The following is a 56,642-nucleotide window of genomic DNA, read 5'->3' as shown; positions in this document are numbered from 1 at the left end:
CACCTACAAACTATTGAGCGAAAATGGCGGGGTGTACCTGGCGCCAGACAAGGAAGTCGTCAGTACCGGTACCAATGCAGCCCTGGCGATTGCCGGCACCGCGCCGACTATCCTGTACTCGGAAATGACCACGTTGAATAGTCGTCTTGGTGACCGACGGTTGAGTGGCAGCGAGCCCAATACCTTGACGCGGGCCACTGGCGAATCCCCCTCCGGTGTATGGATCCGCAGCTATGCGAACCAGTACAACGTGGCTAACGCCTATGGTGACGGTTTCTCACAAAAACAGCGTGGGATATCAGTGGGGGCCGACACGCCATTTCCGTTTGGTGATGGGCAATGGCTTATTGGTGGATTCGGCGGCTACAGCAAGACTGATATGGATCTGAAGTGGGGGAGCACTGCTGCAATCGACAGTTACTACGCGGGTGGTTATCTGACCTGGTACGATGCTCGAAGTGGTTATTATGTCGATACGGTGAGCAAGATCAACCAGTTTGACAACAGTGCCAAAATCACCATGAGCGATGGAACTCGCACCAAAGGACACTATAAAAATCTTGCTGTGAGCGGCTCTGTTGAAGTGGGTAAATATGTTGCGTTTGATAACGGAATTTTTATTGAACCTTTTACCCAGGTTGCCGCTGCCGTTGCGCAGGGCAAGGACTACACGCTTGATAATGGCATGCGAGTGAGCAATGATCACGCACGCTCACTCGTAGGCAAGGTAGGGACATCGGTCGGTAGTCAAATTCGCCTGGATCGCGGCGGAGAACTGCAGCCTCGGTTAAAGGTAGCCCTGGCGCATGAATTTATAAAAAATAACGAAGTCAGTGTAAATGGGACCGACTTTACTAATGATCTTTCGTCCACAAGCGTGGAGTTGGGCGCAGGCATCAACTGGGTGCCAGCGCGGAAAAGCTGGCAGGTATACTCCGAAGTCAGTTCCAGCAAAGGGAAGACGGTCAGCCAGGAATGGGGTGCGAGTGTAGGGTTGAGTTACAGTTTCTAGAATAAAAAAGGAAGCGATTGCTTCCTTTTTTGTTTTTCAATGAAACGGGTCAAATGACAGAAGTGCTATAAGTCAGATCCCCGGAGATCATGAATGACTGTCCATCCGTATCACTGACTGTGATGTCCATCTTGCCTGATATGTTGCTCAATTCATCTCCTTTGTAGCCGAGTGTCAATATCACCGTGCCTTTCGTCGCTGTATGAATATACGGCTCTGGGTCAGAGGTGTCGGTATAGTCGATGTACAGACCCTTCGGGTCGTCCGGAATAAAAAATTCGCCTGATTTTGATTTTTCTGGAAGGGCTAAAGTAATAGTTTTCTTGTCAACTCGATTCTCATCTACTCTTACGGTGTATTCGGCAGCAAACACCCAATAGTGCCCACCTAGGTCCGGTAGGTCTTTAAGCTCAAGAGTGAAAAATTTTGCGGCGAAATCTTCAGTGTCTCCATTGCGAAGTACTTTTGCAGTGAATGAGTTGACGAGTCTGATTTGTGGTTTTACTAGCGCATTCATGAATGTTTCTCCAGAGTTAAGGGGGAACTAATCCATAAGCCGGATCCAGCCTAAAGCATGGATGGACTATATAAGCGCGAGTACTTGATTTTGTATACTGTCAGAGTTGACAGGTAGGCAGATGGAAGAAAGTATGGATTGGTTTTTATACATTTCCGCTATATAAAAAAACAAGCATCGTGACAGATTGGATATGCGCCATCGACTTTGGAAAGAAACTTTCATTAGCCGAACAAGCCAGCAGCAATATTAATTGAGAACCCCAGAATCGCCGTGTTGAACACAAACCCGATCAACGACTGTGCCAGCACGATCTTGCGGATCTCCCGCGTGGCCACACCGACATCCGCTGTCTGCACCGCCACGCCGATGGTGAACGAGAAGTACAGGAAGTCCCAATAGTTGGGCGTTGTCAGGCCTTCGGCAAAGCGCAGTGCAGGCTCCTTGCCGTCCCAGGTGTAAAACAGCCGGGCATAGTGAACGCAGAAAATCACCCCGATCAGCAACCACGAACCGATGACCGTCAGCGCGGTAAAACCGTAATGCAGGAGTTTGCGGGTGGTTTCCAGGTCCTTGCTGCCGGCCAGCTCGACGGTAATGGTGGCCAGGCTCGCCAATGCGGCAATGCAGACAACGAACAGCACCAGCCCGGCATTTTCATCCTCGACTTCGGCAATGCGTTTGACGTCCGGTGCTTTGGCGCGGATGGTCAGCCAAAGCATCAGGATCAGGTAAGTCCAGACCCCGGCGTTCCAGCCGATGAGGATTTTGCTGATGACGGATTCCGCCGGGGCCAGGAGGCCTGCGGCAAGGCCGAGCAGTGCGGCAGCGGAGAGGCGAGGGTGGGTGCGGGCGAGGAAGCGCATGGGGACTCGATGGGCCAGGGTGGTTCAGACACCTTAGCCCAGCGCGGCGACCTGTGGCCACCGCGCCGGGAGCGCTCAATCAATCAGGCTTGGTGAACCGGCGCACAAGCTTGATCACGACAACGAAGAACACTGGCACGAAGATGACTGCCAATGTTGCGGTAATCATCCCGCCAATCACCCCGGTGCCAATCGCTTGCTGGCTCGCCGAGCTCGCGCCCGTGGCAATCGCCAGCGGTACAACGCCCAGAATGAACGCCAGCGAGGTCATGACAATCGGCCGCAACCGCAGACGCGCCGCTTGCAACGTGGCGTCAATCAGATCGTGGCCTTCGTCATACAGGCTCTTGGCGAACTCGATGATCAGGATCGCGTTCTTCGCCGACAGGCCGATGATGGTGATCAGGCCGACCTTGAAGAACACATCGTTGGGCATCCCGCGCAACGTCACCGCCAGCACTGCGCCAAGCACACCGAGCGGCACCACCAGCAGCACGGACGTCGGAATCGACCAGCTCTCGTACAACGCCGCCAGGCACAGGAACACGATCAGCAGCGACAGACCGAGCAGAATCGGCGCCTGACTGCCGGACAAACGTTCCTGCAACGACAGACCGGTCCATTCCTGACCCATGCCTTTCGGCCCTTGCGCTACCAGACGTTCGATCTCCGCCATGGCTTCGCCAGTGCTGTGGCCGGGTTTCGGTTCGCCGGAAATCGAGATCGCCGGGTAACCGTTGTAACGGGTCAGCTGCGCCGGGCCCTGAGTCCAGGTGGCTCGGACGAATGCCGACAGCGGTACCATTTTCCCGGCGTCGTTGCGCACGTGCATCTTCAGCAAGTCATCGACCTGACTGCGACGGTCGCCTTCGGCCTGTACGACCACGCGTTGCATCCGCCCCTGATTGGGGAAGTCGTTGACGTAGGAAGAGCCGATGGCGGTGGACAGCACGTTGCCGACGTCGGCGAAGGAAATGCCCAGCGCGTTGGCCTGTTTGCGGTCCACTTCCAGCTGCACTTGCGGCGCTTCGGCCAGTGCGCTTTCACGGACGTTCATCAGAATCGGACTTTTCTCGGCGGCTTCCAGCAGTTGGGTGCGCGCCTCCATCAGGGTCGCATGACCGAGGCCGCCACGATCCTGCAGACGGAACTCGAAGCCGCTGGAAGTGCCGAGACCGTCAACTGGCGGTGGCAGTACAGAGAATGCCATCGCGTCCTTGATCTGGCTCAGGGCGATGTTGGCACGCTCGGCAATCGAGCTTGCCGAGTCGTCGCTGCCACGGTGCGACCAGTCCTTGAGTGTGGTGAAGGCCAGTGCGGCGTTCTGCCCGCTGCCGGAGAAACTGAAACCGAGGATCACCACGCTGTCACTGATGCCCGGTTCGCCGCTGTTGTGCGCTTCAAGCTGTTCGGCAACCTGCACCGTACGATTCTTGGTCGCACCCGGTGGCAGTTGAATGTCGGTGATGGTGTAACCCTGATCCTCGACCGGCAGGAACGAGGAGGGCAGGCGCGCAAAGCACAGGCCCAGACCCACCAGCAACACAACGTAGATCAGCAGATAACGACCGGTGCGTTTCAGCGCGTAGCCGACCCAGCCCTGATAACGATCGGTCAGTTGCTCGAAGCGGCGGTTGAACCAGCCGAAGAACCCGGTTTTCTCGTGATGCTCGCCCTTGGCGATCGGCTTGAGCAAGGTTGCGCACAACGCCGGGGTCAAGGTCAGGGCGAGGAAAGCCGAGAACAGGATCGAGGTGGCCATCGACAGCGAGAACTGCCGGTAAATCACGCCCACCGAACCCTGCATGAACGCCATCGGAATGAACACCGCCACCAGCACCAGCGTGATGCCGATGATCGCGCCGGTGATCTGGGTCATCGCCTTGCGCGTTGCTTCTTTCGGCGACAGGCCTTCGGTGGCCATGATTCGCTCGACGTTCTCCACCACCACGATGGCGTCGTCCACCAGAATGCCGATGGCCAACACCATGCCGAACATGGTCAGCACGTTGATCGAGAAACCCAGCGCGAGCATGGTCGCGAAGGTGCCCATCAGCGCCACCGGCACCACCAGCGTCGGGATCAGCGTGTAGCGGATGTTCTGCAGGAACAGGAACATCACCGCAAACACCAGCAGCATCGCCTCGCCGAGGGTGTAGACCACTTTGGTGATCGAGACCTTCACGAATGGCGAAGTGTCGTAGGGGATCTTGTATTCAACGCCGGTCGGGAAGTAGCGCGACAGTTCATCCATTTTGGCGCGGATCAGCGTTGCGGTGCTGAGGGCGTTGGCGCCCGGCGACAGTTGCACGCCGACGGCGGTGGACGGCTTGCCGTTCAGGCGGGTGCCGAACTGGTATTCCTGGCTGCCGATCTCGACCCGCGCCACATCTTTGATGCGCACGGTGGAGCCGTCCGGATTGGCCTTGAGCACGATGTCGGCGAACTCTTCCGGCGTCGACAGCTGCCCCTTGACCAGAATCGTCGCGGTGATTTCCTGGGTGCTCGGGTTCGGCAGGTCGCCGATGCTGCCCGCCGACACCTGAGCGTTCTGCGCAACGATGGCGGCGTTGACATCGGCCGGCGTCAGGTTGAAACCGATCAGCTTCTGCGGGTCGACCCAGATCCGCATCGCCCGCTCGGCGCCATACAACTGGGCCTTGCCGACGCCGTCGATGCGTTTGATCTCGTTCATCACGTTGCGCGCCAGATAGTCGCTGAGCGCTACGTCGTCGAGTTTGCCGTCGCTGGAAGTCAGGGTGATCAGCAGCAGGAAACCGGCAGAGACTTTCTCCACCTGCAAGCCTTGCTGGTTGACCGCTTGCGGCAGCCGCGACTCGACCACCTTGAGACGGTTCTGCACATCAACCTGCGCCAGTTCCGGGTTGGTGCCCGGCTGGAACGTGGCTTTGATCGTGGCGCTGCCGAGGCTGCTTTGCGATTCGAAATACAGCAGGTGATCGGCGCCGTTGAGCTCTTCCTCGATCAGGCTGACCACGCTTTCGTCGACGGTCTGCGCCGAGGCGCCCGGGTACACGGCATAGATTTCGATCTGTGGCGGCGCGACGTCGGGGTATTGCGCCACCGGCAATTGCGGGATGGCCAGCGCACCGGCCAACAGGATGAACAACGCGACGACCCAGGCGAACACCGGGCGGTCGATAAAGAACTGCGGCATAGAAGAGCGTCCTGCTTACTGACCAGAGGTCTGGGCAAGTGGAAGAGGGGTGTCGTCGATCTGCACGGTTTCGCCGGGGCGGGCGTGCTGCAGGCCTTCGATGACCACGCGGTCGCCGGCCTTCAGGCCACCGGTGACGATCCAGCGGTCGTTCTGCACCGCGCCGAGCTGAACCGGTTGCAGGGCGACGCGCATCTGATCGTCGACGGTCAGCACCTGCGCCACACCGGCGCTGTCGCGTTGCACCGCACGTTGCGGCACGGTGAGGCCATGCTGAATCACGCCTTGTTCCAGACGCACACGAACATAACTGCCGGGCAGCAGATCGAGATCCGGGTTGGGGAATTCGCTGCGCAGAACGATCTGCCCGGTGCCCGGATCGACCGTGATGTCGCTGAACAGCAACTTGCCCGGCAGCGGATAGAGGCTGCCGTCGTCCTGAATCAGCGTGGCCTTGACCTGATCCTGGCCGACCTGCTGCAACTGGCCGGAACGGAAGGCCCGGCGCAACTCATTCAATTCACGGGTCGACTGGGTGAGGTCGGCGTGGATCGGGTTCAGTTGCTGGATCAGCGCCATGGGCGTGGTTTCGTTCTGACCGACCAGCGCACCTTCGGTGACCAGTGCACGACCGACGCGGCCTGAGATCGGCGCGGTGACGGTTGCGTAACCCAGATTCAGTTTCGCCCGTTCTACAGCGGCCTTGTTGGCGGCAACGTCGGCGGCGGTCTGCCGGGCGTTGGCGCGGGCGTTGTCGTAGTCCTGAGCGCTGATGGCCTTGTCGTCGATCAACTGGGCGTAGCGCTGCTCTTGCAGTTTTGCCTGAAAGGCGTTGGCCTCGGCCTTGCGCAGGGCGGCTTCGGCGCTGTCCAGGTCGGCCTTGAACGGTGCCGGGTCAATGCGGAACAGCACGTCGCCCTTTTTCACGTCGCTGCCTTCGCGATAGGTGCGTTGCAGCACCACACCGGCGACCCGGGCGCGGACTTCGGCGATGCGTGGCGCGGCAATGCGCCCGCTCAGTTCGCTGCTGATCGACAGGGGGCGTGCCTCAAGGGTTTCGACCCGCACGGTGGCCGGCGGCGCCTGTTCCTCGGTGCTCGAGGATTTACCACAGGCACTCAGCGTCAGCGCCAATGCGATCAGGCCGAGCCCGGCCAGCAGATTCTTCGACATGTACAACCCCCAATATTGATGTGCGCATCCTACGGGCAGGCACCGAAGGTAGCGGTGAAGCTTTGTAGGTGCTGTGTGAAATTGTGTAAGGGTTTTGCTCAGGGACGAGTGAGGGCGTATATCCTTTACGCCTTGAAATTTATTGCGACAGATAAAGCATCGCGAGCAGGCTCGCTCCCACATTTGGAATACAGTCCTTGTGGGAGCGAGCCTGCTCGCGATAGCGGATGATGAGTCGCCACAGCACTTTCTGGATCATCAATGCCCAACATCCTCCTGGTCGAAGACGACACCGCCCTCGCCGAACTGATCTCCAGCTATCTCGAGCGCAACGGCTATTCCGTCAGCGTGATCGGCCGGGGCGACCATGTGCGCGAACGGGCGCGGCTCAATCCGCCGGACCTGGTGATTCTCGACCTGATGCTACCGGGCCTCGACGGTTTGCAGGTCTGTCGCCTGTTGCGCGCCGACTCGGCAACGCTACCCATCCTGATGCTTACCGCCCGCGACGACAGCCACGATCAGGTGCTGGGCCTGGAAATGGGCGCCGACGATTACGTCACCAAGCCCTGTGAGCCAAGGGTCTTGCTAGCGCGAGTACGCACGTTGTTGCGCCGCAGCAGCCTCGGCGAACCGATGACCGCCAACGACCGCATCCTGATGGGCAATCTGTGCATTGATTTGTCCGAACGCACCGTGACCTGGCGCGAACAACCGGTGGAGCTGTCCAGCGGCGAGTACAACCTGTTGGTGGTACTGGCCCGTCATGCCGGTGAAGTGCTGAGTCGCGACCAGATCCTGCAACGCCTGCGCGGCATAGAGTTCAACGGTACCGACCGTTCGGTGGACGTGGCAATTTCCAAGCTACGACGCAAGTTCGACGACCACGCGGGCGAAGCGCGCAAGATCAAGACCGTGTGGGGCAAGGGTTATCTGTTCAGCCGTTCCGAGTGGGAATGCTGAGTCGATGTTCAGAATCCTGTTTCGCCTTTATCTGGTGACGATCGTTTCCTACAGCGCGGCAATCTATCTGGTGCCGGATCTGGTGGTGATGGCGTTCAGGGATCGCTTCGTGACTTACAACCTCGACTATTCCCGGGGCCTGCAATCGCTGATCACCAAGCAGTTTCGCGCGGTGCCGCAGGATCAGTGGCCGGCGGTTGCCGCCTCGATGGACAAGGATTTCCAGCCGCTGCACATCGTCCTCGCCCGTATCGATAACGCTGATTTCACCCCGATCGAACAAGAGCGCCTGCGTCGTGGTGAAAACGTGGTGCGCATCGGCGACTGGGGCTGGCGGACGCTGGCGGTGACGCCGCTGAACGGTGAGATCGCCGTGCAAATGGTGGTGCCGCCGGACCCGATGGACGTGAACTTGCTGTACTGGAGCATCAACGTCCTGATCGGCGCGAGCTTGCTGGCGTGTCTGTTGCTGTGGCTGCGGCCGCACTGGCGTGATCTTGAACGCCTGAAGGGCACCGCCGAGCGTTTCGGCAAGGGCCATTTGAGCGAACGTACGCAAATCGGCTCGAGTTCGAACATCGGCAGCCTGGCCAACGTCTTCGACACCATGGCCGGCGACATTGAAAACCTGCTCAATCAACAGCGTGACTTGCTCAACGCTGTGTCCCATGAGCTGCGTACACCACTGACCCGACTGGACTTCGGACTGGCGTTGGCGCTGTCCGATGATTTGCCACAAACCAGTCGTGAACGCCTGCAAGGTCTGGTCGCGCACATTCGTGAACTGGATGAGCTGGTGCTGGAGCTGCTGTCCTACAGCCGCCTGCAAAACCCGGCGCGCTTGCCGGAGCAGGTCGAAGTGGCGCTGGACGAGTTCATCGACAGCATTCTGGGCAGCGTCGACGAAGAACTGGAATCACCGGAAATCGTCATTGATGTGTTGCTGCACAATCAACTGGAACGCTTCTCCCTCGACCCGCGTTTGACGGCTCGCGCGATTCAGAACCTGCTGCGCAACGCCATGCGCTATTGCGAAAAACGCATTCAGATCGGTGTGCAGGTCTGCCCGAAGGGCTGTGAGATCTGGGTGGATGACGATGGCATCGGCATTCCGGAAGACGAGCGGGAGCGAATTTTCGAGCCGTTCTATCGGCTGGATCGCAGCCGTGACCGGGCCACTGGCGGGTTTGGCCTGGGACTGGCGATCAGCCGTCGGGCGCTGGAAGCCCAGGGCGGGACGTTGACGGTGGAAGGTTCGCCGTTGGGTGGGGCGCGGTTCAGGCTTTGGTTGCCGACTCCGGTTTGATTCGATCGCTCCCGCGTATGGCGCGGGAGCGATCCGTGATCAGAGCAATTCAGTGGATTGAATCAACCCGACCCCGGCCACTTGCATCCGTTCTATCGCCGAGGCCAGTGATCCATTCATATCGATCGCCCGACAGGCATCCAGCACCACAAAGGTATTGAACCCCGCCGCCCGTGCGTCCAGCGCGGAGAACATCACGCAGAAATCCAGCGCCAGGCCGACCATGTACACCGTGTCGATCCCGCGTTCCTTCAGATATCCGGCCAGCCCTGTGGTCGTGACGCGATCTGCTTCCAGAAACGCCGAATAACTGTCGATGTCCGGGTTGCAGCCCTTGCGGATGATCAATTGAGCGTGGGGCAGGTTGAGTCCCGAGTGAAACTCGGCGCCGCGTGAGCCCTGAATGCAGTGATCCGGCCACAGGGTTTGCTCGCCGTACGGCAATTGAATCACGTCGTAAGGCTGGCGACCGGGATGGCTGGAGGCAAATGAGGCATGACCCGCCGGGTGCCAGTCCTGGGCAATGACCACTTGCTTGAACTGTTCGGCGAGACGGTTGATCAGCGGAACGATCCGGTCACCCTCGGGCACGGCCAACTGGCCACCGGGAATGAAATCGTTCTGGACGTCGATGACCAGCAATGCAGTGCGCGGTGAAATCGTCATGTAAGGGTTCCTCCCTGGATAATCACTGGCCAAGCATAGTGACAGGCAGACTCATGTGCTCAGCCGCTCTTTAAACATTTTCGCCAGACCTTCCAGTTCGGTGGCCGGGTTATGGCCGATCAACATCCAGGCATGCTCGCGTTCGGTCCAGTACACCACGTTCATCCCGTGCCGGCGTTCATGGGCCAGCGCCTGACTGCCACTGTTGGAGCGGGTAACGCACAGTGCCAGCGGGCCGTGGGCGGCATCAAGCCAGGTCATCTGTGCAATCGGCACGCCGTCGTATTCGAGCAGTTGCGCACGTTTGAACTGCGCGCCGGGCAGTTTCAGTTTCGCTGGCGACAGGCTCAGGCCCAGCCGCGCGTCGACCGTGCGCAATTGCGCCAGTTGCGAGGCTTCGTCAGTGGCCAGATGTTCAAGGGTTTGCGGTACATACAGCGCCATGTAATCGCCCACCAACTCACGCCAGCTATGCGATTGCTGCGCTTGCCAGCCGAGGAACAAACGGTCGGCCGCGACACCCGCGAGCACCATGCCCGCTGCCGCCGCGCCGATGAACCAGCGACGACTGAAGCCGGGGCGTTGCGGGGAGGGTGCGGCATCCAGTCGGGCTTGCAGGCGATCGAGCGGTGCCTGTCGGGCCAGTTCGTCGTAGGCGTCGCGATAGGGCAGGTTGCTGCGGCTCAGCCACTGCACCCGAAGATTGAGCAGCGGATCGTCGGCGATGAGGCTGTCGAGCTGGCTGCGTTGTTCGCGGTCCAGTTCATCGTCCAGATACGCCACCAGTTGCTCGTCGGAAGGCGTATTCATTGCCGGTCTCCTGCGGGGGTATTCGGTACCGCATGCAGCGGTGGGTATTCGGCCAGTTTCAGGCGGGCGGTGGCCAGACGACTCATGACTGTGCCGATCGGCACTTGCAGGATCTCGGCGACTTCGCGATAGGACAGACCTTCGACATAGGCCAGGTACACCGTTTCGCGCTGGGTTTCCGGCAGCGCATCGACGCGGCGGATCACCTGCGCCGCCATGACGTGGGTCTGCGCGGCGTATTCGCCGTCGAATGTCAGCTGGCTGTCGGCGTCCACCACGCCCTGGCCCTGGCGCACCCGGCGGGCGCGCACTTCATTGAGCCAGATCGAATGCAGGATGCTCAGCAGCCAGCGGTCCATGCGCGTGCCGGCCACGTACTGGCCTGAACGTTCAAGCGCCCGCACGCAGGTGGCTTGCACCAGATCCTCGGCCACGTGCCGGTTGCGCGACAGCAGCAAGCCGTAGCGCCACAGGCGCGCCAGGTGTTGTCCGAGTTCGGCTCTGAAGGCCTGATCGCTGAAAATGTTCGCCTCCGCGTGTCGTGTCAGGTTTTCGATGAATCGTTGATGGCTTCGGCCAGGTCCCGGTATTCCTCGCAGGTCGTGCCGCAAATCTTCTGGATATGCTGCAACTGTTCCTGCGCGAGATCGACGCGGCCCTTGATGACATAAGCCTCGCCCAGGTATTCGCGGACTTGCGCGTACTGCGGATCAAGTTTCACCGATTGCAGGTAATAACCGATGCCTTCGTCGGTGCGTCCCAGTTTGCGCGTGGCGTAACCGCGATAGTTGAGTGCCTTGGCGTTGTTCGGCTGTTTCAGGGTGTCGAGCAAGGCCAGGGCTTCTTCATATCGGCCGTCCTTGGCCAGGCGATAGGCGTAATCGGTGCGGTCAGCGTCCGGTACCAGGCTGCTGGTCTGCGTCACGCATTTCTGCGTTTTGCTGTCGTACACCTGACCTTTCGGGCAGTTGGGTTTCTGCACCGGCTCGTCTTCATCACCGTGGGCCAGGGCCAAAGGGCTGGACAACATGGCGGCCATCAGCAACGGGGCGGCGAACATAACGGAACGGAAAGTCATGGGCAAGGCTCCATAGTGGGTCTGTTTCACGTTGAACACCGCAAGGTGAAGTTTTATTCATTGCTTTGTCAGGTGCCATTCAAGGAAAGCGCAAAGTCGCGGGCTATGCTCGTGTCGTCTGTCGTCAATCCGCCGTTCTACCCCGGGAGTTGCGCCATGAAAGATCAGGTTCATCACTCCGCTGCCGCCGGTTACAAGACCGCAGCGGAAACCTACGTCAAAGGCCGGCCGGACTATCCGCCGGCGGTCACCGATTGGCTGACGACAACACTGGACCTGGACGGCCACAAGACGGTTATCGACCTCGGCGCCGGTACCGGCAAGTTCACCGGACGATTGGTGGCGACCGGTGCCCAGGTGATTGCCGTGGAGCCGGTGGCGCAGATGCTGGCAAAACTGTCTGCCAACTGGCCCGACGTGTTGGCCGTCAGCGCCATGGCGACCGATTTGCCATTGCCCGACGCCTCGGTGGATGCCGTGGTCTGCGCCCAGGCCTTTCACTGGTTCGCCAGCACCGAGGCGCTGGACGAAATCGCCCGGGTGCTCAAGCCCGGCGGCAAGCTCGGGCTGATCTGGAACCTGCGCGATACCCGGGTCGGCTGGGTGCCCAAGCTCGATGCCATCGTCAACGCCCGGGAAGGTGACACGCCGCGTTACTACACCGGCGCCTGGCGCAAAGTGTTCCCGCATCCGGCATTCGGGCCGTTGCAGGCCGAACATTTTCACCATGGTCATACCGGCTCGCCGGAAGATGTGATTTTCAACCGGGTGCGTTCCACCAGCTTCATCGCGGCGCTGCCGGATGCAGAGCGTGCACGGATCGATGAACAGTTGCGGGCGTTGATCGCATCCGATCCCGAACTGCGGGGCAGGGATGTGATGACCGTGCCCTACGAGACTGCCGCGTTCGTGGCGGTGAAGGGCGGCTAGAGTCCTGCATTTGGCCGAACCGCCGTTCTGAGGCCTTGATATAGTTCAGGCCTCATTTTCAGACCGGTAAAGGATTTCTGCCATGACTCAATACACCGCCTTCAGCGTCGAACTGGCCGACAACATCGCCCATGTGCAGATCAACCGTCCGGAAAAGATCAACTCGATGAACGCCGCGTTCTGGAGCGAAATCGTCGAGGTGTTCCAGTGGATCGACGACACCGACGAAGTGCGGGTGGTGGTGCTCAGCGGTGCCGGCAAACATTTTTCCTCGGGCATCGACCTGATGATGCTGGCCGGCGTGGCCAATGAGCTGGGCAAGGACGTCGGCCGCAATGCGCGCCTGCTGCGCAAAAAGATCCTGACCCTGCAAGCCTCGTTCAATGCCGTCGACAATTGCCGCAAGCCGGTGCTCGCCGCGATCCAGGGTTATTGCCTGGGCGGTGCGATCGATCTGATCGCAGCCTGCGATATGCGCTACGCCGCGGAAGACGCGCAATTCTCCATCAAGGAAATCGATATCGGCATGGCAGCCGACGTTGGCACTTTGCAACGGTTGCCACGGATCATCGGTGACGGCATGCTGCGTGAGCTGGCTTACACCGGTCGCACCTTTGGCGCCGAAGAGGCCCGCGGCATCGGACTGGTCAATCGCGTCTACAGCGACAAGGACAGCCTGATCGAAGGCGTGATGGACATTGCCCGGGACATCGCCGGCAAGTCGCCGATCGCGGTCACCGGCACCAAGGAAATGATCAGCTACATGCGCGACCACCGTATCGACGATGGTCTGGAGTACGTTGCCACCTGGAACGCCGCCATGTTGCAATCCACCGACTTGCGCGTGGCCATGGCCGCCCATATGAGCAAACAGAAACCCGAATTTCTGGATTGAGAAACCATGACATCTCGCTGGACCACCGCAGTACTGGACACCGATCAACCCGGCGGCTGGGCCGTCGCGCGCAGCCCCGAGGGTTTTCTGTTCGATGACAATGGCGCGCTGTTCCCCCGGGAATGGCTCAAGCGCCAAGACCTGTCGATCCTTGCCGAGCACGGTATCGGTCACCTCGATGGCGAGCCGGTCTACCTGCTGGAACTGCGCAGCGCCAGCGAGGTGCCGGGCTGTAACTGGAAAGGCTTGCGGGCGTTCATGCTCGATGGCGATCACACGATCTACAAAGTGCTGGGCTACGCCGCGCAGATCGGGACGTGGGCCCGTGAACACCGTTTCTGCGGCAACTGCGGTCAGCCCATGACTCAGGTGGCACGGGAGCGGGCGATGTATTGCCAGCCGTGCGACTTGCGCAGTTACCCGCGCATCTCGCCAAGCATGATCGTGCTGGTGACTCGTGGCGATGAGGTCCTGCTGGCGCGCTCGCCGCGTTTCGTCACCGGGGTCTACAGCACGCTGGCCGGGTTTGCCGAGCCAGGGGAGTCGGCCGAGGATTGCCTGATTCGCGAGGTGCGCGAGGAAGTCAGCATCGAAGTGAAGAACATCCAGTACATGGGCAGCCAGTGCTGGCCGTTCCCGCACTCGATGATGCTGGGTTTTCATGCCGAATACGCCGGCGGCGAGATTGTCTGTCAGGAAGACGAGATCGAAGACGCCCAGTGGTTCAACGTGCACGATCTGCCGCCGTTGCCTGCGTCAAAATCGATTGCACGTTACCTGATCGACGTCTACGTTGCGCGGCGCTTAGGCCACGCTGAACCAGTGCTGCCAGGCTAGACGCACGGTCAACCCCAGCACCACGGTGATGAACACCGGACGAATGAACTTGGCGCCGCCGCTGATCGCGGTGCGCGCCCCGAAGAACGCGCCGACCATCACCGACAGGCCCATGCTCAGGCCGATGATCCAGTCCACCTGCCCGGAAAACACGAACACCGACAGCGCCGCAATGTTGCTGACGAAGTTCATGCTGCGCGCCACGCCGCTGGCCTTCACCAGATCGATCGGGTAGAGCAGCAGGCTGCTGACGGTCCAGAAGGCGCCAGTGCCGGGGCCGGCCACACCGTCGTAGAAACCGAGGCTGAAGCCCTGGGTCGATTGCCACTTTTTCTTGATCGGTGCGTCGCTGTCCAGCGGCGCTTTCGGCGTGCCGCCAAACAACAGGTACAGGCCGCAGGCGAAGACGATCACCGGCAACATCTTGTTCAGCCATTCCGCCGGCAGATAGTGGGCGACGATGGCGCCGGTCAACGCACCGACCAGCGTGCCGATGATCGCGTGCATCCACTGCTGTGGGTGGAACAGCTTGCGTCGGTAGAAGGTGAAACTGGCAGTGGCCGAGCCGAAGGTCGAACTCAACTTGTTGGTGCCCAACACCAGATGCGGCGGCAGGCCGGCGGTGAGCAGCGCAGGTGTGGTCAACAGACCGCCACCGCCGGCGATGGCGTCGATGAATCCGGCAATGAAAGCGACAAGGGCCAGAACGGCCAGGGTGGTGAGGTCAACGCTGAGTTCGAAAGGCATGGAATCGGCTTATTCGGCAGGGCAGGAACGGGCGGTCATCATAGCTGTAACACCCGTTCATCGCGACTGGGATACTCATCGATCCAATAATGTCTGAATGTCAGTGGCTACATAGTCGAGAACCAGACGTTGTCGATGAAATACGGCCCTTTGTTTCCAAAGAAATCGTTGGGAATGGCGAAGTGAACACTTAACCACTCGTAACCGGGCCGGATAGTGCCTTTGAGCGTCATCGTTCTTGTTTGCGAATCGATAAAGCGCACTTCGGGCCATAGTTCATGTTCACCAGTGTTGCGATTGGTCGCCCAAAGGGTGTAATAGATGTGCGCGTGAAACAGAGGGTTGGAGGTTTTGCCGAGGACTGGGAGGTGAATTCGTCGATCCTTGGTGCCTTGCAACGGGGCGGCATCGGGAGCCTGGATCTGGAAACTGAAATCGAACTCTCCCGGATGAATTTGAAAGGTCTCGGTTGCCAGACTCTGACCCTGGTTTCTACCACCGACCAAGCGTGCGGCATAGTTACCGTTGTGGCGTTCGACGGATATAGGTGTGTCGTAACCTTGTGGAATCCATTTGCTGAAATCACCGGTACTGAAATCACCATTTGGAACCATGTTTTTCTGGGTCATATCAGTCGCTCACTGTCATGGGTAGAGGAGAGGCCGTTAATTCGGCCAAATCTGGCTGCATGGCAATGATTTGATAGATCCTCTATGGCTGCTACTGTCATTACTGACAGTCCATTAGTACCTTTTGCGATAAAAGCGACTGACTTCTGTTTCTGAGGAAAAGCATTAAGTGGAAGCATCCGTGCTTCCACCGGAAGTAGCGAGGTCCGCAGTTACAGACCCAGCTCTGACAACCCCGGGTGATCATCCGGGCGCCGACCCAGCGGCCAATGGAACTTGCGTTCGCTTTCCTTGATCGGCATGTCGTTGATGCAGGCATATCGCTGGAACATCAGGCCGTGCTCGTCGAATTCCCAGTTTTCGTTGCCGTAGGAGCGGAACCAGTTGCCCGAGTCGTCGTGCCATTCGTAGGCGTAGCGCACGGCGATGCGGGTGTCGGAGTAAGCCCAGAGTTCCTTGATCAGGCGGTAATCCAGTTCCTTCGCCCATTTGCGGGTCAGGAAAGCCTTGGCTTCTTCGCGGTTGTTGGCGAATTCGGCGCGGTTGCGCCATTTGGTATCCAGGGTGTAGGCCAGCGACACCCGCTGCGGGTCGCGGGAGTTCCAGCCATCCTCGGCCAGGCGAACTTTTTCAATGGCCGATTCACGGTTGAAGGGTGGCAATGGCGGACGCACTTCGGCTGCAGTAGACATGTTTGTCTCCCGATCAAATTAACGATTTAACAACTTTTCGCTTATTGAGGCTTTACAGGTCCAATAACTTTCGCGCCATGCATTGCGCATTATCGGCGGCACTGTGATCACCCATCACAAGCGCTACGGTAATGGCGCCGTCAATCAGGATCAGCAACTGTTTGGCCAGCAGTTGCGGGTCCTCGGCACCATGTTCGGTACACAGCTCGCACACGTAGTCGAGCAGCTTCTGTTTGTGGTCTTTGGCGACCAGGCGCACCGGATCCTGCGGATCGCCGGTTTCGCCACTGGTATTGATGAAGGCGCAGCCCCGGAAGCCTTCCGAGGCGAACCAGCCCTTGAGCACGGTAAACAGGTTGAGCAGGCGATCGGCCGGGGTTTCGGCCTGATCGACGGCGCTTCTGTACCAGTGCATCCAGCGCACGTCGCGGCGCTGCAGGGCGGCGACGGTCAGCTCCTCCTTGTTGGCGAAGTAGCGGTAGATACTCTTTCTGGAGACACCGGCGGTTTTCACCAGAAGATCCATGCCGGTGGCCGCAATGCCACTTTTGTAGATCAACTTTTCGGTGACATCCAGAATGATGTCGCGGGTCGTGTCGTTGCTGGTGATTTCGTTCATGTGGCGAACAGTAGAACGATCGTTCTCCTTGGTCAAGCGCTGATTTTGAATTGGCTTTCGCGAGCAGGCTCACTCCCACATTGGAAATGTGATTCACGTGGGAATCAGGCTGCTGGCGACGAAGTTATTACAGACACTCACAAGACCCGAAGGAGTTGATGGTGTAAGCTCTCGGGTTCTTCGGATTCGACCCATTGCGAGCCCTATGCCGTTGCTTTTCAAACGCTCTCTGCTGCCCAAGTTGCGCAGCTTTCCGCTGACCGCCGAGGCCGTGACCATTCTGTCCGGCGCCGCCGAGTTCCGTCGTTGCCTGCTGGAGAAAATCGCCCAGGCGACCCAGCGCATCTACCTCGTCGCGCTCTATCTGCAAAACGATGAAGCCGGTCAGGAAATCCTCGATGCCTTGCACGCCGCCAAGCTCAAGCGCCCGGAGCTTGAGATCGTTGTGGTCGTCGACTGGCTGCGCGCCCAGCGCGGCTTGATCGGCGCCGGCAAGCAACCGGGCAACGCCGCCTGGTATCAGGAAATGACCCGCACCCACCAGAGCGTGGTGCCGGTCTACGGCGTGCCGGTGCAGACCCGCGAGCTGTTCGGCGTGCTGCATCTGAAGGGCTTCGTGATCGACGATTGCGTGGTCTACAGCGGCGCCAGCCTGAACAACGTCTACTTGCACAAGTTCGACAAGTACCGCTTCGACCGTTATCACGTGTTGCAGAGCCGTGATCTGGCGGACTCGATGCACCATCTGGTCAAGCACGGCCTGATCGAATCGAAAGCGGTGCATCGCCTCGACCTGCCGCACCTGCCGACTACCCGCAGCCTGCGCAACGACATCGGCGATCTGCGCAGCCGTCTCAAGTACGCGGCGTACGACACCAGCGCCGGCAGCACGGCGCATACCGGCCTGTCGGTCAGCCCGTTGCTCGGCGTGGGCAAGAACAACCCGCTGAACCGGGTGATTCTGGAGCTGATCGCCAGCGCCCAGAAGCAACTGACCATCTGCACGCCGTACTTCAACCTGCCGCTGGGGGTGATCCGCGAGATCAACCGGGCGCTGGCCCGTGGCGTGAAGATCGACATCGTGGTCGGCGACAAGACCGCCAACGACTTCTACATTCCGCCGAGCGAGCCGTTCAAGGTGATCGCCGCGCTACCGTATCTGTACGAGATCAGCCTGCGCCGTTTCGCCAAGCGTCATCAGCGCAACATCGACAGCGGCCAGTTGAACCTGCATCTGTGGCGTGAGGGCGACAACAGCTATCACCTCAAGGGCATGTGGATCGATCAGCGCTACACGCTGCTGACCGGCAACAACCTCAACCCGCGGGCGTTCCGGCTCGATCTGGAAAACGCGCTGCTGATCGATGACCCGAAAGGCGAGTGGCTGGAGCCGCGCCGTCTGGAGCTGGAAAACATCTTCGAACACACCACGCGGATCGAGCGATTCCAGGATCTGGAAGCCTTGCCGGACTACCCGGCCGGGGTGGCCAAGTTCCTCAAGCGCGTGAGCCGGGTGCGGGTCGAGCGGTTGCTGTACCGGATTCTGTAACGCCGGAAAACAAAAAATCCCCCGAACGCGCAGAACGCGTCCGGGGGATTTTTTATGCGCGGAACTCAGTTCAGACCGAGCTTGCCACGCAAGGTCGACAGGTCTTCCGCCAGGGTATTGACCGGGCCCACCAGCGCCTTGCGGTCGTTGTCCTTCACTTTGTCATAGGTCTCGAAACCACCATCCTTGGTCTTGTACTTGGCCAGGATCTTGTCCACGGTGGCGAAGTTCTTGTCGACTTTGGCCACGAACGCCTTGTCCTGCTTCTCGATCTGCGGACGGAACAGGTCGACGATTTTCTTCGCGCCGTCGATGTTGCCCTGGAAGTCATAGAGGTCGGTGTGGCTGTAACGGTCTTCCTCACCGGAGATCTTGGTGGCGGCGACTTCTTCCAGCAGGGCGGCGGCACCACCGACGACTTTTTCAGGCGGGAAGGTCAGGCCGGCGACGCGGGTTTGCAGGTCCTGCACGTCTTTATCCAGTTTGTCGGCCAGATCGTTCAGGCCCTGGGTGCTCTTCTCCGAGAACAGCGAGTACTCGAGGCGGTGGAAACCGGTGAAGTCTTCAGCCTTCACGCCTTTTTCGTGGTCGTCGACGCGGGAGTCGATGGATGCATCGAGGTCACTGAACAGCTCGGCAATCGGCTCGATCGACTCGTAGTAGACGCGGGTCGGTGCATAGAGCTTCTGCGCGGTGGCCAGGTCGCCCTTTTTCACGGCGTCGGTGAATTGCCTGGTGTGGGTGCCCAACTGGTCCAGTTGCTCGGTGACGTAGATCTTGTAGTCCGAAACCGGCCCGACCAGATCCAGCGGCGCGGTCGCCGCGAACGCCGACAGCGGGGTGTTGAGTAGACCGAGGGTCAGCAATAACGCGATGGGCGTCTTTTTCATGGGGGCGGCTCCTGTTGAATGCTATGCAGTTGTTTTTGGTTGGGTAGCGTTGAGCAGCGAGCGACCGATGAAATCCTTGTCGCCCGTAACACCCGGCAGGGTGAAGAAGTAACCGCCGCCGACCGGCTTGAGGTATTCCTCCAGCGGCTCGCCATTGAGGCGGGTCTGCACGGTGATGAAGCCTTTTTCCAGATCGGCCTGGTAGCAGATGAACAGCAGGCCCATGTCGAGTTGGCCGTTCTTGTTCACACCGTTGGAATAGTTGAAGGGGCGGCGCAGGATCAGGTTGGCCTGACTCGCGGCGGTGCGCGGGTTGGCCAGGCGGATGTGCGCGTCGAGCTTGGTCAGCTTGCCTTCCGGGTCCTTGCTGTAGTCCGGGACTTCGGTCTCATGGCTGGCGCCCATCGGCGCGCCGGTGGTTTTCACCCGGCCGATGATGCTTTCCTGTTCCTGCAACGGCGTGCGGTCCCAGCGTTCGACGAAGTTGCGGATAATCCGCACCGCCTGATAACTGCCGTGGGCCGCCCAGGCCGGTTCGTCGCTGCCCGGTTGCACCCAGACGATGCGATCCATGGCCTTGCCGTCGTTGGAATCCGGGTTCGCCGAACCGTCGCGGAAACCCAGGAAGTTACGCGCCGATTGCGCCGGTACACCGGGTTTGGCCGGGGCTTGCGGCGGTACGCTGCCTTCCTGTTTCCAGCGCACCAGCAGCAGGTCCGGCAGGTTTTTCACGATGTCGCGCAGGGCGTGGATGTTGGTGTCGGCGGTGTTGGAGCAGAACTGCAGGCTCAGGTCGCCGTGGCAGCAATCGGCTTCCAGCGCATCGTTGGGGAAACCGACCATGCGGATCAGGCGCTTGGGTTTGGCGGCGGCGAGGCCGAAACGCTCGTCGAACAGCGACTCGCCCACGGACACCGTGATGGTCAGGTTGTCCGGGGTGACCACCGGGCCGAGGATGCCGGAATCCGGCGGTGGCAGCTTCGGGTCGATCTGCGCTACCGGGCCGCCCTTCATCAGGAACGCGATGCGCTCGTTGAGGGTACGGAACAGGCGTTCGAGGTCTTCGCGGTCGCTGGCCAGCACATCGAATGACACCAGCATGCCGGACGCCGGACGCGGGGTGACGATGCCGGTCTGGTGCACGCCGTGAAAATCGTGGTGATCCTGGGTCTTGTCGCTGCTCGGCGCTTCGGTGACTTGCGCAGGGGAGGCGGCCATTGCCGGGCAGCTCAGGGCGGTGCCGGCCAGTGCGACGCCGGCGGCGCCCATGCCCATCAGTACGCGACGGCGTTGCAGGTTGAAGTGTTCGGAATCGTTCATCGGTATTCGTCTTCTACTTACAGGCCGGAGAGGCCGAGGGCGGGATCGATGCCGTCGAGAGCGTCGGCCAGGGTCTTGGCCTTGTCGGCGATCTGTTTGCGTTGTTCACCGCTGACGGTGTCGTAACTCGCGTAGCCGTCCTTGACCTTGAAGCCGTTCAGGGTGTTGTCGAAGTCAGTCAGCGCGCTGTCGATTTTCGGCAGCAGGTCGGCGGCGGATTTCGTCAGCAGGGGTCGCAGCAGTTCGACGACTTTGTGCGCCGTCTCCAGGTTCGCTGCGAAGCCGTTGAGATCGCCGTGGCTGTAGCGTTCCTCTTCGCCGCTGGCGGCGCGCACGTCGGCCAGGGTGTTGAGGTTGCGCACGAGGATTTCCACCAGTTGCTCCGGCGGCAGCGATTGGGCCAGCAACTGTTGTTTCAGCGTGTTGACGTCGCCCAGCAGGCGCTCGGCAATCGGCGACAGACCGTCGAGGTTGCGTTGCTGGAACAGCGCGTACTCGATGCGATGGAAGCCGACGAAGGCCGGATCCTGCTCGCGTTTCTCGAAGTAATCGGCGCGGGCGTTGATGCTGTTGTCCAGCTCGGCCAGACGTTGTGCCGCCGGGGCCAGACGCTGATACGCCGCGCGGGCCGGCAGGTACGCCGCTTGCGCCTGGGCCAGATCACCGCTGGTGATCGCCTGATTCAGCGCCGTGACGGCTCTGATCAGCGCGCTGCCCTGGGTGGCCAGATAAACCCGGAACTCCGACAGCGGCCCGACGAAAGCGACCATCGACGGCTTGGCCTTGGCGGCGGCATCGGAGGCTGCGGTCGGCGTCACATGCAGCACGCCGCGCGGATTGCTCAGCAGGCCACAGGTGATGGCGTAGTCGCCGGGTTGCAGGTTGGCGTTGATCACCTGGCTCAGGCCCGGTGCGATGTTTTCGCGCTCTTCGATCACCAGCACGCCGTCGAGGATTTCCCATTCCACCGCCCGGTCGGAGCGGTTGACGATGCGGAAACTGGCGCGGCCGGCCGGCACGCTCAGCTCGTTGGGCTCGCAACTGCCGGGGTGGATGTTGACCACCACTTCGTCGTGATTGTGCTGACGTTTGGCCGCAGCCATTTTCGAGGCGTAGTAGAACAGGCCGCCGGCGGCGATCATCACGACCACCGAACCGGCCACCGCCCAGCGCAAGGCACGGGGAGGGGAGGCCTGGGGAGTATTAGGCTTTGACATGGAGGCCCTTATTGACTGGAAGCGGAATTCGAAGCGGCGGCTTTGGGCGCCGGGGCGGGAGCCGGATAGAAGAACATCACCAGCGCCACCACCAGATAGATCAGGTATGCGCCGAGGGTGCTGACGGTCGGCGCATCCTGATAACCGAACATGCCGGCCAGCACCGAGCCCAGCGGGCCGTCCATCGGCAACGTCGCGCTGAAGTCAAAGAGCACGGTTTGCAGGTGATTCCAGACACCGGCTTCATGCAGCGCCTGCACCGAGTTGGAGAGGATGCCGGCGGCGACCACGAGGATGAACAGCCCGGTCCAGCGGAAGAACGCCGAGAGATTCAGGCGCATGCTGCCGCTGTAGATCAGGAAGCCGACGACGATGGCCAGGATCAGGCCGAGCAGGGCGCCGATCGGCGCGCCCGGACCTTCGCTCTGCTGGAACACGGCGAGCAGGAAGAACACCGTTTCCAGGCCTTCTCGGGCGACGGCGAAAAACACCATGGCGATCAGCGCGATAACCTGATGCTTCGACGCGGTCAGCGCATGGTCGAGGGAGGCCTGCAGCGAATGCTTGATCGAACGCGCCACCTTGCGCATCCAGAACACCATGGAGCTGAGAATGCCCACGGCGACGAGGCCGACCACGCCTTCGAACAGTTCCTGTTGTTTCTGCGGGAATTCGGCGCTGACCAGCTCCAGGCCACCGCCCACCAGCAAGGCCAGCGCAGCGGCGAGAAACACGCCGATCCACACCGCCGGCATCCACTGGCCACGACCGGTCTGTTGCAGGTAGCTGGCGATAATGCCAACGATCAGCGCGGCTTCAATGCCTTCACGCAGCATGATCAGAAAGGGAACGAGCATTCGGCATCCACTGTGTAACGAAATGAGGTTACAAGTTGTAACATAATGAAAGTCATTCTCACATGTCAGTCATTGACATTTACCTGAACGGTAGCTGAACAGGCTTGAAGATCAACCATTCTCAAATGCGTCACGGCCATTCCGGATGAAGCGAGCCGTGTCCGGGCTGCTGCGTTAAGATGCCAGCCACTCGAACAACAACAGGATTTGCCTCGATCCATGTCGGAAAAAGACACCATCGCCATTCAACTGGTGCGTGAAGCACTGCAGCAAAGTTGTGCCCCGGGCGTGGCCACGGCAGAAGTCTTGAACAAGGTCGGCGTCGATCCGGCGCTGCTGGCCACCGACGACGCCCGCGTCCCGGCCAGCCAGTACGCGCGGTTATGGCGATTGCTGGCGCGGCGGGGTGATGACGAGTTCTTTGGCATGGACCCGCGCAAGCTGAAATCCGGCAGCCTCGAGTTCCTCTGCCGCAGCGCGATGGCCCAGCCGAATCTGGCGGCCGGGTTGAGCACTGGTTTGAATTTTCTGTCGCTGATGTTTGAACGCTTGCCGGCGCAACTGGTGCACCAGCAAAGTCTGGCGGAGATCGTGCTGCTGGAGGACGAGCCTGAACCGCGCCGTGCCTTCACCTATTTCACTTACTGGATGATTGTCCATGGCGTGGCGTGCTGGCTGGCGGGGCGGCGGATTCCGATCCTGGCCATCGAGCTGCGCTGCCCGGCGCCGGAGTTCTGTGATGACTACCGGGTGATGTTCTCGGAAAACCTGCGCTTCGACCGGCCGCGCACACGGATGATTTTCGCCGCCGACGTGCTGGATCTGCCGATCAAGCGCAGTGCCGAGGAGTTGAAGCGCTTCCTCGCCCATGCCCCGGCCAACATTCTGGTGAAGTACCGCGACCCGGAAAGCCTCGCCAGCCGGATCAAGCAGGATCTGCGGCAGTTGCCCGCCGAACAGTGGCCGGAAACCGAAGCCCTGGCCCAACAGTTGTGCATGTCGGCCTCGACCCTGCGTCGGCGTCTGGCCGAAGAAGGGCAGACTTATCAAGGTTTGAAGGACAGCGTGCGCAAGGAGCTGGCGATCACCTGGCTGGCGGAGCCTTCGATCAGTTTTGTCGACATCGCCACACGCCTGGGATTTGCCGATGCGAGCTCGTTCTACAAGGCGTTTCGCAAGTGGTCCGGGACCAATCCGGGGCACTACCGCAGCCTGATTCTCAACGAAGCGGTCTGATCCTCGAATCGACGCAAACCTTGGCCAAACCAGTCATCCACTTTGAAGGCTTTGGCCATTGCCGCAACCGGCGTGCGGCGCGAGTATTCCTCTGATGTTTACGGTTCCCCGACCTAATAAAAACACAGAGGGATTCTGGCAATGCGCGATTACTTGTCTGCCACCGAACAGTTCAATTATCAGCACACCGTGGACGCCGCACTCAGCGGCTCGCTCGAGGCGCTCAACGCCTGCGTCGAATGTTGTGACCGTCACGCCTTGCCGGGGCGCATCGCGCTGTTCTGGGAAGGTCGCGATGGCGCCAGTGCGACTTACACCTTCAGCGACCTGCAGGACAAAGCCGCGCGTTTCGCCAATTTCCTGCTCGCCCAAGGCGTGCAGAAGGGCGACAAGGTCGCCGGCCTGTTGCCGCGCAATATCGAATTACTGATCACCGTGTTCGCCACCTGGCGCATCGGCGCGGTGTATCAACCGCTGTTCACCGCATTCGGCCCCAAAGCCCTCGAACATCGCCTGAACAGCTCCGGTGCGAAAGTCGTGGTCACCGACGCCGTCAACCGGCCGAAACTCAGCGAAGTTGCCGAATGCCCGACACTGGTCACCGTCGGCGGCCCGAAAGGCCAGGGCATCGTCCGTGGCGATTTCAGTTTCTGGGCCGAGCTGCCCAATCATTCCAGTATCTGCGAACCGGTGATGCTGACCGGCGAAGACCCGTTCCTGCTGATGTTCACCTCGGGCACCACCGGCCCGTCGAAAGCACTGTCGGTGCCGCTCAAGGCAGTCGTCGCGTTCCAGAGCTACACCCGCGATGCCGTGGATCTGCGCCCGGAAGATGCGTTCTGGAACGTCGCCGATCCGGGCTGGGCCTATGGCATCTATTTCGGCGTGACCGGCCCTTTGTCCATGGGCCACCCGATCACGTTCTACGATGGCCCGTTCACCCTTGAAAGCACCTGCCGGGTGATCAACAAATACGGGATCACCAACCTCACCGGTTCGCCCACGGCCTATCGCCTGCTGATTGCTGGCGGCGATGAATTCGCCAGGTCGATCAAGGGCAAGCTGCGCATCGTCAGCAGCGCCGGCGAGCCGCTGAACCCGGAAGTGATCCGCTGGTTCGCCGACAACCTCGGCGTGGTCATTCACGATCACTACGGCCAGACCGAATTGGGCATGGTGCTATGTAACCACCACGGCCTCGAACACCCGATCCACCTCGGCGCTGCCGGGTTTGCTTCGCCGGGCCATCGCATCGTGGTGCTCGACGACCAGTACAACGAACTTGGCATCGGTCAGCCCGGGATTCTTGCCATCGACCGCACACAGTCGCCGATGTGCTGGTTCGCCGGTTACGAAGGTGCACCGACCAAGGCCTTTGTCGGCGATTACTACCTGAGTGGCGACACCGTGGAGTGGAACCCGGACGGCAGTATCAGCTTCGTCGGCCGCAGTGATGACGTGATCACCACTTCAGGCTACCGGGTCGGCCCGTTCGACGTGGAAAGCGCACTGATCGAGCACCCGGCGGTGGTCGAAGCGGCGGTGGTCGGCAAGCCCGATCCGGAGCGCACCGAACTGGTGAAAGCCTTCGTCGTGCTCAACCCGCAATACCGCGCGGAACCCGCGCTGGCCGAAGAGTTGCGTCAACACGTGCGCAAGCGTCTGGCCGCGCATTCGTACCCCCGTGAAATCGAATTTGTCAGCGAGTTGCCGAAAACCCCGAGCGGCAAATTGCAGCGCTTTATCTTGCGCAACCAGGAAATCGCCAAGGCTCAAGAGGCCGCGGTGCACAACGTTTCAGCTTGAATCAGGAAGTCAGTCATGCAGATCGAGAACAAGGTTTTTATCGTCACCGGCGGCGCATCCGGCCTGGGTGCCGCCACCGCTGAGTTGCTGGTGAGCGCCGGCGCCAAAGTGATGCTGGTGGACATGAACGCCGAGGCCGTTGCCGCTCAGGCTCAGCGCCTCGGTGCGCAGAGCGTGGTCGCCGACATCAGCAACGAAGCCGCCGCCGAAGCCGCTGTACAGGCGACCGTCAAAGCCTTTGGCAGCCTGAATGGTCTGGTGAACTGCGCCGGCATCGTTCGCGGCGAGAAGATCCTCGGCAAGAACGGCCCGCACGCCTTGTCCAGCTTCGCCCAGGTGATCAACGTCAACCTGATCGGCAGCTTCAACATGCTGCGTCTGGCAGCGGCGGCGATTGCCGAAAGCGAAGCCAACGCCGACGGCGAACGCGGCGTGATCATCAATACCGCGTCCGTGGCTGCTTTCGACGGCCAGATCGGTCAGGCCGCGTATTCCGCGTCCAAAGGCGCCATCGCCAGCCTGACCCTGCCTGCCGCCCGTGAACTGGCGCGCTTCGGCATCCGCGTGATGACCATTGCTCCGGGCATTTTTGAAACCCCGATGATGGCCGGCATGACCCCGGAAGTGCGCGATTCGCTGGCCGCCGGCGTACCGTTCCCGCCGCGCCTGGGCAAGCCTGCCGAGTACGCCGCGCTGGTGCGGCATATCATTGAAAACAGCATGCTCAACGGCGAGGTGATCCGTCTCGACGGCGCCTTGCGCATGGCCGCCAAGTAAGGAGGATTTCCCATGACCATCTCCAACGATCCGATTGTCATCGTCAGCGCCGTCCGCACCCCGATGGGCGGTTTTCAGGGCGAACTGAAAAGCCTGACCGCGCCACAACTCGGCGCTGCCGCGATCAAAGCTGCGGTTGAACGTTCCGGTGTCGCCGCTGATGCGGTCGATGAAGTGCTGTTCGGCTGCGTACTGCCGGCCGGTCTCGGCCAGGCGCCTGCGCGTCAGGCTGCACTGGGCGCCGGGCTGGATAAGTCCACCCGTTGCACCACGGTCAACAAGATGTGCGGCTCGGGTATGGAAACTACGATTCTGGCCCACGACATGTTGCTGGCCGGCAGCGCCGACGTAGTGATCGCCGGCGGCATGGAAAGCATGTCTAATTCGCCATACCTGCTGGATCGCGCCCGTGCCGGTTACCGCATGGGCCACGGCCGGGTGCTGGACTCGATGTTCCTCGACGGTCTCGAAGACGCCTACGACAAGGGTCGCCTGATGGGCACCTTCGCCGAGGATTGCGCCGAAACCAACGACTTCAGCCGCGAAGCTCAGGACGCTTTCGCCATCGCCTCGACCACCCGTGCCCAGCAGGCGATCAAGGACGGCAGCTTCAAGGACGAAATCGTTCCGCTGACCGTGACCGTCGGCAAGGAACAAGTGGTGATCAGCAACGACGAGCAGCCGCCAAAAGCCAAACTGGACAAGATTGCTTCGCTGAAACCGGCGTTCCGCGAGGGCGGCACCGTGACCGCAGCCAACTCCAGCTCGATCTCCGACGGCGCCGCCGCACTGGTGCTGATGCGTCAGTCGCAAGCGCAGAAACAGGGGCTGAAACCGCTGGCGGTGATTCACGGCCACGCAGCGTTCGCCGACACCCCGGGCCTGTTCCCGGTGGCACCGATTGGCGCGATCAAGAAGCTGATGAAGAAAACCGGCTGGTCGCTGGATCAGGTCGATCTGTTCGAGGTCAACGAAGCGTTTGCCGTGGTCGGCATGGCGGCGATGACCCATCTGGAAATCCCACACGACAAGCTGAACATCCACGGCGGCGCTTGTGCACTCGGTCACCCGATCGGGGCCTCCGGTGCGCGGATTCTGGTGACCTTGCTCTCGGCCCTGCGCCAGAAAGGCCTGAAACGCGGCGTCGCGGCGATCTGCATCGGCGGCGGCGAAGCCACGGCGATGGCCGTCGAGTGCGTCTGAACCCGAGTTAAGGATTTGCCATGATTCCCAATGACGACCAGCAACAAATCCGCGACATGGCCCGGCAGTTTGCCGAGGAACGGCTCAAACCGTTCGCCGCCGAGTGGGATCGCGAACACCGCTTCCCGAAAGAAGCCATCGGCGAAATGGCCGGGCTGGGCTTCTTCGGCATGCTGGTGCCGGAGCAGTGGGGCGGTTGCGACACCGGTTACCTGGCCTACGCCATGGCCCTCGAAGAAATAGCCGCCGGCGACGGCGCCTGCTCGACGATCATGAGCGTGCACAACTCGGTGGGTTGCGTGCCGATCCTCAAGTTCGGCAACGACGACCAGCGCGAACGTTTTCTCAAACCGCTGGCCAGCGGCGAGATGCTCGGTGCCTTCGCGTTGACCGAACCTCAGGCCGGTTCCGACGCCAGCAGCCTGAAAACCCGCGCACGGCTGGAAGGCGATCATTACGTGCTCAACGGTTGCAAACAGTTCATTACCTCCGGGCAGAACGCCGGGATCGTGATTGTGTTTGCGGTCACCGACCCGAGTGCCGGCAAGCGCGGGATCAGCGCCTTCATCGTGCCGACCGACTCGCCGGGCTACAAAGTCGCTCGCGTCGAAGACAAACTCGGCCAGCACGCCTCGGACACCTGCCAGATTTTGTTCGAAGACGTCAAAGTGCCGGTGGCCAACCGTTTGGGCGAGGAGGGCGAGGGCTACAAGATCGCCCTGGCCAATCTCGAAGGCGGTCGTGTCGGCATCGCTTCGCAATCGGTGGGCATGGCCCGCGCCGCATTCGAAGCGGCCCGTGATTACGCCCGCGAGCGTGACACCTTCGGTAAGCCGATCATCGAGCATCAGGCTGTGGCGTTCCGCTTGGCGGACATGGCCACCCAGATCGCCGTGGCGCGGCAAATGGTGCATTACGCCGCCGCCCTGCGTGACAGCGGTCAGCCGGCGCTGGTCGAGGCGTCGATGGCCAAGCTGTTCGCCTCGGAAATGGCCGAGAAGGTCTGCTCCATGGCCTTGCAAACCCTCGGCGGTTACGGTTACCTCAACGACTTCCCGCTGGAGCGCATCTATCGCGACGTGCGGGTCTGCCAGATCTACGAAGGCACCAGCGACATTCAGCGCATGGTCATTTCGCGCAATCTTTGAGAAGGAATCTGCACATGAGTTACGAAACGATTTTGCTGGAAACCCATGGCCGCGTCGGCGTCATCACCCTGAACCGCCCGCAGGCGCTGAATGCCCTCAACGCGCAACTGGTCAGCGAAGTGAACCGCGCCCTTGATGGTCTGGAAGCCGACGCGAACATTGGTTGCATCGTCATCACCGGTTCGAAGAAAGCCTTCGCTGCCGGCGCCGATATCAAGGAAATGGCCGAGCTGACCTACCCGCAGATCTACATGGACGACCTGTTCAGCGACAGCGACCGCGTGGCCAACCGGCGCAAGCCGATCATCGCAGCGGTCAACGGTTTTGCCCTCGGTGGCGGCTGTGAACTGGCGCTGATGTGCGACTTCATCCTGGCCGGCGATAACGCCAAATTCGGCCAGCCGGAAATCAACCTCGGCGTGCTGCCGGGCATGGGCGGCACCCAGCGCCTGACCCGCGCCGTGGGCAAGGCCAAGGCCATGGAAATGTGCCTGAGCGGGCGTTTGATCGACGCGGTGGAAGCCGAGCGTTGCGGCATCGTCGCTCGCATCGTGCCAAGCGACGAGTTGCTGGATGAAGCGCTGAAAGTCGCGGCGGTGATTGCCAGCAAGTCGCTGCCGATTGCGATGATGGTCAAGGAAAGCGTCAACCGCGCCTTTGAAGTGAACCTGACTGAAGGTGTGCGCTTCGAGCGCCGGGTGTTCCATGCGGCGTTTGCGACGCAGGATCAGAAGGAAGGGATGGCGGCGTTTGTGGCCAAACGGCCGCCGGAGTTCCAGGGCAAGTAACGGTGTTCGCCCCCACGCATTGCGTGGGGGCGATTCATCAGAGTTGGTAGTTCTTCAGCTCCCGAGCAATCACCATCCGCTGAATCTCGCTGGACCCCTCGTAAATCTGGGTAATCCGCGCATCCCGGTAATACTTCTCCACCGGGTAATCCTCCAGATACCCATACCCGCCATGAATCTGAATCGCTGACGAGCACACCTTTTCAGCCATTTCCGATGCAAACAGCTTGGCCTGCGAAGCCTCCGACAGACAGGGTTTGCCCGCCGTGCGCAACCGCGCCGCGTGCAGGATCATCAGCCGCGCCGCGTTGATCTGCATCTGCATGTCCGCCAGCAGATTAGCGATGCTCTGGTGCTCGACGATGGCCTTGCCGAACTGCACCCGATCGCGGGCGTATCCCAGCGCCGCTTCAAACGCTGCACGGGCGATGCCCAGTGCTTGCGCGGCAATGCCGATGCGTCCGCCCTCAAGGTTGGACAGGGCAATGGCCAGGCCTTTGCCGCGTTCACCCAGCAGATTGGCCTCGGGAATACGGCAATCGTTCAGCGTCACGGCGCAGGTGTCGGAAGCGCGGATGCCCATCTTGTGTTCGGTGCGGTCGACGATGAAACCCGGCGTATCGGTCGGCACCAGAAACGCCGAGATACCGCGCTTGCCCAGATCCGGATCGGTGACGGCAAACACAATCGCCAGTTTCGCCCGCTTGCCGTTGCTGACAAATTGCTTGGCACCGTTGATCACCCATTGCCCGTCGCGCAGCTCGGCGCGGGTGCGCAGGTTGTGCGCTTCGGAGCCAGCCTGGGGTTCGGTCAGGCAGAAGCAGCCGATCACCGCACCGCTGGCCAGATCCGCCAGCCAGGTCTGTTTCTGTTCTTCGCTGCCGTAGTTGAGCACCGGCCCGCAGCCCACCGAGTTGTGAATGCTCATGAAGGCGCCGGTGGCGCCGTCACCGGCGGAAATCTCTTCCACCGCCAGCGCATAGGCCACGTAGTCGACGTAAGTGCCGCCCCATTCTTCCGGCACCACCATGCCCAGCAGGCCGAGTTCGCCCATCTTCGCCACCAGACCGTCATCGATCCAGCCGGCCTTTTCCCAGGCCTGGGCGTGGGGCGCGATTTCGCCACGGGCAAAGTCCCGGGCCATGTCGCGGATCATTACCTGGTCTTCAGTCAATTCGAGATCGTGCATGGCTCAGCTCCCGCTCTCTTCGAAACCGTGGAAGAAACTCGCGACATGCTCGGCGTGCAGCGCGGCAAGGGTCGGCGGGTTCCAGCGTGGTGATTTGTCTTTGTCGATCAGCAGGGCGCGCACGCCTTCGATCAGGTCGCCGCGCTCGAACCACTGGCGATCCAGATGCAATTCGAGGGCGAAGCAATGTTCCAGGCTCAGGTGCCGACCGCGACGCAGCATCTCCAGGGTCACACCCATGGCCAGCGGCGAGCGGGTTTCCAGCAGGTCCGCGGTGGTGGTTGCCCATTCGTGGCTGTCGGCAACGGTGACGGCGCGCAGTTGTTCGACGATGCTCGGCACGTCAGGCAAGGCGAAGAAGTGGTCGATGGCCGGGCGCAGGGCTTCCAGCGGCGCATCCGGCAGGGTTTGCACGGCGTGGCGGGCCAGCAGGTTTTGCAGGTCTTTCAGCGGCGTGTCGTGCCACTCCAGGTGATCGAGCTGTTCGTCGAGGGTGCCGAGTTTGCTGCTGTCCAGATACCAGTCGGCGAGGCCGCAATACAGCGCATCCGCCGCACGAATCTGTACGCCGCTGACGCCCAGGTAAATCCCCAGCTCGCCAGGAATGCGCGGCAGGAAATAACTGCCGCCGACATCCGGGAAATACCCGATCGCCACTTCCGGCATCGCCAGACGGCTCTTTTCGGTGACCACCCGCAGATCGGCGCCTTGCACCAGGCCCATGCCGCCGCCGAGGACGAAACCGTCCATCAGCGCCAGCACCGGTTTGCGGTAATGGTGGATCGTCAGGTCGAGGGCGTATTCCTCGACGAAGAAATCTTCGTGCAGCGTGTCGCCGCTTTTATGACTGTCGTAAAGGGAACGAATGTCGCCACCGGCACAGAAGGCTTTCTCGCCGGCACCGCGCAGCACGACGGCGTGGATATTGGCATCAGCCGCCCAGGCGTCCAGGTGTTGCTGGAGCTGGCGCACCATGTCGAGGGTCAGGGCATTGAGGCCGGCGGGGCGGTTGAGGGTGAGGTGACCGATGTGATTGCGAACCTCGGCCAGCACTTCGTTTTGCGTGGCATCCATGGACGAAGTCCGCGGGGATGAAGCCTGAGCAGTCATCACTAACTCCCTGCTTTTATTGTCTTTATTCGAGAAGCCCGCGCGCGGGCGTTAGCGGATCGTAACAGTGCAAATTTGCCGTGTACAACGGGGATATGTGCATGGGGTGTCTGCATTTTTGCCTTGGGCTGAATGCATGGGATCGCGGCTTCTTTTCAATCGACAACGCTGACAGGGGCAGACTCTGGACTCAGCGGAACACCTGGCCAATGCTCCGGCGCTTGGCATGCAATTCACTGGCGTGAATCAACTGTTCCAGATCCTCCGGCGTGACGTCGATAAACGCCTCCATATCGGCCAGCGCCAATTTCAGATCCTCGGCGGTGATGGCCTGGGAATCGACCGGCGCCACGGCCGGCGCAGGTTCGGCGGGGCGTTTCGGGTAGCGGATGCGGGTCAGGTTGTTGTAGGCCACAGCGGCCAGCAGCATGCACGCGGCGCTGAGCATCACTGGCTCCAGGGCTTTCCAGTCCATCGCGATGGTCGTCGGATCCGCCAGCACCATGGTCAAGGCCACCGCGCCGGCCGGCGGGTGCAGGCAGCGCAGCCAGCACATCAGGATCAGCGCCATGCCCGCCGCCAGACAGGCACTGCCCAATGTTCGGCCAAGGACATGAGCCACCAGCAACGCAACGACGCCCGCACACAGGTAACCGCCGATGATCGACCACGGCTGGGCGAGGGCGCCGGAGGACACGGCGAACAGCAACACCGCCGACGCACCCAGCGGGCCGATCAGGTGGTAGGCCACTTCGATGCCGAACACCTGACTGCAGGCCCACACGCTGAACAGCGTGCCGAGTGCCATGCCGATGGCGGCACGGCTCCATTCGGTGGGGCGGGTGTTGATGGCAGCGGGCAACCAGCGAGCGAGCATGAAGAAGCGATCCTTTGAAGAAAACCGGAGGCAAAAAAAAGGACTTGTCCGTCAACCCGGAAAGTCCTTCGAAGCGTTCCAACTATTGGGGGAGGAACGCGCACAGTGTGCCAAGCAATCACGATGCTGACAAATTCATATAAATGCATTTTCAGTGCATTATTTTTGAACTGTTTTGATACGACGGCCACTGACCACGCACAAGTATCCACCCAGCGCGGCCAGTGCACTCAAGGCATAGAACATGCTCGGCGCCGGAGTGTGCATCAGCAGGAAACCACACATCACCGGGCTCAAGGCGCCGCCCAGAGCCGCCAGGTTCTGCGCGCCATAGTAGCTGCCGCGCAAGGCTTCCGGGGCGAGGGTGTCGACGAACAGGAAGTCCGCCGGATAGATGATCATTTCGCCAAGAGTGAAGATGAACATGGCTACGCACCATCCGATGAGACTGTCAGCCATGCTGAAACCGATCAGCCCGCCGATGAACAACGCTGTGCCGCCGGCGATCCAGCGTCGCAGATGTTCACGCTTGAGCAGACGACCGATCTGGTATTGCAGCAGGATGACGGTAATCGCATTGCAGGCGAGCAAGGCGGCCATGGTGTCGAGCGTCTGCTGCTGGGTGTGGGTGACCAACAGATACTGCGACAGGTACAGCGTGAACCGCCCGTGAACCAGTGTGCTGAGCAGGCAGCCCAAAGTGAACAGGACCATCGTGCGGTCGTTCTTGAGGATTCTCAGGGTGTCCAGGAAACTCTGCGGCTGTTTGCCCGACGATTGCGGATCGGCTTCCCGCGAGACACCGAGCAGCAGAAACATGCTGCCGCAGGCAATCGCGCCCGCGACGATAAATGGTGCAGTGGGCTGGATGCCGGCAATTACTACTCCGATCATCGGGCCGATGGCGTAGCCGATATTGGTCAGCGTGTAATTCAGCGAAAACGCTTTCACGCGTTGGCCGACGGGCAGGTTCTCACTGAGGATGGCCTTGGAGCCAATCAGAAATAGCGCCGAAGCGGTTTCGCTGATGATCAGCACCAAGGTGACCAGATACAGGTTTTGCGCAAAAGTCAGCAGAATCAGGCCGACGCCACTCGACAGCATGGTCAGGATCAGCAACCGACGCTTGTCGAGGCGGTCGATGATGTAGCCGCCATAGAGTGACAGCAGCGTAGCGCTGAACACCGCGATGCCCAGCAACAGCCCGACATCCTGAGGGTCGAGACCCAGTTTGTTGCTCAGGAACAGGGTCAACAGAGGGCTGATCAGGGCGCGGCTGATGACGATGGTCAACGAGGTGATCATCAGCCGGCGAATTAGGCGCGAGTAAGTGGCCACGAAAAGATCAATGTCCTTATTTCAGGTTCGGATACGAGCGGCGTTGCCATCCTCACCGCGTGCCGGTTACCGGTCAAGCGTGCGCAAGACGGTCGTGATATCAGGCAAGCGTCAGGCGCATGGCGCAGCGACGTTCACCGGGAAGGCCGTGGGCAATTTCGTCGCTCAACGCCTCGGCAAGATGAGTTCCTATATTTTCGTCGTTCAGCACGACAAACCCCATCCGCTGATAGAACGGCGCATTCCACGGCAGGTCGCGAAAAGTGGTCAGCGTGACGGCCTCAAGTTGCTGCCGTCGCGCGTGTTCAATCACGCCCAACAGTAGCTTGCGACCGATGCCCTGGCCCTGAAAGTGTTGGCTGACGGACAGCTCTTCAACGTGCAACTGGTTGTCGATTTCAACGGCCCTTAAAAAACCGGCAAGTTGTCCGACAGTATTTTCTGCAATCCATACATGTCCTTGCTCGATGGCCTGCAAATGCTGCGCGGCGTCGGGTACATCGCTGTCGGCCAGCCAGGCCAGGGTCGGGTCGAGGCGGAACAGCTCGGCGGCCGAACGTTCGATGGCGGGGAGGGTGGCCGCGTCTGCGGGCCGGGCGGGGCGAATGAGAAATGTCATGCGGGAACTGCCGATGGCTGCGATCCTGGGAAGCTCCGCAAGATCGCAGCCTTCAGCGAGGTCTACAAGGGTTTCAGGTACAACAGCACGTAATCGTTCTTGTCGAAGCGACCGCTCAGTACCGGTTGCAGGCTCGCCAGCGGCGTGCCTTGCAGCGACTGCAGGTCCTTGCTGTCCATGATCAGCCAGGCCGGCCCCTGGAGTGCTTCCAGTTGCTGAACGGTTTCGGTGAACTGCGGTTGCAGGTCCTGCTCGACGTTGACCATGAACTTGATCGCCTTGGCGTCCTTGCCCATGCCGTGCAGCACCAGCGGGGCAGGGTTCTGTTGAACCTGGGCGAACGCCGCACGACTAAAAGAACGGGTGTCGTAGAGTGCGCGTTCCACCGGCTCGAACACGGCGGCATAGACCGTCCACAACGCCAGTACGGCGCTAAGTGCCAACACCTCGGCACGCCAGCGCGGCTTCCACAGTCGGGACAGCGCCAGCAGTTGCAGCAGGCCCAGCACGATCAGCACCGGCATGACACCGGTCAACAGCTCCGGGAACTTGCGTCGCGCAACCAGCAGGGCAACGATCAGCAACAGCGGCGTCAGCAGCCACAGGGCCTGAATGATCCCGCGCAACCAGGCGAAAACCCGACCGTGAGCCACCTGGAACGGATACGCGGCGATGATCGCTGCCATCGGCAACATCGGCAGCAGGTAACGCGCCTTCTTCGCCTGTGGAATCGACAGACCGATCATCACGATCAACCCGGCCGCCGCGCAGTATTGCACCAGGCGCAAGGCCGGTCCGCGCTGATGCGGTTTGCTCAGCCACGCCGCCGCCAGCACCACAATCGCCAGCGGATAAGCCAGTGCGTAGTTGCCCAGCGAACTGGTGAAGTAGTACAGCGAACCGCTGACGCCTTCACTTCCATCCATGCGCCCCATGAACTGCATGCGGATCACGTCTTGCAGGAAGGCCTCGCCGCCGCTGAGCTTGGCCAGCCACAACAACAAGCCGACACACGCCGCGAGCAGGATCGACGCCAGCACACCGAACACGAACAGCCGTGTCCACTGACGATTGAGCAGGTAATAGCTGCAGAGCATGCCGGTCGGCACCACTAACCCGATAGGACCGCGAATACCGAAACCCAGCAACAACAGGACGAAAATCAGCGGCCAGCGCCGGCCGGAACCGAAATGGTCGTGCGCGTAACCCAGGTAGAACACCGACAGCGCGACGGCGGCCAGCATCAGGTCTTGCGACACCGCGCGGACTTCCGTGATGAACGTACTGGTGAGCATCAGCAGCGCAATGCTGATCAATGCCCAGCGTTGCGAATGTACCGCCAGCAAACGGTACATCAATGTCACGATCACCCCGCCGGCGATGGCGCTGGGCAACCACGCGGTCAGGGTATTGATCGCGCCGAAGGGCAGCGACAACAGCCAGATGAACAGCGTCGAAACCGCCGAATAATCGGCGTACGGCTGGCCATACGTGGTCGGGAATACCGTCGGCCCGTGTCGCAGCATTTCCTGGGCAAACAGTACAAAGCGTGAATCAAAGCCAATGGGTGCCTGTCCATAAACCCCGGCGATAAACAACAACAGTGCCAGCAGCCCTGCGATCAGGGACTGCCGGCGGATGGCAGGCGACAACGTAATCAAGCGACGTCCGCAGTGTTAGGCCATTGTTGCAGCGGGATCGGCAACTTGCGCGAATCCCCACGGCCGATCGGGAAGTACTTGAAGCCATTGCGCGACAGACGATCGGCGTCGTACAGGTTACGACCGTCGAAGATCACCGGATCCTTGAGGCGTTGCTGGATCAGGTCGAAATCCGGCGCCTTGAACTGTTGCCATTCGGTGCAGATGATCAGGGCGTCGGAACCGGCAAGCACCGATTCAGGGGTGCCCATCAGCATCAGTTTTTCTTCGTTCGGGTACAGATGCTGGGTTTCCTGCATCGCTTCCGGGTCGAACGCGCGAACGCTGGCGCCGGCGGCGAACAGCGAATCAAGCAGAACGCGGCTTGGCGCATCGCGCATGTCGTCGGTGTTCGGCTTGAACGCCAGGCCCCACAAGGCGAAGGTCTTGCCGCGAAGATCACCCTTGTAGAACGCATTGATGCGGTCAAACAGCTTGTGCTTTTGACGCTCGTTGATCGCTTCGACCGCTTGCAGCAGGTCGCTGGAGCAATGGGCCTGTTCGGCACTGTGGATCAGCGCGCGCATGTCTTTGGGGAAGCACGAGCCGCCGTAGCCGCAGCCCGGGTAAATGAAGTGGTAACCGATGCGCGTGTCGGCGCCGATGCCTTGGCGTACCGACTCGATGTCGGCGCCCAGGTGTTCGGCCAGTTCGGCGATCTGGTTGATGAAGCTGATCTTGGTCGCCAGCATGCAGTTGGCGGCGTACTTGGTCAGCTCGGCGCTGCGCAGGTCCATGAACATGATGCGGTCATGGTTGCGGTTGAACGGCGAGTACAGGTCGCGCATCACGTCGCGCACTTCATCGCCTTCGCAGCCGATGACGATGCGGTCCGGACGACGGCAGTCGGAGACCGCCGAACCTTCCTTGAGGAATTCCGGGTTGGAGACGATATCGAACTGCAGCGCGCGACCGGCCTTGTCCAGCGCGGCCTGGATATGGGCGCGCAGGGTGTCGCCAGTTCCGACCGGTACGGTGGATTTTTCCACCAGGATCAGCGGTTGCTCGCGATGACGGGCAACGGCGTCGCCCACCGACAGCACGTATTTCAGGTCGGCCGAGCCATCTTCGCTGGACGGTGTGCCCACGGCAATGAAGGCGACGCGACCGTGAAGCACGGCGGTTTTCTCATCGGAAGTGAAGTGCAGACGACCGGAATCCAGGCCTTCACGGACCAGGCTCGACAGGCCCGGTTCGAAGATGCTGACGTGACCCTGGCTGAGCAGTTCGACCTTCTTCTGATCGATATCCATGCACACGACATCATGGCCGACCTCGGCCAGAACCGCGGCTTGCACCAGGCCGACGTAACCGCTTCCAAATACTGTGATTTTCATGGAGCACTCCTCAAATCGGGCGCTTGTGCCGGACGAGTGTTGATAGTGATGACACCGAGCATGACCAGTGCCACGCCCAGTGATTTGGTGAAACTGAAGGATTCGTTGAACAGCGGCAGACTGGCCGCCAACAGGTACACCAGCGCATAGCTGATGCTCAGCAGCGAATAGGCCCGGCCCAGCGGCAGGTCGCGCAGGGCGGCGAGCCAGCAGAGCATCGACAGTGCGTAGGCGAGAATGGCCGTGAACACCACCGCCAGCGCCGACAGATCGACGCTGCCGCTGCTCAGGGCTGACAACCATTGTTCCGGCTGCGGCAGGCGCGTCATGCTCCAGCGCATGCCCAGCTGGGCGCCACTGACCAGCAAAACGCTGCCCAGGGCGAAGCCGATTCCGCGACCCTGACTCATGACTGTTGCCCCAGCAGTGCCACGCCGCCGATCACCAGCGCCACGCCGATCCAGTGCTGGCGATCGATCGGTTCGCGAAACACGAAACGCGCGATCAAGGTGATCAGCACAAAGTTGAGGCTGAGCATCGGGTAAGCGATGCCCACTTCAAGGCGTTGCAACACCAGCAGCCAGACCAGCAGGCCCGAACCCAGTGCGAACAGCGCCAGCCACAGCCACGGCGAGCGCAGTTTGTCGGCCCAGGACGAGTCGACACCGCGCCAGCTCTCCACCGCGTACTTTTGTGCCACCTGGCCCAGGCACGTCAGCAGACACGCCGTCAGCAACAGCAACCAGCTCATGACGGATCCTTGGGCAGGACGATGATCACCAGATTGCCTTGTTCGTAGCGAGTGCCGTCCTTGGGCAGCAGGTCAACTTCATGCAACTCGTCGTCGCCCTTGACCCGCATGACCACGCCGACCGAGCCGGTGCGGCGGGCATCGCGTACCCACTGCTGGACTTCATCGGTGGTGATCCGCTGTTCGGCGCCTTCGGGATAGCTCAGGCCGTACTTCAGCTCGCCCACGGTGTTGTACAACGCCACCTTGGGTTGCTTCAGACGCCAGGCCAGTGCCGAGGCCGCACCCAGATCGTTGCTCAGCAGGTGCGTGGTGCCGGACAGTTCGTCGAGGTGATGCAGGATGAACTGGTCCGGAGTCTTGTTGGCCACCACCGACTTCGGCAGCGCGGCCGGCAGCACGCCGATCAGCAACAGACTGCCGAGCGCCGGAGCGGCCCAGCACTGCAGCGGCAGAAACGCTTGCGCCAGGTTGGCGATGATCCAGCCGATCAGGGCAATGAACACCAGCACCATGCTGTGCAGCTCATGGTCGTACACCGGTTTTTTCAGTTGCAGGTAAACCAGTGCGATCAGCGTGACGACGCCCAGCACCAGGTTAAGCAGGCCGTTGATGCTCAAGGCCCGGCCTTGTTCCAGACGCAGACGGTCGGCCAGGGCATGACCCAGCAACAGCGCCAGCGGCAGCAGGCACGGCAGGATGTAGGTCGGCAGTTTGCCATTGGCGGTGCTGAAAAATGCCAGCGGCATCACCAGCCACAGCAGCAGGAAGGCAATGCCCGGTTGGGTACGGGTCTGCCAGGCTTGCTTGAACGCCGGCACCAGCATGCCGACCCACGGCAGACTGAAGGCAACCAGCAATGGCAGGTAGAACCACCACGGCGCGTCGTGTTGAGCATCGTCACCGGCAAAGCGGCGGATGTGTTCGTGCCAGAAGAAGAACCGCCAGTAATCCGGTTCCTGACTGTGCACGGCCAGCACCCACGGCAGGCTGACGATGATCGCCACGGCAACCGCCACCGGGCCGTAGATCAGCAGTTCACGCCAGCGTTTCTGCCAGAGCATCCAGGGCAGGGCGATCAGCACCGGCAGCAGCCAGGCGAGAAAACCCTTGGTCATGAACCCCATGCCGCAGGCCAGCCCCAACACAGCCCAACTGATTACGCGTTGCCGAGTGCTGCGGCTGTCGACGGCAAACCACAGGGCCACGAGGCTCAGGTTGACCCAGAAGGTGAATTGCGGATCGAGGTTGGCATAACCCGCCTGACCGGCAACCACCGTGAAGCTCATGTAGAGGAGGGCGCAGATGAAGCTTTTGCGCGGCTCGTTCCACAGGCGACGGGCGACCAGGAAGCACAGCAGCACACTCAAACCGGTGCTGAGGGCCGAGGCGAAACGCACGCCGAACAGGTTTTGCCCGAACAGTTCCTGGCCCAGTGCAATCATCCAGTAACCGGCAATCGGTTTCTCGAAATAACGCAGGCCCATGAAATGCGGGGACACCCAGTTGCCGCTCAGCAGCATGTCCTGGCTGATCTGGGCGTAACGGGTTTCATCGGGAATCCACAGGCCATGGGTGCCGAGTGGCAGCAGGTAGGCGAGCAGAAACAGTCCGATCAGCAGCGGCAGTGCCCAGCGTTTGCTCATGCCCCTTGCACTCCCAGCCAGCCTTCACGGCCTTCGAGGACGCCACGCTGCACACGGCCGACAGGCAATGTGTTGAGAAACTCGGGCAACAGATCGCCCAAAGGCTTGAACTCGATTTCTCGCTGGCGTGCATCGGCCAGCAAACGGCGAAAATCGTCGGCCATCAGAATCCCTTCTACTTCGGCATGAATGGTGTAGTTGTTGAGGTTGTCCGGGCGGAACCGGTCAAGGATGAAGGCGTTGAAGTCCTTCGCCGCCACGGTCGGGCCGACCACCTCGTCGAAGGTCGGCATGTCCACCGGAATCTGCGGCGCACCCACTGAACCGTCAGCCAGCAGCGGTCGAAACAGCCGACTCCCGCGGCAATCGCTGTTATAGCGAAAACCGAAGGTTTCTTTGGCTTCGACCACGCGCTCGTCCGCGCGCCATCCGGCTGCGGCCGAGCACTGGATTTTCTCGCCGATGATGTCGCTCAGGGTGTCGACGCCGCGACGGATCTGCTCGATCAGTTGCGCGTCGCTCCAGGTGCCGGCATTGGCCTGCCAGCCGTGGTGATCCCAGGCGTGCAGGCCGACTTCATGGCCGGCGTCCCGGGCCTGACGCATCAGGTGCCCGAGGTCGCGACCGATCGGTTTGCCCGGCCAGGCGGTCCCGGCCAGCAGGATGTCCCAGCCGTACAGGCCGGCGGCGTTGGAACGCAGCATTTTCCAGAGGAATTGCGGGCGGATCAGGCGCCACAGATGTCGGCCCATGTTGTCCGGGCCGACACTGAAGAAAAACGTTGCCTTGACCTGCGCTTCGTCGAGGATTTCCAGCAACCGGGGCACCCCTTCACGGGTGCCTCGGTAGGTGTCGACATCGATACGAAGACCTGCCTGCATTAACGCTTGTCCGCGATTTCGAGCATGGCTTCACGCAGGAAGAAGTCCAGGGTGTTGCCGATGGTCTCGCGCATTTCCACGGTCGGCTCCCAGTTCAACAGGCGCTTGGCGTTGGCGATGCTTGGCTTGCGGTGTTCCACGTCCTGGTAACCGGCACCGTAGAACGCCTTGCTTTCCACGTCGCGGAAACCGGCGAACGGAGGGAAGTTGCTGCGCAGCGGGTGAGCTTCGAACTGACGCAGCAGTTCTTCGCCCAACTGACGGATGCTGGCTTCGTTTTCCGGGTTGCCGATGTTGATGATCTGGCCGTTGCAGACATCGTTGTCGTTGTCGATGATGCGGGCCAGCGCCTCGACGCCGTCGGCGATGTCGGTGAAGCAGCGCTTCTGCTCGCCGCCGTCGAACAGACGGATCGGGGTGCCTTCCACCAGGTTCAGGATCAGCTGGGTGATGGCACGGGAGCTGCCGATACGGGCCGAGTCCAGACGGTCCAGACGCGGGCCCATCCAGTTGAACGGACGGAACAGGGTGAAGTTCAGGCCCTTGGCGCCGTAAGCCCAGATCACGCGGTCCAGCAGTTGCTTGGAAACCGAGTAGATCCAGCGCTGCTTGTTGATCGGGCCGACGATCAAGTTGGAGCTGTCTTCGTCGAAGTTCTTGTCCTGGCACATGCCATAGACTTCCGAGGTCGACGGGAAGATCACGCGCTTGTTGTACTTGACGCAGTAGCGAACCAGTTTCAGGTTCTCTTCGAAGTCCAGTTCGAATACGCGCAGCGGGTTGCGGGTGTATTCGATCGGCGTGGCGATGGCCACCAGCGGCAGGACCACGTCGCACTTCTTGATGTGGTACTCGATCCACTCGGAGTGAATGCTGATGTCGCCTTCGACGAAGTGGAAACGCGGGTGGTCGCGCAGACGGTCGATGGCGTCGGAGCCGATGTCCAGGCCGTAGATTTCGTAGCGGTCGTCACGCAGCAGGCGCTCGGACAGGTGGTTACCGATGAAGCCGTTGACGCCCAGGATCAGCACACGGGTGCGACGTGGCGCACGGCCGGATTCGGCACCGCGCAGCAGCGAGCCGTCTACCAGACCCAGTTCATTGGCCAGTTGCGGGCCGCTCAGGTACAGACCGTTGTCGTTGCGCTGACCGGCGTTGATCACCAGCGAGTCTTCACCGCAGGCAATACGCAGTGGATCGACGCTGATCACACGGCCAGGGGCCTGACCCTCGTTGCCCTTGACGACTTCGGCGCTCCAGACGATCAGCTTGTGCTCGCCTACGGCGCAGAAGGCGCCCGGGTACGGACGGGTCACGGCGCGGACCAGGTTGAACAGCTGCTCGGCCGGTTTGGCCCAGACCAGTTTGCCGTCCGCCGGAGTACGGCGGCCGAATACGGTGGCCTTGGATTCGTCTTGTGGGGTTTCGGTGATCTTGCCTTGCAGCATGTTCGGCAGGGTGTCGCGCAGCAGGTCGCTGGCGGCAGTGCGCAGTTTGGCGTGCAGGGTCAGACCGGTGTCGCTGCGCTCGATGGCAACGCGTTGCTGGGCAACGATAGCGCCGGCATCAGCGCGCTTGACCATACGGTGCAGGGTGACGCCGGTTTCGGTTTCGCCGTTGACCAGCACCCAGTTGGCCGGTGCGCGACCACGGTAGCGTGGCAGCAGCGAGCCGTGCAGGTTGAACGCGCCTTTTTTGGCCAGTGCCAGCAGCGGTTCGCTCAGCAGGTTGCGGTAGTAGAACGAGAAAATGTACTCAGGGTCGAGCTTGGCGATGCGCTCGATCCACAGCGGGTGGTTGGCGTCTTCCGGGGCGTGGACCGGGATGCCTTTGCTGGCGCACAGCTGTGCAACCGAGGCGTAGAAGGCGTTTTCTTTCGGATCGTCGGCGTGAGTGAACACTGCTGCAATGTCGTAGCCGCTGTTAAGCAGGGCTTCAATGCCGGCGCAGCCAATATCGTGGTAAGCGAAGACAACAGTTTTTGCACTCATGAGAGAACCTGATCGGAAGTGGAATTGGAAGTAAGGCCGTCAACGGTGACCGCAGGTGCCGGGGAGGCCGGCTGGCTGCGCAACACCTTTTCAATGAAGAAGCGCGGGCGGGCGCGCACGTCGCTGTACATGCGTCCCAGGTATTCACCCAGCAGACCCATGCCGATGAACTGGCCACCGGTGAACACGAACAGCACCGCAAACAGTACGAACGTGCCGTCACCGGCCCAGCCTGCACCGAACGCCAGGCGCAGGACGATCAGCGCAACGGCGAACAGTGCGCCCAGACCTGCCATCGCGAAGCCGACGATGCTCAGCAGACGCAGCGGCGTGGTAGTCATGCAGGTGACCAGATCGAACATCAGGTTGATCAGGCGCATCGGGCTGTATTTCGAGTCGCCGTGCTCACGCTCGGCGTGGGCCACGACGATTTCGGTGGTGTGGCGGGCGAAGCTGTTGGCCAGGATCGGAATGAACGTGCTGCGTTCACGACAGGCGAGCATGGCGTCGATGATGGTGCGGCGGTAGGCGCGCAGCATGCAGCCGTAGTCGCTCATGGCCACGCCGGTGGAGCGTTGCACCGCGAGGTTGATCAACTTCGACGGGTAGCGGCGCAGGGCCGAATCCTGACGGTTGCCACGCACGGTGCCGACGACGTCGTAACCCTTTTCGGCTTCGGCCACCAGACGCGGAATTTCTTCCGGCGGGTTCTGCAGGTCAGCGTCGATGGTGATGACCACGTCGCCTTTGCATTGCTCGAAACCGGCCATGATCGCGGCGTGCTGGCCATAGTTACGGTTGAGGATGACCGCCACGAACGGGCTGTTTTCGCGTCCGGCGGCTTCTTCCAGCATGTTGGCCGACTCGTCGCGGCTGCCGTCGTCGACCAGCACGATTTCGTAGTCATGTTTGAGTTGGGCGCAGGCCGCCTCTGTGCGCCGAAGCAGCTCAGGCAGACTGTCCTGTTCGTTGTAGACCGGGATGACGATCGACACGCATTTAATCGGGTAAGGTCTCACGAGCGTTTGTCCATAAGAGTGGCGATGGCGCCGACAACACGATCCAGATCCTGGTCGGTCATGTCGGGGAACAGCGGAATCGAGCACAGCCGCGCCGAGTTCCATTCGGTGTTGGGCAGGTACAGGTCAGGGTCACGCTGGCGGTACCAGGTGTGCAGGTGGGTGGCGATGAAATGAATGCCGGTACCGATGCCTTGCTCCTGCAGGCCCTTCATGAAGGCTTCGCGATCCATCCCGCAACGCTCGCTGTCGATGCGCAGGATGAACAGGTGCCAGGCGTGTTGCTGCGCGTATTGCTGCGGCACGGCCAGCGGCTGTACGGGCAGACCTTCGAGCTTTTGCAGGTACTGACCGGCCAGCTCGGTGCGGCGGGCATTGATGGCGTCCAGACGCTCCAGTTGCACCAGGGCAATGGCGGCGTTGATGTCGGACAGGTTGTACTTGAAGCCCGGCTCAATGACCTGGGCCTGTGGCTTGCGGCCACCGGTCAAACGGTCGTAGGCATCGACGCCCAGACCGTGGAACTTGAGCATGCGCACGCGGCTGGCCAGGGCTTCGTCGTCGGTGACGAACATCGCGCCCTCGGCGCAGGTCATGTTCTTGATCGCGTGGAACGAGAAGATCGCCGTGCCGTGGGAGCCGACGTGGCGGCCCTTGTAGCGGGTGCCGGCGGCGTGGGCGGCGTCTTCGATGACGGCGATGCCGTGCTTGTCCGCCAGTGCGTACAGCGGATCCAGATCGAACGCGGCACCGGCGTAATGCACAGGAATGATGGCTTTGGTGCGTGGCGTGATGGCGGCTTCGATACGGGCGGCGTCGGTCATCAGGGTGTCGCGGTCGACATCGACGAACACCGGCGTGGCGCCCAGCAGGGAAATCATGTTGGCGGTGGAGACCCAGGTCTGCGACGGCGTGATGACTTCATCGCCGGGACCGATGCCCAGGGCCAGCAGGGTGATGTGCATGCCGCCGGTGGCAGATGACAGTGCAACGGCGTGCTTGCATCCCACGTACTGCGCGAACTGTTCTTCAAGTGCCTGGTTTTTCGGCCCGGTGGTGATCCAGCCCGAGCGCAGAACCTGCTCGACGGCCGCAATTTCTTCATCGCCGATACTCGGGCGAGAAAAGGGGAGAAACGCCTGACTCATGGACACCTCATTGCGAAAAAAATGGACAGATCCATCTGTTCATCGGATCCAATCCCAGCGTAGACGCAAAAAACAGGTTTTGCATCAACGAGTTGCTTGGTAAGCATGACGTCGGGGGTTGGTTGACTTTTCAGGCGTTGCCCGGCAGGTTGGGCGGTACCGACTGAGGACCTATCTAGCTAAGGTTATTCCCGATTTTGTGAAAGGAATATGAAAAACCGGTCGGTGAATCGTTTATCTCAAATTCATACAGCCGCTGTTCAGATTTCCGCGGCTTTATCGGAAAAGTCCTACTACAAGACTCTTCCTTACTTCAAGTTCATTGCAGTTGTTAGTTGTTGTGCTGGACTGTTTTTTACTCAAGGCCTTTCGTTTGAGCAGCTTATCCGTTACCTCTTCAGAATCTATCGCAAGTAACCCTTTGTCCTTGTATTTGGCGCGTTTGGCACCTTCCAGCCAACTCACCATGCGGTACGTTTTACAAGATGCCGCCGATCGCCTCGGTTTTGAAGACATGAATGTCGAGGACATTCCCTGGCACGCCCTGCAACCCGAGGATGTTGTCGCGTTAGTCGCCGCATTGCGTGCCGATAACTACGCCCCCAACACCTCTTCACTTTATGTAAACGCCATTCGTGGGGTCATGAACGAAGCCTGGCGCATGAGCCTGATCAGCCAGGATCACCTGTTGAAGATGCGCTCGGTCAAGGGGATTGCCGGTACGCGGCTGTCTCAGGGGCGCAACCTGAAGCGCACGCTGATTCATGAGTTGATGGAAGTCTGTGCGGCCGATCCGCGTCCGCAGGGGCTGCGTGACGCGGCGGTGATTGCGTTGTTGTACGGCACGGGCATGCGTAAATCCGAGTCGGTGGATCTGGACCTGAATCAGGTGGACTTCACTGAACGCAGCCTGTGCGTCACCGCCAAGGGCAACAAACAACTGATCAAATACGCACCGGCCTGGGCCTTCGCCAAGCTCAATGCCTGGCTGGAGTTTCGCCGTTCAGAGCTCAAGGAAGGCGAGAGCGACGATACGTTTCTGTTCAACCGCATCCGCCGGGGCAGCCACATCACCCGCGAGCGCATCACCAAGCATGCAATCTATTACATCGCCCGCCAGCGCGGCACTCAGGTCGGGGTGAAGATCATGCCCCACGATTTCCGGCGTTCGTTCATCACCCGGGTGATCGAAGAGCACGATCTGTCGATCGCCCAGAAACTCGCGCATCACAGCAATATCCAGACGACCGCCAACTACGACGTGCGCGACGACAATGAACGGCGTCGCGCCGTGGATCGTTTCGATCTGTAGTCGAGTGTTACGACGCGTCGAAGACGTGGGCCGCCCCGAGAATCGATAGCTGTACCGCGCTGCCGGCTGGCGGCGCGTGCATTCCGGTGCTGCGTACCAGCAGCGAACGACCGGGTTCTTCATTGGCTGCGGCACGCAGCTCGACCGTCAGGGTGCACGTGTTGCCGCCGAAGTCGCGTTCGGTGACCACGGCATTGCAGCCCTCTGAGTCGGCCGGAAGGTCGGACAGCTGAAGCTGTTCCGGGCGCAGCATGATCTGCGCGGGACCGGAGAAACCGTTGCTGTTCACCGCGATCCGCCCAAGATCGCAATGGGCCCAACCGGCCTCGATCTGCGCCGGCATGACCACCGCTTCCCCAAGAAACCGTGCGGTCTGCTCGTCGTCCGGGTAGCGGTAGAGGTCCATCGGATGCCCTGACTGCACCAGTCGCCCGTCACGCATGACCGCCAACTGATCGGCAAACGACAAGGCTTCGCCCTGGTCGTGGGTGACCAGAATCGTCGTCACGCCGCTCTCTTCGAGCAGACGGGCGACCATTTTGCGCATGGCACCGCGCAGGCCGGTGTCGAGGGCGGAAAAGGGTTCGTCCAGCAGCATCAGGCGCGGTTGCTGGGCCAGTGCCCGGGCGAGCGACACCCGTTGCTGCTGGCCACCGGACAATTCATGGGGCCAGCGGCTGGCCATGTTGGCGTTCAGGGCCACGCTGTCCATCAATGCCTGGATGCGCTCGGTTCTGGCGCTGCCGGTTTCACTCAGACCGAAACCGATGTTGTCCGCCACGGTCATGTGTGGAAACAGCGCACCATCCTGCGGAACATAGCCAATCTGGCGCTGGTAGGCGGGCACGGCGTGGGTGCTGTCGACGAGCGTCTGGCCGTTGAGCGTCAGGCTGCCGGCATCGGGGAACTCGAACCCGGCGATCATCCGCAGCAGCGTGGTCTTGCCGGAGCCTGACGGACCGACGATCACGGTGCGACTGCCGGTCGGAACGGACAGGTTGATGGTGTCCAGCGCCGTTTGCGCGCCGAAGGATTTACTGAGATTGATGATGTCGAGAGCGTTCATCGGCCGGCACTGCGCCTGGATTGGTGATAGAGGATGGCCGTGAGCGGCAGCGAAAGCACCACCATCAGCAGCGCGTAAGGCGCTGCGGCGGCGTAGTCGATTTCGCTGGTCATGGCCCAGAAACCGGTGGCCAGGGTGCGCGTGCCGTTGGGCGCGAGCAACAGGGTTGCGGTCAATTCATTGGTGATCGCCAGAAACACCAGCGCTGCACCCGCCGCCGCACCCGGCGCGGCCAGGCGCAGGGTGATCAGCCACAAGGCGCGCAGCGGCGAGCGACCGAGGCTTTGCGCGATGTTTTCCAGCTCTACCGGCGCCTGGGCGAAGCCGGCACGCAGGCTGACCAGCGCCCGCGGCAGGAACATCAACAGGTACGCCAGCAGCACGGTGATGGTGGTCTGATAGATTGGCCGGGCGAAGTGGATCGTCACGGTGACCAGTGCCAGCGCCACGACAATCCCCGGCAGGGAACTGGTGATGTAGTTGCAGCCTTCCAGCACGCGTTGCAGTTTGCCGGGCGCGCGGATCGACAGCCAGGCAATCGGGATTGCTGCAAGGCTGGTCAACACCGCACCGGCCACGCCGAACGACAAAGTCTGGAGCAAGGCCGGCAACAACTCTTCGCCTTGCCAGACTTCAGCGCCGCCAGCGACCAGCCATCTGCCCAGCGTCAGCAGCGGGACACCAAGGGCCAGCAGGCAGGTCAGGGTTTGCAGGCACAGGCCCAGGGCTGCGATGCCGGGTTTGAGACGCACGGTCCGCTGCTCCCGGGCGCTGCCGGAGCCGACCCGGGCATAACGCGCATGGCCACGAGCGGCAGATTCCACGGTCAGCATCGCCAGACAGCACAGCGCCAGAACACTGGCGAGCATGTTGGCGGCCGGGCCGTTAAAGGTGGATTTGAACTGATCGAAAATGGCCGTGGTGAAGGTGTCGAAGCGAATCATCGCGTACAGGCCATATTCGGCCAGCAAATGCAGGCCGACCAACAGTGCACCGCCACAGATCGCCAGCCGCAATTGCGGCAGCACCACCCGGAAGAATACGGCCCAAGGCTTGAGGCCAAGGGATTCGGCCACGTCTTCGATCGCCGGGTCGAGACGACGCAACGTCGCCGCAATCGGCAAATAAAGGAACGGAAAGTAAGCGATCACAGACACCAGCACACCGGCCGGCAGCCCATTGATCGACGGAACCAGACTGACCCATGCATAACTGTGCACGAACGCCGGCACCGCCAGCGGCGCAACCGCCAGCACTGACCACAAACGCCGACCGGGCAGGTTGGTGCGCTCGGTCAGCCAGGCCAGAGTGATGCCCAGCACAATGCAGATCGGCAGGGTGATCAACACCAGCAGCACGGTGTTGACCAGCAGTTCGGCCACCCGAGGGCGGAAGATCAACGCTTCGATGGTCGCCCAGCCGGTGTACCACGACACGCCGACCACAAAACCGATCGGCAGTAACGACAGCAATGAAACACCGATCGCCAGTACGACCACCCAGGGGCTCCCGCGCCCGTTGAGGGCGCGGGACCTGCGTGAAAGGTTGGCGGAGGGCGCCGCAGCGATCCCCGCCGGCAGAGTTTCAGGCATCAATTAAAGCAGTCCCGCCTGAGTCATCAGTTCGACGGCTTTCTTGCTGTCGAGCTTCGATGCGTCGACTTTCGGTGCGTCCAGATCCTTCAACGGCACCAGTTTCGGGTTGGACGCCGAGTCCTTGCCCACGGCGTACTCAAAGGAATTGCCGGTGCGCAGCACTTCCTGGCCTTGCTTGCCGGTGATGTACTGGAGGAATTTCTGTGCTTCTTCCTGGTGTTTGCTGGACTTCAGCACACCACCACCGGAGATGCTCACGAACGCGCCCGGATCCTGATGCTTGAAATAGTGCAGGGCGGTGTTCTTGCTGTTTTCGCCGGTCTTGGACTGATCGACGAAAGCGTAATAGTGATAGATCACGCCGCTGTCCACCTGGCCGGCGTTCACCGCTTTGAGCACCGAGCTGTTGCCACGGTAGGCGGTGAAGTTGGCTTTCATGCCCTTGAGCCATTCCAGAGTGGCGGCTTCGCCTTTCTGTTCCAGCACGGCGGCGACGATGGCCTGGAAGTCCGCACCGGCTGGGGATGCAGCCCAGCGACCTTTCCATGCCGGGGTCGCCAGATCCATCAGGGATTTTGGCAGGTCTTTTTCCGGCAGTTTGGCCGGGTTGTAGACAAAGACTGTCGAGCGAGCGGCGATGCCGACCCACTGGCCATGGGCCGGACGATAAGCCGAACCCACTTGTTCAAGGGTGGCCGGTGCCACCGGGGCGAACAGTTTGGCATTGTCCACCAGCACCATGGCCGGGGAGTTTTCCGTCAGGAACACGTCCGCCGGAGAGGCTGCGCCTTCCTGCACGAGCTGGTTGCCCATTTCCGTGTCGTCGCCGTTGCGGATCGTGACCGGGATCCCGGTTTCCTCGGTGAAGCCGGCGACCCAGGCCTTGGTCAGGGTTTCATGCTGGGCGTTGTAGACCACGATGCCGACGGAATCGGCGGCAAACACCTGACCGGCTGCGAGCAGCGCGGTTGCCAGAGTAGCGTGCTTGAGAAATGACGGAAGGGATGGACTCATGACGGAGCAGCTCCTGTTTTTTTAGACGTTATGGGCAAGCATTCGCCGGAAAACTTCAATGCGAATGATTTGCATATGTTGGCTGGCTGGCAATGTAGAGAGGCAAATGAGAAAAAAACGTCAAACAAACCGTTAATACATGTCATTGCCATTCAGGTTAGCAGTCACTGGGCGGGGACGCCGGGCGAACCCGGCGTTGTCTTTCAGGAGCCTTGGGGCAGGTAGGCGACGCTTTGATCCTCGCGGCCATGGAACACTTGTTCGCCGCGGGTCGGGGTGGTCGTGATGACTTGATGGTCTTGACCGAGTTTGGAGAGCGGCACGGGTTCGCCGGTGCGGTACTGGGCGACGAAGATCGTACGCTTCGGATCCCAGTGCTTGCCGCTGGTGCGTTCCAGCCATTCGAACATCGCGGCAGCATCGCCATCGCGAGGGAAGTCGCGGGTTTCCGGCACGTAGTAGAACGGCTCGCCGCCGGTCTGCAGGTACATCGGGACCTTGTTGTCCACCTCGACCATGACGAAGTGCCATTGGCTCAACGGCGCACGCTGGCTGGCTTGCAGGCGCACGGTTTCGCCGAAGCGGATCGCGCCGCCACCGCTGTTGGTCCAGGGGTAGAGCACGCCGAGAATCCCCAGCAGCAACACCGTGGTCACGGCAAAGCCGATTTTCAGTCCGCGCCCGCCAAACGGGCTCTCGGCGTTTCGCGCGGCCATGCGCCGGGTAATCCACCAGGCCCCGAGCAGTTGCGCGAACGGCACCAGTGGCAACACGTAGTAACTGCGCCGGCTGCCGCTGGCGGTGAAGAACAGCATCAACAACCCGAGGCCCTGAATCAGCCAGCGGGTGTCCGGTTCGATGTGTTTCCAGTTCTTCGCCGCGACCCACAGGGCAATGATCCAGCACGGCGCCCAGGGCAGGGTGTAGATCGGCAGGTACAGCAAATAGGTGTAGATCGGGCCGATGTTGTCGAACGGCTGGAAAAACCGCACGACGTTTTCCCGCAACACCAGTCCCAGGCCGCTTTCCCCGTAATTAGGTGCGCCGTAGAGGTGTGACAGCAGGAACGGCGTCATGTAGAACGCCCCGGCAATCACTAGCGCCGCGAGCAGACGCAGGTTCAGATGACGTTTCCAGCGGCCTTCACTCAGCAGGTGCGGCAGCAATACCAGCCCCGGCAGGATGAAACCGATCAGGCCTTTGAACAACGAAGTCAGGGACAGCAGAACGCAGAACACCAGATAGCGCGAAAACCGCGTATCGTCCGGCCCGCGCCAGTACCACCAGACCGCCGCCAGCACACCGCAGACCGTCAGGATGTCAGCGGTGGCGACCCGCGCCCAGAACACGAAATAGAAGGTGGTCGCCAGCATCCAGCCGGCGATCAGCCCCGTGCCTTTGCGAAACAGCTGCTCGCCCAGCAGATACACCAGCCAGACGCTGAGCCACGCGGACACCACCGAAGACAGGCGCAGCGACCAGTGATCGAGACTGCCGGTCAGCCAGGCGGTCGCGGTGATCAGCCAGTACGACAAAAGCGGCTTGTCGTAGTAGGGATCACCCTTGAGGTACGGGTCGAAGTAATCGCCGCTTTGCATCATCTGCAACGCGATGTTCGCCCAGCGGGTTTCCGCGCCCCAGAGTTCGCGGCTGCCCAGACCGAGCAGCAACATCAGGGCGCTGGCGGCCAGCAGGAGCAGCAGGGCGCCCCGGTCGTTATTGCGCAAGGTCATGGCTGGCGCTGCGGAAAGATGAAGATCTGCAGATTGCCGCGACGGTAATGCTTGCCGTCTACCGGCAGCAATCCGACTTCCTGCTCTTCCTGCGTACTGTTGACGCGCAAGACCACACCGACCGCGCCTTTCTTCCGCGCTTCGGTCATCCACTGGCCGACGCCGTCCATCGTGACTTTACGTGCTTCCATGGCCGGGTCTTCGAGGCCGTACTTCAGTTCACCGATGGTGTTGAACAGATCCACCTGCGGACGTTTCAGACGCCATGCCAGCGCCGAGGCCGCGCCCAGATCGTTGCTCAGCAGCGACGCGGTTTCACTCAGTTCCTGTTGATGCTCGGCAATGAACTGGTCGGGCATCTTGCTGTTGACGATCTGCCCCGGCATGGCCGCCGGCAACAACGCCACCAGCAGGCCGATACCCAGCGCCGGCATGGCCCACAACGTCAGCGGACGCAGCACTTGCAAGGCATTGGCGATGATCCAGCCCACCAGCACGATATAGGCCAGCGACAGGCTGAACATCTCGGTGTTTTCGTAGATTTCCTTGGTTGCCTGCAAATAAAGCAGCGCCACCAGCGCCGCACTGGCGATGACGGTATTGATCACACCGTTCAGGCGCAGGACGCGGCCACTGTTCTGATCCAGCCAGTTGATCACGGTCTGTCCCATCAACAGGGCGATCGGCAGCAGGCACGGCATGATGTAGGTCGGCAGCTTGCCGCTGCTCAGGCTGAAAAAGGCCAGTGGCAGCAGGAACCACAATGCAAGGTAGGCGGTTTTCGGGTCACGCTTTTCGCGCCAGGTGCGCAGGAGCGTCGAAGGCAGCAGAACGGCCCACGGCAGGGTGGAGGCAAACAGCAGCGGCAGGTAGAACCACCAAGGACGGGCGTGCTGCGCGGCATCGCCGGCGGCAAAACGACGGATGTGTTCGTGCCAGAAGAAGAAGCGCCAGAAATCAGGTTCCCGGTAGTGAACAGCCAAAACCCACGGCAGGCTGATCAACACGCAAACCACCACGGCGACCAGTCCGTAGCGCACCAGTTCGCCGAAGCGGCGTTGCCAGATCATGTAGGGCAGGGCGATCAGCACCGGCAGCAATAAAGCCAGGAACCCTTTGGTCATCAGGCCCATGCCGCACGCGACACCGAGCAGCGCCCAGCCGCCCAGACGGGCGCGAGGGGTCTGGCTGTCGATGGCAAACCACACGGCGACCATGCTCAGGTTGACCCACAAGGTGAACTGCGGATCGAGGTTGGCGTAACCGGCCTGGCCGGCAATCAGGCCGAAGCTCATATAAAGGAGGGCGCTGGCGACGCTGATGCGCGGGTTGTTCCACAGCCGGCGGGCCATGAGGTACGTCAGCCAGACGCTGACACCGGTACTCAGGGCCGAAGCAATACGCACGCCGAACAGGTTTTCACCGAAGATCGCCTGGCCGATCGCGATCATCCAGTAGCCGGCAATCGGCTTTTCGAAATAGCGGATGCCCATGAAATGCGGCGCGACCCAGTTGCCGCTGAGCAGCATTTCCTGGCTGATCTGGCCGTAGCGGGTTTCATCGGGGATCCACAGGCCGTGGGTCATCAGCGGCAACAGATAAAACACCACGAAAGCCAGAATCAGACCGGGAATGGCCCAACGCTCGAAAGTCGTGGTGGGGGAGAAATGACGGGCAGCGTGTCGCAGCGGGTTATTTTCAGACGTCATGACAAAGCCTTGGTGCCAAACGAAGTTCTTGTGTCGATGGCCTGCCCGGCATGTTCCTGAGCGGGCGGGTCATCGTGTTGAATGAATGCAGGTGTGCGATCGGGGGACGGGCGTTTCCTGTATCCAGAGAGCTGCCGAACCTCCAGGCCGGAGTTCTCGCACTATAGCCAAGCTTAAAAAAAACCGTTGTCCAGTAAATCGGGGGCAGATACATCTTTCATTACAAATTAATGAAGTCCGTTCCTGACTAGTTGAAAAAAGTGCAACCTTGTCGGTTCGCCCCAACTAAAGCATTAATGACTATTGAGTTGAGACCAGGCATCGGCATTCATGATGCCCAACACTTTAAGTTGGCCTTTGTCATCGATGCGAGCAAACAGGGTACTACCGTATTCGGCGGCGACCGCGTGAGGAAAACCGGTCTGTTTTTCGAAGTCACTGATGCATCCGCTGTGGGTGACCAGCACCAGATTGCGCTTGGCAACCTTGTGCGCCACCACGTCGTTGCGCAGAGAAGAACCGCAGGACTCGAGCCAGATCTGGGTCGTGGCGTCCTGACCGAACATGGCGCGTGCGGTCTGCACGGTACGGGTCAGCGGGCTGGTGAACACCTGCGCCTGCTGCATGCCCAGGCCCACAAAGCCTTTACCTACAAGCGCTGCAGAGTCGTTGCCAGCCTGGGTGATGCCGTCGGCCGGGCCCAGGCAGAGGTTGTCGGAACGGTCGCAACGTTCGGCATGACGCACCAGCGCCACCACTTCGCCATCCTGCCAGGCCTGGGTCCAGTCAGCCCGGGCAGCCTTGCCGGCGTTGCCCAGGTCGACGGGCGAGCGGGTCACCCAGACGAAGCCGCTGACCAGTCCGATGGCGACCACTACACCGATGCCGGTCAACAGTTTTCCAAGTCGCAGCGTACGGCGTTGTTTATATGTCGCTGTTAATTGCATCTGTCGCTCCACGGCATGCCCCTTGACGTCGCAGGCGAGATTGGCCGGCGATTTAACCAACTTTTATAGTTGTGTACTTGAATAATGGCTGAACATTACGTTCGTGCACGTCGGGGGGCGGTGAAGAACATGTGAAAATTTCGCGAGAGTCGATAAAACCCAACTAATCCGGTGTTTGATAACCAGACTCAAATACCCTTTTTTTACCGGCCAGTCTTAACAAATGTTTATGTTTGCGGTGAAGCTGCGCAGGTTCGGTCAATGTCGCTGTTTTTGACCGTGAAGTCTGAAATCAGCAGTGGAGTCATCGACCCGAATGGATCTCAAGCAAAGCCTGACGAAACGGATCGTCATCGTGTTCGCTTTGATGAGCGCTATCGTTGCCGGGGTGTTTGCGCTGGGCATCGTGGCTGCCGTGCATGTCGTCGAGCACCGGCTGGCCACCAGCACCTTGAGCGGCGGCCTGCACCGCCTGCTGGCCATGGAGGACATCAATCGCTGGAGCCATCAACCGGAAAAGAGCGAGTTGTTTTTCTTCGAAGGCGGACCGGGCCCGATGGCGCTCATTCCTTCACTGGCGGCACTGGCTCCCGGTTTTCAGGAAATCAGCTTCGATGGCGATGACTTCTTTGCCATGGTCGAGGTGGTCGGTGGACGCAAATATGTGTTGTTGCGCGATCAGGAAAGCCTCGAACAGCGCGAGCGATTGCTGTTCATCGTGGTCACGGTCGGTTTTGTCCTGAGTGTTCTGTTGGCGCTCGTGCTGGGGCGATTGCTGGCACGCCGGGTCATGGCGCCGGTGATTCGTCTGGCGCGTCAGGTGCGCCATCGCGATCAGTTGCTGGTGCTGGCGCCTCCGCTGCACCCGGACTACGCCGCAGACGAAGTGGGGGAGTTGGCGCTGTCGTTCGATCAGACCCTGGGCCGCCTGCGCGAAACCCTGAGCCGCGAAAAACTGTTCACCAGCGATGTCAGCCATGAACTGCGCACGCCGTTGATGGTGCTTTGCGGCTCCTGCGAGTTGTTGCTCGCCAATCCGTCGCTCGATGCCCGTTCAACCGCGCAGGTCAATCGCATCGCCCGGGCCAGTCACGAGATGCGCCAACTGGTCGATACCTTCCTGATGCTGGCTCGCGCCGAGGACGATACCGGCAGCGACATTTGCGTCACGCTCAAGGACGTCGCGGATGCCCAGAGCGAGATCTGGGGCCGACTGATTCGTGAAAAGGGCCTGGATTTTTTCTACGAGGTGGAGCAGCCGTGCATGGAACGCTTCAACCTGACGTTCCTGCAGTCGGTCATGGGCAACCTGTTGCGCAATGCCTGGCACTACACCGATCACGGGTTCGTCCGGCTGACCCTGACCGGCAACGGTTTTGTGGTGGAAGACAGCGGCATCGGCATCCCGGAGGAGCAGCGTCAGGCGGTGTTCCAGCCGTTCGTGCGTGGCGATGAGGGCCGCGGCGAGGGCCTTGGCCTGGGTTTGTCGCTGGTGCAGCGGATCTGCAAGCGCCAGCACTGGCGGGTGCAATTGAGCAGTGGCCAGTCCAGCGGCAGCCGCTTCAGCGTGGAATTGAAGCCGGCGGCTCAGGACGGCGGGCAGCTGCGCGCATTGCCGGCGGCCTGACGGATCAGCGCAGCGAGGCGTTTGACGTTGTTCTGCTGAGCGTTCACCAGATCGTCGATGCTCGATCCGGAAGGGGTCTGCAGAATCGAGCGGCAGGTGAGCAGGCCGCTATCGCCCGCGTCGGCCGGACGCAGGCGCCATTTCACGTCCATCAGCCCGTATTGTCCGGGGACCGAATCGAAACGCTGCACATCGATGCGCACCGACGTTTTGCGCGCAACTCCAGCGTTGCTCAACTGATCCACCAGCGCACTGCGCAACTCATCGCCGAGGCTGGCGCCCCACCATTGGGTTTCCAGAATCGCCAGGCCGCTGTTGCCCTGG

At 61.0% G+C, this 56,642-nt stretch carries 52 protein-coding genes (2 of these 52 running past the window's edge); 15 read left to right on the top strand and 37 right to left on the bottom strand.

Annotated features, from left to right (window positions below):
• A protein-coding gene (locus tag M5B44_RS15865) for an autotransporter outer membrane beta-barrel domain-containing protein (protein ID WP_248739815.1) crosses the window boundary here: on the top strand, nt 1-1,012 show its 3' portion. Its footprint begins 1,397 nt before the window's first position; the window shows 1,012 of its 2,409 coding nt (coding positions 1,398-2,409); its start codon lies beyond the left edge, outside the window; its stop codon occupies nt 1,010-1,012.
• A 49-nt stretch (nt 1,013-1,061) separates the two neighbouring features.
• On the opposite strand, the gene M5B44_RS15860 is transcribed toward M5B44_RS15865, so the two are convergent.
• The 4 genes from M5B44_RS15860 to M5B44_RS15845 form a co-directional block, all read right to left on the bottom strand.
• Nucleotides 1,062-1,529, bottom strand: a complete 468-nt coding sequence (locus M5B44_RS15860) for a hypothetical protein (protein WP_248739814.1) — start codon at nt 1,527-1,529, stop codon at nt 1,062-1,064.
• Between the two features lie 224 nt (nt 1,530-1,753).
• Entirely contained in the window at nt 1,754-2,395 is a 642-nt protein-coding gene (locus M5B44_RS15855; protein ID WP_114883288.1) for a DUF1345 domain-containing protein, read from the bottom strand.
• A 79-nt stretch (nt 2,396-2,474) separates the two neighbouring features.
• Nucleotides 2,475-5,573 (bottom strand): efflux RND transporter permease subunit, encoded by a 3,099-nt coding sequence (locus M5B44_RS15850; RefSeq protein WP_248739813.1) that lies wholly within the window; start codon nt 5,571-5,573, stop codon nt 2,475-2,477.
• Between the two features lie 15 nt (nt 5,574-5,588).
• A complete protein-coding gene (locus M5B44_RS15845; protein WP_134827046.1) occupies nt 5,589-6,746 on the bottom strand; it encodes an efflux RND transporter periplasmic adaptor subunit in 1,158 nt (385 codons plus the stop codon).
• A 261-nt stretch (nt 6,747-7,007) separates the two neighbouring features.
• Between M5B44_RS15845 and M5B44_RS15840 the strand changes: the two genes are divergently transcribed.
• Nucleotides 7,008-7,709 carry a response regulator transcription factor gene (locus M5B44_RS15840; RefSeq protein WP_007960391.1) on the top strand — a complete coding sequence of 234 codons (702 nt, stop codon included), beginning with the start codon at nt 7,008-7,010 and terminating at the stop codon, nt 7,707-7,709.
• Nucleotides 7,710-7,713: 4 nt separating this feature from the next.
• The gene (locus tag M5B44_RS15835) at nt 7,714-9,015 is read left to right on the top strand and encodes an ATP-binding protein (protein ID WP_248739812.1); all 1,302 of its coding nucleotides are present in this window, start codon (nt 7,714-7,716) and stop codon (nt 9,013-9,015) included.
• Between the two features lie 39 nt (nt 9,016-9,054).
• Here the strand turns inward: M5B44_RS15835 and pncA are convergent, their stop codons facing one another.
• The 4 genes from pncA to M5B44_RS15815 all read right to left on the bottom strand — a co-directional run bounded on the left by pncA (nt 9,055) and on the right by M5B44_RS15815 (nt 11,569).
• Nucleotides 9,055-9,681 carry a bifunctional nicotinamidase/pyrazinamidase gene (gene pncA, locus M5B44_RS15830; protein ID WP_248739811.1) on the bottom strand — a complete coding sequence of 209 codons (627 nt, stop codon included), beginning with the start codon at nt 9,679-9,681 and terminating at the stop codon, nt 9,055-9,057.
• 51 nt (nt 9,682-9,732) lie between these two features.
• Nucleotides 9,733-10,491 (bottom strand): anti-sigma factor family protein, encoded by a 759-nt coding sequence (locus M5B44_RS15825; protein WP_248739810.1) that lies wholly within the window; start codon nt 10,489-10,491, stop codon nt 9,733-9,735.
• Nucleotides 10,488-10,973, bottom strand: a complete 486-nt coding sequence (locus tag M5B44_RS15820) for an RNA polymerase sigma factor (RefSeq protein WP_114886697.1) — start codon at nt 10,971-10,973, stop codon at nt 10,488-10,490. Before M5B44_RS15820 ends, M5B44_RS15825 begins: the two co-directional genes overlap by 4 nt.
• A 62-nt stretch (nt 10,974-11,035) precedes the next feature.
• Nucleotides 11,036-11,569 (bottom strand): tetratricopeptide repeat protein, encoded by a 534-nt coding sequence (locus tag M5B44_RS15815; protein WP_248739809.1) that lies wholly within the window; start codon nt 11,567-11,569, stop codon nt 11,036-11,038.
• 156 nt (nt 11,570-11,725) lie between these two features.
• Here M5B44_RS15815 and M5B44_RS15810 point away from each other — a divergent pair, with 156 nt between their 5' ends.
• The 3 genes from M5B44_RS15810 (at nt 11,726) to nudC (ending at nt 14,231) form a co-directional block, all read left to right on the top strand.
• The gene (locus M5B44_RS15810) at nt 11,726-12,499 is read left to right on the top strand and encodes a class I SAM-dependent methyltransferase (RefSeq protein ID WP_248739808.1); all 774 of its coding nucleotides are present in this window, start codon (nt 11,726-11,728) and stop codon (nt 12,497-12,499) included.
• Between the two features lie 82 nt (nt 12,500-12,581).
• Nucleotides 12,582-13,394: a crotonase/enoyl-CoA hydratase family protein gene (locus M5B44_RS15805; protein ID WP_248739807.1), complete on the top strand. Its 813-nt coding sequence runs from the start codon at nt 12,582-12,584 to the stop codon at nt 13,392-13,394.
• 6 nt (nt 13,395-13,400) lie between these two features.
• Nucleotides 13,401-14,231, top strand: coding sequence for an NAD(+) diphosphatase (nudC, locus tag M5B44_RS15800; RefSeq protein ID WP_248739806.1), 831 nt, complete (start codon nt 13,401-13,403; stop codon nt 14,229-14,231).
• On the opposite strand, the gene M5B44_RS15795 is transcribed toward nudC, so the two are convergent.
• From M5B44_RS15795 to M5B44_RS15780, 4 genes are all read right to left on the bottom strand, one after another.
• Complete coding sequence (locus M5B44_RS15795; protein ID WP_248739805.1) at nt 14,199-14,978, bottom strand: TSUP family transporter; 780 nt, start codon at nt 14,976-14,978, stop codon at nt 14,199-14,201. The genes nudC and M5B44_RS15795 overlap by 33 nt on opposite strands.
• A 107-nt stretch (nt 14,979-15,085) precedes the next feature.
• On the bottom strand, nt 15,086-15,607 hold the full coding sequence (locus M5B44_RS15790) for a hypothetical protein (protein ID WP_248739804.1): 522 nt from the start codon (nt 15,605-15,607) through the stop codon (nt 15,086-15,088).
• A gap of 212 nt (nt 15,608-15,819) precedes the next feature.
• Nucleotides 15,820-16,299 (bottom strand): DUF1348 family protein, encoded by a 480-nt coding sequence (locus M5B44_RS15785; protein WP_085709991.1) that lies wholly within the window; start codon nt 16,297-16,299, stop codon nt 15,820-15,822.
• A 52-nt stretch (nt 16,300-16,351) separates the two neighbouring features.
• A complete protein-coding gene (locus M5B44_RS15780) occupies nt 16,352-16,918 on the bottom strand; it encodes a TetR/AcrR family transcriptional regulator (protein WP_096821489.1) in 567 nt (188 codons plus the stop codon).
• Between the two features lie 205 nt (nt 16,919-17,123).
• On the opposite strand from M5B44_RS15780, the gene pssA reads away from it, so the two are divergent.
• Nucleotides 17,124-18,467, top strand: coding sequence for a CDP-diacylglycerol--serine O-phosphatidyltransferase (pssA, locus tag M5B44_RS15775; protein ID WP_248739803.1), 1,344 nt, complete (start codon nt 17,124-17,126; stop codon nt 18,465-18,467).
• A 65-nt stretch (nt 18,468-18,532) separates the two neighbouring features.
• Here pssA and efeO (M5B44_RS15770) read toward each other — a convergent pair whose 3' ends face one another.
• Genes efeO (M5B44_RS15770) through efeU form a run of 4 tightly spaced genes read right to left on the bottom strand, consistent with a single transcriptional unit; the run spans nt 18,533 to nt 22,751 of the window.
• On the bottom strand, nt 18,533-19,357 hold the full coding sequence (gene efeO, locus M5B44_RS15770) for an iron uptake system protein EfeO (protein ID WP_134827035.1): 825 nt from the start codon (nt 19,355-19,357) through the stop codon (nt 18,533-18,535).
• A gap of 21 nt (nt 19,358-19,378) precedes the next feature.
• On the bottom strand, nt 19,379-20,677 hold the full coding sequence (efeB, locus tag M5B44_RS15765) for an iron uptake transporter deferrochelatase/peroxidase subunit (RefSeq protein ID WP_248739802.1): 1,299 nt from the start codon (nt 20,675-20,677) through the stop codon (nt 19,379-19,381).
• A 17-nt stretch (nt 20,678-20,694) separates the two neighbouring features.
• Complete coding sequence (efeO, locus tag M5B44_RS15760) at nt 20,695-21,894, bottom strand: iron uptake system protein EfeO (protein ID WP_248739801.1); 1,200 nt, start codon at nt 21,892-21,894, stop codon at nt 20,695-20,697.
• Between the two features lie 8 nt (nt 21,895-21,902).
• Entirely contained in the window at nt 21,903-22,751 is an 849-nt protein-coding gene (gene efeU, locus M5B44_RS15755; protein ID WP_248739800.1) for an iron uptake transporter permease EfeU, read from the bottom strand.
• Between the two features lie 219 nt (nt 22,752-22,970).
• Here efeU and M5B44_RS15750 point away from each other — a divergent pair, with 219 nt between their 5' ends.
• The 6 genes from M5B44_RS15750 (at nt 22,971) to M5B44_RS15725 (ending at nt 29,709) form a co-directional block, all read left to right on the top strand.
• Complete coding sequence (locus M5B44_RS15750; protein ID WP_248739799.1) at nt 22,971-23,987, top strand: AraC family transcriptional regulator; 1,017 nt, start codon at nt 22,971-22,973, stop codon at nt 23,985-23,987.
• A gap of 141 nt (nt 23,988-24,128) precedes the next feature.
• Nucleotides 24,129-25,793 carry an AMP-binding protein gene (locus M5B44_RS15745; protein WP_248739798.1) on the top strand — a complete coding sequence of 555 codons (1,665 nt, stop codon included), beginning with the start codon at nt 24,129-24,131 and terminating at the stop codon, nt 25,791-25,793.
• A 15-nt stretch (nt 25,794-25,808) separates the two neighbouring features.
• On the top strand, nt 25,809-26,570 hold the full coding sequence (locus M5B44_RS15740; RefSeq protein WP_007918867.1) for an SDR family NAD(P)-dependent oxidoreductase: 762 nt from the start codon (nt 25,809-25,811) through the stop codon (nt 26,568-26,570).
• A 12-nt stretch (nt 26,571-26,582) separates the two neighbouring features.
• The gene (locus tag M5B44_RS15735) at nt 26,583-27,773 is read left to right on the top strand and encodes an acetyl-CoA C-acyltransferase (RefSeq protein ID WP_248739797.1); all 1,191 of its coding nucleotides are present in this window, start codon (nt 26,583-26,585) and stop codon (nt 27,771-27,773) included.
• A gap of 20 nt (nt 27,774-27,793) precedes the next feature.
• On the top strand, nt 27,794-28,921 hold the full coding sequence (locus M5B44_RS15730) for an acyl-CoA dehydrogenase (protein ID WP_011334278.1): 1,128 nt from the start codon (nt 27,794-27,796) through the stop codon (nt 28,919-28,921).
• 14 nt (nt 28,922-28,935) lie between these two features.
• Nucleotides 28,936-29,709: an enoyl-CoA hydratase gene (locus M5B44_RS15725; protein WP_085709980.1), complete on the top strand. Its 774-nt coding sequence runs from the start codon at nt 28,936-28,938 to the stop codon at nt 29,707-29,709.
• 37 nt (nt 29,710-29,746) lie between these two features.
• Here the strand turns inward: M5B44_RS15725 and M5B44_RS15720 are convergent, their stop codons facing one another.
• From M5B44_RS15720 to arnB, 14 genes are all read right to left on the bottom strand, one after another.
• The gene (locus tag M5B44_RS15720; protein WP_085709979.1) at nt 29,747-30,898 is read right to left on the bottom strand and encodes an acyl-CoA dehydrogenase family protein; all 1,152 of its coding nucleotides are present in this window, start codon (nt 30,896-30,898) and stop codon (nt 29,747-29,749) included.
• Nucleotides 30,899-30,901: 3 nt separating this feature from the next.
• The gene (locus tag M5B44_RS15715) at nt 30,902-32,008 is read right to left on the bottom strand and encodes an enoyl-CoA hydratase/isomerase family protein (RefSeq protein WP_248739796.1); all 1,107 of its coding nucleotides are present in this window, start codon (nt 32,006-32,008) and stop codon (nt 30,902-30,904) included.
• Between the two features lie 190 nt (nt 32,009-32,198).
• Complete coding sequence (locus tag M5B44_RS15710) at nt 32,199-32,885, bottom strand: HPP family protein (protein ID WP_248739795.1); 687 nt, start codon at nt 32,883-32,885, stop codon at nt 32,199-32,201.
• A gap of 159 nt (nt 32,886-33,044) precedes the next feature.
• On the bottom strand, nt 33,045-34,223 hold the full coding sequence (locus M5B44_RS15705; RefSeq protein WP_248739794.1) for an MFS transporter: 1,179 nt from the start codon (nt 34,221-34,223) through the stop codon (nt 33,045-33,047).
• Nucleotides 34,224-34,323: 100 nt separating this feature from the next.
• On the bottom strand, nt 34,324-34,842 hold the full coding sequence (locus M5B44_RS15700; RefSeq protein ID WP_248739793.1) for a GNAT family N-acetyltransferase: 519 nt from the start codon (nt 34,840-34,842) through the stop codon (nt 34,324-34,326).
• A gap of 62 nt (nt 34,843-34,904) precedes the next feature.
• Nucleotides 34,905-36,503: an ArnT family glycosyltransferase gene (locus tag M5B44_RS15695; protein ID WP_248739792.1), complete on the bottom strand. Its 1,599-nt coding sequence runs from the start codon at nt 36,501-36,503 to the stop codon at nt 34,905-34,907.
• Nucleotides 36,500-37,879 carry a UDP-glucose dehydrogenase family protein gene (locus M5B44_RS15690; RefSeq protein ID WP_248739791.1) on the bottom strand — a complete coding sequence of 460 codons (1,380 nt, stop codon included), beginning with the start codon at nt 37,877-37,879 and terminating at the stop codon, nt 36,500-36,502. The genes M5B44_RS15695 and M5B44_RS15690 overlap by 4 nt, the downstream gene beginning before the upstream one ends.
• On the bottom strand, nt 37,876-38,289 hold the full coding sequence (gene arnF, locus M5B44_RS15685) for a 4-amino-4-deoxy-L-arabinose-phosphoundecaprenol flippase subunit ArnF (protein ID WP_248739790.1): 414 nt from the start codon (nt 38,287-38,289) through the stop codon (nt 37,876-37,878). The genes M5B44_RS15690 and arnF overlap by 4 nt, the downstream gene beginning before the upstream one ends.
• Entirely contained in the window at nt 38,286-38,630 is a 345-nt protein-coding gene (gene arnE, locus M5B44_RS15680) for a 4-amino-4-deoxy-L-arabinose-phosphoundecaprenol flippase subunit ArnE (RefSeq protein ID WP_065257283.1), read from the bottom strand. Before arnE ends, arnF begins: the two co-directional genes overlap by 4 nt.
• Nucleotides 38,627-40,276, bottom strand: a complete 1,650-nt coding sequence (gene arnT / locus M5B44_RS15675) for a lipid IV(A) 4-amino-4-deoxy-L-arabinosyltransferase (RefSeq protein WP_248739789.1) — start codon at nt 40,274-40,276, stop codon at nt 38,627-38,629. Before arnT (M5B44_RS15675) ends, arnE begins: the two co-directional genes overlap by 4 nt.
• Nucleotides 40,273-41,157 (bottom strand): 4-deoxy-4-formamido-L-arabinose-phosphoundecaprenol deformylase, encoded by an 885-nt coding sequence (gene arnD / locus M5B44_RS15670; RefSeq protein WP_248739788.1) that lies wholly within the window; start codon nt 41,155-41,157, stop codon nt 40,273-40,275. The genes arnT (M5B44_RS15675) and arnD overlap by 4 nt, the downstream gene beginning before the upstream one ends.
• A complete protein-coding gene (gene arnA / locus M5B44_RS15665) occupies nt 41,157-43,148 on the bottom strand; it encodes a bifunctional UDP-4-amino-4-deoxy-L-arabinose formyltransferase/UDP-glucuronic acid oxidase ArnA (RefSeq protein WP_085709967.1) in 1,992 nt (663 codons plus the stop codon). Before arnA ends, arnD begins: the two co-directional genes overlap by 1 nt.
• Nucleotides 43,145-44,167, bottom strand: coding sequence for an undecaprenyl-phosphate 4-deoxy-4-formamido-L-arabinose transferase (gene arnC, locus M5B44_RS15660; protein WP_114883231.1), 1,023 nt, complete (start codon nt 44,165-44,167; stop codon nt 43,145-43,147). Before arnC ends, arnA begins: the two co-directional genes overlap by 4 nt.
• Nucleotides 44,164-45,315, bottom strand: coding sequence for a UDP-4-amino-4-deoxy-L-arabinose aminotransferase (gene arnB, locus M5B44_RS15655; RefSeq protein WP_134827018.1), 1,152 nt, complete (start codon nt 45,313-45,315; stop codon nt 44,164-44,166). Before arnB ends, arnC begins: the two co-directional genes overlap by 4 nt.
• Nucleotides 45,316-45,688: 373 nt before the next feature.
• Here arnB and xerC point away from each other — a divergent pair, with 373 nt between their 5' ends.
• Complete coding sequence (gene xerC / locus M5B44_RS15650; protein WP_318653936.1) at nt 45,689-46,627, top strand: tyrosine recombinase XerC; 939 nt, start codon at nt 45,689-45,691, stop codon at nt 46,625-46,627.
• Nucleotides 46,628-46,634: 7 nt separating this feature from the next.
• Here the strand turns inward: xerC and M5B44_RS15645 are convergent, their stop codons facing one another.
• The 6 genes from M5B44_RS15645 to M5B44_RS15620 form a co-directional block, all read right to left on the bottom strand.
• Entirely contained in the window at nt 46,635-47,693 is a 1,059-nt protein-coding gene (locus tag M5B44_RS15645) for an ABC transporter ATP-binding protein (protein WP_248739787.1), read from the bottom strand.
• Nucleotides 47,690-49,285: an ABC transporter permease gene (locus tag M5B44_RS15640; protein WP_248739786.1), complete on the bottom strand. Its 1,596-nt coding sequence runs from the start codon at nt 49,283-49,285 to the stop codon at nt 47,690-47,692. The genes M5B44_RS15645 and M5B44_RS15640 overlap by 4 nt, the downstream gene beginning before the upstream one ends.
• A 3-nt stretch (nt 49,286-49,288) precedes the next feature.
• Nucleotides 49,289-50,302 carry an iron ABC transporter substrate-binding protein gene (locus M5B44_RS15635; protein WP_085709962.1) on the bottom strand — a complete coding sequence of 338 codons (1,014 nt, stop codon included), beginning with the start codon at nt 50,300-50,302 and terminating at the stop codon, nt 49,289-49,291.
• A gap of 203 nt (nt 50,303-50,505) precedes the next feature.
• Nucleotides 50,506-52,035 (bottom strand): ArnT family glycosyltransferase, encoded by a 1,530-nt coding sequence (locus tag M5B44_RS15630; RefSeq protein ID WP_248739785.1) that lies wholly within the window; start codon nt 52,033-52,035, stop codon nt 50,506-50,508.
• Nucleotides 52,032-53,744, bottom strand: coding sequence for a lipid IV(A) 4-amino-4-deoxy-L-arabinosyltransferase (gene arnT, locus M5B44_RS15625; RefSeq protein WP_248739784.1), 1,713 nt, complete (start codon nt 53,742-53,744; stop codon nt 52,032-52,034). The genes M5B44_RS15630 and arnT (M5B44_RS15625) overlap by 4 nt, the downstream gene beginning before the upstream one ends.
• 293 nt (nt 53,745-54,037) lie before the next feature.
• Nucleotides 54,038-54,691, bottom strand: a complete 654-nt coding sequence (locus M5B44_RS15620; RefSeq protein WP_248739783.1) for a histidine phosphatase family protein — start codon at nt 54,689-54,691, stop codon at nt 54,038-54,040.
• A 316-nt stretch (nt 54,692-55,007) separates the two neighbouring features.
• On the opposite strand from M5B44_RS15620, the gene M5B44_RS15615 reads away from it, so the two are divergent.
• Entirely contained in the window at nt 55,008-56,318 is a 1,311-nt protein-coding gene (locus tag M5B44_RS15615; RefSeq protein WP_248739782.1) for a sensor histidine kinase, read from the top strand.
• Here M5B44_RS15615 and M5B44_RS15610 read toward each other — a convergent pair.
• Nucleotides 56,279-56,642: the 3' portion of a membrane integrity-associated transporter subunit PqiC gene (locus M5B44_RS15610; RefSeq protein WP_248739781.1), read on the bottom strand. It continues 185 nt past the right edge of the window; 364 of the gene's 549 nt are visible here — the last part of the coding sequence; its start codon lies off the right edge, out of view — the gene reads right to left on this strand; its stop codon occupies nt 56,279-56,281. The genes M5B44_RS15615 and M5B44_RS15610 overlap by 40 nt on opposite strands.

Source organism: Pseudomonas sp. MWU12-2029 (assembly GCF_023242425.1).
In the GTDB taxonomy this organism is placed as follows: domain Bacteria; phylum Pseudomonadota; class Gammaproteobacteria; order Pseudomonadales; family Pseudomonadaceae; genus Aquipseudomonas; species Aquipseudomonas kribbensis.
Note: the sequence above shows the minus strand (reverse complement) of the source record. Positions and strands in the feature narration are given on the sequence as shown.

What these genes read in the sequence shown, in the direction of transcription:
- M5B44_RS15615 (WP_248739782.1), top strand. Translation starts at nt 55,008, where the DNA reads ATGGATCTCAAGCAAAGCCTGACGAAACGGATCGTCATCGTGTTCGCT.
- arnB (WP_134827018.1), bottom strand. Translation starts at nt 45,315, where the DNA reads ATGAGTCAGGCGTTTCTCCCCTTTTCTCGCCCGAGTATCGGCGATGAA.
- efeU (WP_248739800.1), bottom strand. Translation starts at nt 22,751, where the DNA reads ATGCTCGTTCCCTTTCTGATCATGCTGCGTGAAGGCATTGAAGCCGCG.
- M5B44_RS15815 (WP_248739809.1), bottom strand. Translation starts at nt 11,569, where the DNA reads ATGACTTTCCGTTCCGTTATGTTCGCCGCCCCGTTGCTGATGGCCGCC.
- M5B44_RS15735 (WP_248739797.1), top strand. Translation starts at nt 26,583, where the DNA reads ATGACCATCTCCAACGATCCGATTGTCATCGTCAGCGCCGTCCGCACC.
- M5B44_RS15850 (WP_248739813.1), bottom strand. Translation starts at nt 5,573, where the DNA reads ATGCCGCAGTTCTTTATCGACCGCCCGGTGTTCGCCTGGGTCGTCGCG.
- M5B44_RS15635 (WP_085709962.1), bottom strand. Translation starts at nt 50,302, where the DNA reads ATGAGTCCATCCCTTCCGTCATTTCTCAAGCACGCTACTCTGGCAACC.
- M5B44_RS15620 (WP_248739783.1), bottom strand. Translation starts at nt 54,691, where the DNA reads ATGCAATTAACAGCGACATATAAACAACGCCGTACGCTGCGACTTGGA.
- efeO (WP_248739801.1), bottom strand. Translation starts at nt 21,894, where the DNA reads ATGTCAAAGCCTAATACTCCCCAGGCCTCCCCTCCCCGTGCCTTGCGC.
- M5B44_RS15640 (WP_248739786.1), bottom strand. Translation starts at nt 49,285, where the DNA reads ATGCCTGAAACTCTGCCGGCGGGGATCGCTGCGGCGCCCTCCGCCAAC.
- M5B44_RS15710 (WP_248739795.1), bottom strand. Translation starts at nt 32,885, where the DNA reads ATGCTCGCTCGCTGGTTGCCCGCTGCCATCAACACCCGCCCCACCGAA.
- M5B44_RS15730 (WP_011334278.1), top strand. Translation starts at nt 27,794, where the DNA reads ATGATTCCCAATGACGACCAGCAACAAATCCGCGACATGGCCCGGCAG.
- M5B44_RS15845 (WP_134827046.1), bottom strand. Translation starts at nt 6,746, where the DNA reads ATGTCGAAGAATCTGCTGGCCGGGCTCGGCCTGATCGCATTGGCGCTG.
- M5B44_RS15835 (WP_248739812.1), top strand. Translation starts at nt 7,714, where the DNA reads ATGTTCAGAATCCTGTTTCGCCTTTATCTGGTGACGATCGTTTCCTAC.
- arnE (WP_065257283.1), bottom strand. Translation starts at nt 38,630, where the DNA reads ATGAGCTGGTTGCTGTTGCTGACGGCGTGTCTGCTGACGTGCCTGGGC.
- pssA (WP_248739803.1), top strand. Translation starts at nt 17,124, where the DNA reads ATGCCGTTGCTTTTCAAACGCTCTCTGCTGCCCAAGTTGCGCAGCTTT.
- pncA (WP_248739811.1), bottom strand. Translation starts at nt 9,681, where the DNA reads ATGACGATTTCACCGCGCACTGCATTGCTGGTCATCGACGTCCAGAAC.
- M5B44_RS15805 (WP_248739807.1), top strand. Translation starts at nt 12,582, where the DNA reads ATGACTCAATACACCGCCTTCAGCGTCGAACTGGCCGACAACATCGCC.
- M5B44_RS15700 (WP_248739793.1), bottom strand. Translation starts at nt 34,842, where the DNA reads ATGACATTTCTCATTCGCCCCGCCCGGCCCGCAGACGCGGCCACCCTC.
- M5B44_RS15825 (WP_248739810.1), bottom strand. Translation starts at nt 10,491, where the DNA reads ATGAATACGCCTTCCGACGAGCAACTGGTGGCGTATCTGGACGATGAA.
- M5B44_RS15740 (WP_007918867.1), top strand. Translation starts at nt 25,809, where the DNA reads ATGCAGATCGAGAACAAGGTTTTTATCGTCACCGGCGGCGCATCCGGC.
- M5B44_RS15690 (WP_248739791.1), bottom strand. Translation starts at nt 37,879, where the DNA reads ATGAAAATCACAGTATTTGGAAGCGGTTACGTCGGCCTGGTGCAAGCC.
- M5B44_RS15780 (WP_096821489.1), bottom strand. Translation starts at nt 16,918, where the DNA reads ATGAACGAAATCACCAGCAACGACACGACCCGCGACATCATTCTGGAT.
- M5B44_RS15645 (WP_248739787.1), bottom strand. Translation starts at nt 47,693, where the DNA reads ATGAACGCTCTCGACATCATCAATCTCAGTAAATCCTTCGGCGCGCAA.
- M5B44_RS15720 (WP_085709979.1), bottom strand. Translation starts at nt 30,898, where the DNA reads ATGCACGATCTCGAATTGACTGAAGACCAGGTAATGATCCGCGACATG.
- M5B44_RS15785 (WP_085709991.1), bottom strand. Translation starts at nt 16,299, where the DNA reads ATGTCTACTGCAGCCGAAGTGCGTCCGCCATTGCCACCCTTCAACCGT.
- arnT (WP_248739789.1), bottom strand. Translation starts at nt 40,276, where the DNA reads ATGAGCAAACGCTGGGCACTGCCGCTGCTGATCGGACTGTTTCTGCTC.
- arnD (WP_248739788.1), bottom strand. Translation starts at nt 41,157, where the DNA reads ATGCAGGCAGGTCTTCGTATCGATGTCGACACCTACCGAGGCACCCGT.
- M5B44_RS15795 (WP_248739805.1), bottom strand. Translation starts at nt 14,978, where the DNA reads ATGCCTTTCGAACTCAGCGTTGACCTCACCACCCTGGCCGTTCTGGCC.
- M5B44_RS15840 (WP_007960391.1), top strand. Translation starts at nt 7,008, where the DNA reads ATGCCCAACATCCTCCTGGTCGAAGACGACACCGCCCTCGCCGAACTG.
- M5B44_RS15630 (WP_248739785.1), bottom strand. Translation starts at nt 52,035, where the DNA reads ATGACCTTGCGCAATAACGACCGGGGCGCCCTGCTGCTCCTGCTGGCC.
- arnA (WP_085709967.1), bottom strand. Translation starts at nt 43,148, where the DNA reads ATGAGTGCAAAAACTGTTGTCTTCGCTTACCACGATATTGGCTGCGCC.
- M5B44_RS15855 (WP_114883288.1), bottom strand. Translation starts at nt 2,395, where the DNA reads ATGCGCTTCCTCGCCCGCACCCACCCTCGCCTCTCCGCTGCCGCACTG.
- arnT (WP_248739784.1), bottom strand. Translation starts at nt 53,744, where the DNA reads ATGACGTCTGAAAATAACCCGCTGCGACACGCTGCCCGTCATTTCTCC.
- M5B44_RS15810 (WP_248739808.1), top strand. Translation starts at nt 11,726, where the DNA reads ATGAAAGATCAGGTTCATCACTCCGCTGCCGCCGGTTACAAGACCGCA.
- efeB (WP_248739802.1), bottom strand. Translation starts at nt 20,677, where the DNA reads ATGAACGATTCCGAACACTTCAACCTGCAACGCCGTCGCGTACTGATG.
- M5B44_RS15745 (WP_248739798.1), top strand. Translation starts at nt 24,129, where the DNA reads ATGCGCGATTACTTGTCTGCCACCGAACAGTTCAATTATCAGCACACC.
- efeO (WP_134827035.1), bottom strand. Translation starts at nt 19,357, where the DNA reads ATGAAAAAGACGCCCATCGCGTTATTGCTGACCCTCGGTCTACTCAAC.
- arnF (WP_248739790.1), bottom strand. Translation starts at nt 38,289, where the DNA reads ATGAGTCAGGGTCGCGGAATCGGCTTCGCCCTGGGCAGCGTTTTGCTG.
- M5B44_RS15725 (WP_085709980.1), top strand. Translation starts at nt 28,936, where the DNA reads ATGAGTTACGAAACGATTTTGCTGGAAACCCATGGCCGCGTCGGCGTC.
- nudC (WP_248739806.1), top strand. Translation starts at nt 13,401, where the DNA reads ATGACATCTCGCTGGACCACCGCAGTACTGGACACCGATCAACCCGGC.
- M5B44_RS15750 (WP_248739799.1), top strand. Translation starts at nt 22,971, where the DNA reads ATGTCGGAAAAAGACACCATCGCCATTCAACTGGTGCGTGAAGCACTG.
- M5B44_RS15715 (WP_248739796.1), bottom strand. Translation starts at nt 32,008, where the DNA reads ATGACTGCTCAGGCTTCATCCCCGCGGACTTCGTCCATGGATGCCACG.
- M5B44_RS15790 (WP_248739804.1), bottom strand. Translation starts at nt 15,607, where the DNA reads ATGACCCAGAAAAACATGGTTCCAAATGGTGATTTCAGTACCGGTGAT.
- M5B44_RS15860 (WP_248739814.1), bottom strand. Translation starts at nt 1,529, where the DNA reads ATGAATGCGCTAGTAAAACCACAAATCAGACTCGTCAACTCATTCACT.